General features: G+C 61.8%; 56 protein-coding genes (2 of these 56 cut by a window edge). 34 read left to right on the plus strand and 22 right to left on the minus strand.

All coding sequences use genetic code 11. The features are described from left to right. Window positions 1-208, minus strand: partial view of a polyprenyl synthetase family protein gene (locus AC1DZ5_RS13470; protein WP_477889973.1) — the 5' portion only. Its footprint begins 722 nt before the window's first position; 208 of the gene's 930 nt are visible here — the first part of the coding sequence; its start codon is at window positions 206-208; its stop codon lies beyond the left edge, outside the window. Between the two features lie 205 nt (window positions 209-413). On the opposite strand from AC1DZ5_RS13470, the gene rplU reads away from it, so the two are divergent. The 4 genes from rplU (at window position 414) to proB (ending at window position 3,351) form a co-directional block, all read left to right on the plus strand. Then, window positions 414-725 (plus strand): 50S ribosomal protein L21, encoded by a 312-nt coding sequence (gene rplU, locus AC1DZ5_RS13475; RefSeq protein ID WP_310339810.1) that lies wholly within the window; start codon window positions 414-416, stop codon window positions 723-725. A 12-nt stretch (window positions 726-737) separates the two neighbouring features. Further along, entirely contained in the window at window positions 738-995 is a 258-nt protein-coding gene (gene rpmA, locus AC1DZ5_RS13480; protein ID WP_310339809.1) for a 50S ribosomal protein L27, read from the plus strand. Between the two features lie 72 nt (window positions 996-1,067). After that, complete coding sequence (cgtA, locus tag AC1DZ5_RS13485) at window positions 1,068-2,159, plus strand: Obg family GTPase CgtA (RefSeq protein ID WP_477889828.1); 1,092 nt, start codon at window positions 1,068-1,070, stop codon at window positions 2,157-2,159. A gap of 55 nt (window positions 2,160-2,214) precedes the next feature. Next, window positions 2,215-3,351: a glutamate 5-kinase gene (gene proB, locus AC1DZ5_RS13490; RefSeq protein ID WP_477889830.1), complete on the plus strand. Its 1,137-nt coding sequence runs from the start codon at window positions 2,215-2,217 to the stop codon at window positions 3,349-3,351. 7 nt (window positions 3,352-3,358) lie between these two features. On the opposite strand, the gene AC1DZ5_RS13495 is transcribed toward proB, so the two are convergent. Together AC1DZ5_RS13495 and AC1DZ5_RS13500 are read right to left on the minus strand one after the other, a co-directional pair. After that, window positions 3,359-3,886 carry a CNP1-like family protein gene (locus tag AC1DZ5_RS13495; RefSeq protein WP_477889832.1) on the minus strand — a complete coding sequence of 176 codons (528 nt, stop codon included), beginning with the start codon at window positions 3,884-3,886 and terminating at the stop codon, window positions 3,359-3,361. Next, window positions 3,879-4,505, minus strand: a complete 627-nt coding sequence (locus AC1DZ5_RS13500; protein WP_477889834.1) for an RNA pyrophosphohydrolase — start codon at window positions 4,503-4,505, stop codon at window positions 3,879-3,881. Before AC1DZ5_RS13500 ends, AC1DZ5_RS13495 begins: the two co-directional genes overlap by 8 nt. Window positions 4,506-4,596: 91 nt before the next feature. Here AC1DZ5_RS13500 and AC1DZ5_RS13505 point away from each other — a divergent pair, with 91 nt between their 5' ends. Both AC1DZ5_RS13505 and AC1DZ5_RS13510 read left to right on the plus strand, forming a co-directional pair. Continuing rightward, entirely contained in the window at window positions 4,597-6,339 is a 1,743-nt protein-coding gene (locus AC1DZ5_RS13505; protein WP_477889836.1) for a proline--tRNA ligase, read from the plus strand. Further along, entirely contained in the window at window positions 6,336-6,977 is a 642-nt protein-coding gene (locus tag AC1DZ5_RS13510; RefSeq protein ID WP_477889838.1) for a lytic transglycosylase domain-containing protein, read from the plus strand. The genes AC1DZ5_RS13505 and AC1DZ5_RS13510 overlap by 4 nt, the downstream gene beginning before the upstream one ends. Before the next feature lie 14 nt (window positions 6,978-6,991). Here the strand turns inward: AC1DZ5_RS13510 and AC1DZ5_RS13515 are convergent, their stop codons facing one another. Both AC1DZ5_RS13515 and grxD read right to left on the minus strand, forming a co-directional pair. Further along, window positions 6,992-7,987, minus strand: coding sequence for an AAA family ATPase (locus AC1DZ5_RS13515; protein WP_477889840.1), 996 nt, complete (start codon window positions 7,985-7,987; stop codon window positions 6,992-6,994). A gap of 391 nt (window positions 7,988-8,378) precedes the next feature. Further along, window positions 8,379-8,705, minus strand: a complete 327-nt coding sequence (gene grxD, locus AC1DZ5_RS13520; RefSeq protein WP_310339798.1) for a Grx4 family monothiol glutaredoxin — start codon at window positions 8,703-8,705, stop codon at window positions 8,379-8,381. A gap of 113 nt (window positions 8,706-8,818) precedes the next feature. Between grxD and AC1DZ5_RS13525 the strand changes: the two genes are divergently transcribed. After that, window positions 8,819-9,295 carry an FKBP-type peptidyl-prolyl cis-trans isomerase gene (locus AC1DZ5_RS13525; RefSeq protein ID WP_477889842.1) on the plus strand — a complete coding sequence of 159 codons (477 nt, stop codon included), beginning with the start codon at window positions 8,819-8,821 and terminating at the stop codon, window positions 9,293-9,295. Window positions 9,296-9,464: 169 nt separating this feature from the next. Next, window positions 9,465-11,192: a 2-isopropylmalate synthase gene (gene leuA / locus AC1DZ5_RS13530; RefSeq protein ID WP_477889844.1), complete on the plus strand. Its 1,728-nt coding sequence runs from the start codon at window positions 9,465-9,467 to the stop codon at window positions 11,190-11,192. On the opposite strand, the gene AC1DZ5_RS13535 is transcribed toward leuA, so the two are convergent. The 5 genes from AC1DZ5_RS13535 to prmC form a co-directional block, all read right to left on the minus strand. Further along, a complete protein-coding gene (locus AC1DZ5_RS13535) occupies window positions 11,189-12,307 on the minus strand; it encodes a DUF4268 domain-containing protein (RefSeq protein ID WP_477889846.1) in 1,119 nt (372 codons plus the stop codon). The genes leuA and AC1DZ5_RS13535 overlap by 4 nt on opposite strands. 42 nt (window positions 12,308-12,349) lie before the next feature. Continuing rightward, the gene (gene vapC, locus AC1DZ5_RS13540) at window positions 12,350-12,751 is read right to left on the minus strand and encodes a type II toxin-antitoxin system tRNA(fMet)-specific endonuclease VapC (RefSeq protein ID WP_477889848.1); all 402 of its coding nucleotides are present in this window, start codon (window positions 12,749-12,751) and stop codon (window positions 12,350-12,352) included. After that, window positions 12,751-12,984, minus strand: coding sequence for a type II toxin-antitoxin system VapB family antitoxin (gene vapB / locus AC1DZ5_RS13545; protein ID WP_477889850.1), 234 nt, complete (start codon window positions 12,982-12,984; stop codon window positions 12,751-12,753). Before vapB ends, vapC begins: the two co-directional genes overlap by 1 nt. An 84-nt stretch (window positions 12,985-13,068) precedes the next feature. Then, complete coding sequence (locus tag AC1DZ5_RS13550) at window positions 13,069-13,410, minus strand: zinc ribbon domain-containing protein YjdM (protein WP_477889852.1); 342 nt, start codon at window positions 13,408-13,410, stop codon at window positions 13,069-13,071. A gap of 59 nt (window positions 13,411-13,469) precedes the next feature. After that, a complete protein-coding gene (gene prmC, locus AC1DZ5_RS13555; RefSeq protein WP_477889854.1) occupies window positions 13,470-14,291 on the minus strand; it encodes a peptide chain release factor N(5)-glutamine methyltransferase in 822 nt (273 codons plus the stop codon). 194 nt (window positions 14,292-14,485) lie between these two features. Here prmC and AC1DZ5_RS13560 point away from each other — a divergent pair, with 194 nt between their 5' ends. Continuing rightward, window positions 14,486-16,453: a methyl-accepting chemotaxis protein gene (locus AC1DZ5_RS13560; RefSeq protein WP_477889856.1), complete on the plus strand. Its 1,968-nt coding sequence runs from the start codon at window positions 14,486-14,488 to the stop codon at window positions 16,451-16,453. Between the two features lie 30 nt (window positions 16,454-16,483). Here the strand turns inward: AC1DZ5_RS13560 and prfA are convergent, their stop codons facing one another. Together prfA and hemA are read right to left on the minus strand one after the other, a co-directional pair. Continuing rightward, entirely contained in the window at window positions 16,484-17,581 is a 1,098-nt protein-coding gene (gene prfA, locus AC1DZ5_RS13565; protein ID WP_477889858.1) for a peptide chain release factor 1, read from the minus strand. A gap of 74 nt (window positions 17,582-17,655) precedes the next feature. Then, a complete protein-coding gene (gene hemA / locus AC1DZ5_RS13570; RefSeq protein WP_477889860.1) occupies window positions 17,656-18,915 on the minus strand; it encodes a glutamyl-tRNA reductase in 1,260 nt (419 codons plus the stop codon). A 77-nt stretch (window positions 18,916-18,992) separates the two neighbouring features. On the opposite strand from hemA, the gene AC1DZ5_RS13575 reads away from it, so the two are divergent. From AC1DZ5_RS13575 to AC1DZ5_RS13585, 3 genes are read left to right on the plus strand one after another with little or no spacing between them, the layout of a single operon-like run. After that, complete coding sequence (locus AC1DZ5_RS13575; protein WP_477889862.1) at window positions 18,993-19,262, plus strand: hypothetical protein; 270 nt, start codon at window positions 18,993-18,995, stop codon at window positions 19,260-19,262. Window positions 19,263-19,283: 21 nt separating this feature from the next. Continuing rightward, entirely contained in the window at window positions 19,284-19,940 is a 657-nt protein-coding gene (locus tag AC1DZ5_RS13580) for an HAD family hydrolase (protein ID WP_477889864.1), read from the plus strand. 12 nt (window positions 19,941-19,952) lie between these two features. Continuing rightward, window positions 19,953-20,423 carry a GNAT family N-acetyltransferase gene (locus AC1DZ5_RS13585; RefSeq protein WP_477889866.1) on the plus strand — a complete coding sequence of 157 codons (471 nt, stop codon included), beginning with the start codon at window positions 19,953-19,955 and terminating at the stop codon, window positions 20,421-20,423. A 58-nt stretch (window positions 20,424-20,481) separates the two neighbouring features. Here AC1DZ5_RS13585 and ugpQ read toward each other — a convergent pair whose 3' ends face one another. From ugpQ to ugpB, 5 genes are read right to left on the minus strand one after another with little or no spacing between them, the layout of a single operon-like run. Beyond that, a complete protein-coding gene (gene ugpQ / locus AC1DZ5_RS13590; protein WP_477889868.1) occupies window positions 20,482-21,264 on the minus strand; it encodes a glycerophosphodiester phosphodiesterase in 783 nt (260 codons plus the stop codon). Then, window positions 21,261-22,298, minus strand: a complete 1,038-nt coding sequence (gene ugpC / locus AC1DZ5_RS13595) for a sn-glycerol-3-phosphate ABC transporter ATP-binding protein UgpC (RefSeq protein ID WP_477889870.1) — start codon at window positions 22,296-22,298, stop codon at window positions 21,261-21,263. The genes ugpQ and ugpC overlap by 4 nt, the downstream gene beginning before the upstream one ends. A gap of 9 nt (window positions 22,299-22,307) precedes the next feature. Next, a complete protein-coding gene (ugpE, locus tag AC1DZ5_RS13600; RefSeq protein ID WP_477889872.1) occupies window positions 22,308-23,159 on the minus strand; it encodes a sn-glycerol-3-phosphate ABC transporter permease UgpE in 852 nt (283 codons plus the stop codon). Between the two features lies 1 nt (window position 23,160). After that, window positions 23,161-24,042 (minus strand): sn-glycerol-3-phosphate ABC transporter permease UgpA, encoded by an 882-nt coding sequence (ugpA, locus tag AC1DZ5_RS13605; RefSeq protein WP_477889874.1) that lies wholly within the window; start codon window positions 24,040-24,042, stop codon window positions 23,161-23,163. 13 nt (window positions 24,043-24,055) lie between these two features. Continuing rightward, complete coding sequence (ugpB, locus tag AC1DZ5_RS13610; RefSeq protein WP_477889876.1) at window positions 24,056-25,375, minus strand: sn-glycerol-3-phosphate ABC transporter substrate-binding protein UgpB; 1,320 nt, start codon at window positions 25,373-25,375, stop codon at window positions 24,056-24,058. A 201-nt stretch (window positions 25,376-25,576) separates the two neighbouring features. Between ugpB and AC1DZ5_RS13615 the strand changes: the two genes are divergently transcribed. From AC1DZ5_RS13615 to AC1DZ5_RS13705, 19 genes are all read left to right on the plus strand, one after another. Further along, window positions 25,577-29,503, plus strand: a complete 3,927-nt coding sequence (locus AC1DZ5_RS13615) for a DUF3683 domain-containing protein (RefSeq protein WP_477889878.1) — start codon at window positions 25,577-25,579, stop codon at window positions 29,501-29,503. A gap of 131 nt (window positions 29,504-29,634) precedes the next feature. Continuing rightward, a complete protein-coding gene (locus AC1DZ5_RS13620) occupies window positions 29,635-33,552 on the plus strand; it encodes a two-partner secretion domain-containing protein (protein WP_477889880.1) in 3,918 nt (1,305 codons plus the stop codon). Then, the gene (locus AC1DZ5_RS13625; protein ID WP_477889882.1) at window positions 33,540-34,877 is read left to right on the plus strand and encodes a FecR family protein; all 1,338 of its coding nucleotides are present in this window, start codon (window positions 33,540-33,542) and stop codon (window positions 34,875-34,877) included. Before AC1DZ5_RS13620 ends, AC1DZ5_RS13625 begins: the two co-directional genes overlap by 13 nt. A 5-nt stretch (window positions 34,878-34,882) precedes the next feature. Then, window positions 34,883-36,496 carry a ShlB/FhaC/HecB family hemolysin secretion/activation protein gene (locus AC1DZ5_RS13630; RefSeq protein WP_477889884.1) on the plus strand — a complete coding sequence of 538 codons (1,614 nt, stop codon included), beginning with the start codon at window positions 34,883-34,885 and terminating at the stop codon, window positions 36,494-36,496. A 4-nt stretch (window positions 36,497-36,500) separates the two neighbouring features. Continuing rightward, window positions 36,501-36,914: a gamma-butyrobetaine hydroxylase family protein gene (locus tag AC1DZ5_RS13635; protein WP_477889886.1), complete on the plus strand. Its 414-nt coding sequence runs from the start codon at window positions 36,501-36,503 to the stop codon at window positions 36,912-36,914. 70 nt (window positions 36,915-36,984) lie between these two features. Then, window positions 36,985-37,716: a bifunctional demethylmenaquinone methyltransferase/2-methoxy-6-polyprenyl-1,4-benzoquinol methylase UbiE gene (ubiE, locus tag AC1DZ5_RS13640; RefSeq protein ID WP_477889888.1), complete on the plus strand. Its 732-nt coding sequence runs from the start codon at window positions 36,985-36,987 to the stop codon at window positions 37,714-37,716. A 22-nt stretch (window positions 37,717-37,738) separates the two neighbouring features. Further along, window positions 37,739-38,719: a Tim44 domain-containing protein gene (locus AC1DZ5_RS13645; protein WP_477889890.1), complete on the plus strand. Its 981-nt coding sequence runs from the start codon at window positions 37,739-37,741 to the stop codon at window positions 38,717-38,719. 154 nt (window positions 38,720-38,873) lie between these two features. Then, window positions 38,874-39,326, plus strand: coding sequence for an SCP2 sterol-binding domain-containing protein (locus AC1DZ5_RS13650; protein WP_477889892.1), 453 nt, complete (start codon window positions 38,874-38,876; stop codon window positions 39,324-39,326). Next, complete coding sequence (ubiB, locus tag AC1DZ5_RS13655; RefSeq protein WP_477889894.1) at window positions 39,323-40,888, plus strand: ubiquinone biosynthesis regulatory protein kinase UbiB; 1,566 nt, start codon at window positions 39,323-39,325, stop codon at window positions 40,886-40,888. Before AC1DZ5_RS13650 ends, ubiB begins: the two co-directional genes overlap by 4 nt. 51 nt (window positions 40,889-40,939) lie before the next feature. Next, on the plus strand, window positions 40,940-41,272 hold the full coding sequence (locus tag AC1DZ5_RS13660) for an FmdB family zinc ribbon protein (RefSeq protein ID WP_477889896.1): 333 nt from the start codon (window positions 40,940-40,942) through the stop codon (window positions 41,270-41,272). Window positions 41,273-41,302: 30 nt separating this feature from the next. Beyond that, window positions 41,303-41,923, plus strand: coding sequence for a DUF502 domain-containing protein (locus AC1DZ5_RS13665; RefSeq protein ID WP_477889975.1), 621 nt, complete (start codon window positions 41,303-41,305; stop codon window positions 41,921-41,923). A 39-nt stretch (window positions 41,924-41,962) separates the two neighbouring features. Further along, window positions 41,963-43,777 (plus strand): aspartate--tRNA ligase, encoded by a 1,815-nt coding sequence (aspS, locus tag AC1DZ5_RS13670; protein WP_477889898.1) that lies wholly within the window; start codon window positions 41,963-41,965, stop codon window positions 43,775-43,777. Window positions 43,778-43,849: 72 nt separating this feature from the next. Then, complete coding sequence (gene nudB / locus AC1DZ5_RS13675; RefSeq protein WP_477889900.1) at window positions 43,850-44,356, plus strand: dihydroneopterin triphosphate diphosphatase; 507 nt, start codon at window positions 43,850-43,852, stop codon at window positions 44,354-44,356. Then, window positions 44,353-45,093 (plus strand): endonuclease/exonuclease/phosphatase family protein, encoded by a 741-nt coding sequence (locus AC1DZ5_RS13680; protein WP_477889902.1) that lies wholly within the window; start codon window positions 44,353-44,355, stop codon window positions 45,091-45,093. Before nudB ends, AC1DZ5_RS13680 begins: the two co-directional genes overlap by 4 nt. A gap of 5 nt (window positions 45,094-45,098) precedes the next feature. Continuing rightward, window positions 45,099-46,295 carry a cardiolipin synthase ClsB gene (clsB, locus tag AC1DZ5_RS13685; RefSeq protein WP_477889977.1) on the plus strand — a complete coding sequence of 399 codons (1,197 nt, stop codon included), beginning with the start codon at window positions 45,099-45,101 and terminating at the stop codon, window positions 46,293-46,295. 93 nt (window positions 46,296-46,388) lie between these two features. Next, window positions 46,389-47,108, plus strand: coding sequence for a GTP cyclohydrolase I (folE, locus tag AC1DZ5_RS13690; protein ID WP_477889904.1), 720 nt, complete (start codon window positions 46,389-46,391; stop codon window positions 47,106-47,108). A 4-nt stretch (window positions 47,109-47,112) separates the two neighbouring features. Continuing rightward, complete coding sequence (locus AC1DZ5_RS13695; RefSeq protein ID WP_477889906.1) at window positions 47,113-47,535, plus strand: BLUF domain-containing protein; 423 nt, start codon at window positions 47,113-47,115, stop codon at window positions 47,533-47,535. A 9-nt stretch (window positions 47,536-47,544) separates the two neighbouring features. Beyond that, complete coding sequence (locus AC1DZ5_RS13700; protein WP_477889908.1) at window positions 47,545-48,426, plus strand: EamA family transporter; 882 nt, start codon at window positions 47,545-47,547, stop codon at window positions 48,424-48,426. A 5-nt stretch (window positions 48,427-48,431) separates the two neighbouring features. Next, window positions 48,432-49,265, plus strand: coding sequence for a DUF429 domain-containing protein (locus AC1DZ5_RS13705; protein ID WP_477889910.1), 834 nt, complete (start codon window positions 48,432-48,434; stop codon window positions 49,263-49,265). A 24-nt stretch (window positions 49,266-49,289) separates the two neighbouring features. Here AC1DZ5_RS13705 and AC1DZ5_RS13710 read toward each other — a convergent pair whose 3' ends face one another. From AC1DZ5_RS13710 to gpmA, 5 genes are all read right to left on the minus strand, one after another. Continuing rightward, window positions 49,290-50,126: a MinD/ParA family protein gene (locus tag AC1DZ5_RS13710; RefSeq protein ID WP_310339753.1), complete on the minus strand. Its 837-nt coding sequence runs from the start codon at window positions 50,124-50,126 to the stop codon at window positions 49,290-49,292. Next, window positions 50,126-50,920, minus strand: coding sequence for a GGDEF domain-containing protein (locus AC1DZ5_RS13715; RefSeq protein ID WP_477889913.1), 795 nt, complete (start codon window positions 50,918-50,920; stop codon window positions 50,126-50,128). The genes AC1DZ5_RS13710 and AC1DZ5_RS13715 overlap by 1 nt, the downstream gene beginning before the upstream one ends. Before the next feature lie 113 nt (window positions 50,921-51,033). After that, on the minus strand, window positions 51,034-51,780 hold the full coding sequence (locus AC1DZ5_RS13720; protein WP_477889915.1) for a HesA/MoeB/ThiF family protein: 747 nt from the start codon (window positions 51,778-51,780) through the stop codon (window positions 51,034-51,036). Window positions 51,781-51,787: 7 nt separating this feature from the next. Further along, window positions 51,788-53,224, minus strand: coding sequence for a S41 family peptidase (locus AC1DZ5_RS13725; RefSeq protein WP_477889917.1), 1,437 nt, complete (start codon window positions 53,222-53,224; stop codon window positions 51,788-51,790). Window positions 53,225-53,322: 98 nt separating this feature from the next. Beyond that, the gene (gpmA, locus tag AC1DZ5_RS13730; RefSeq protein ID WP_477889919.1) at window positions 53,323-54,066 is read right to left on the minus strand and encodes a 2,3-diphosphoglycerate-dependent phosphoglycerate mutase; all 744 of its coding nucleotides are present in this window, start codon (window positions 54,064-54,066) and stop codon (window positions 53,323-53,325) included. A 105-nt stretch (window positions 54,067-54,171) separates the two neighbouring features. Here gpmA and AC1DZ5_RS13735 point away from each other — a divergent pair, with 105 nt between their 5' ends. The 3 genes from AC1DZ5_RS13735 to secB all read left to right on the plus strand — a co-directional run. Beyond that, a complete protein-coding gene (locus tag AC1DZ5_RS13735; RefSeq protein WP_310339744.1) occupies window positions 54,172-54,579 on the plus strand; it encodes a rhodanese-like domain-containing protein in 408 nt (135 codons plus the stop codon). Between the two features lie 28 nt (window positions 54,580-54,607). Next, complete coding sequence (gene grxC / locus AC1DZ5_RS13740; protein WP_477889922.1) at window positions 54,608-54,871, plus strand: glutaredoxin 3; 264 nt, start codon at window positions 54,608-54,610, stop codon at window positions 54,869-54,871. A gap of 87 nt (window positions 54,872-54,958) precedes the next feature. Then, window positions 54,959-55,366, plus strand: the 5' portion of a protein-coding gene (secB, locus tag AC1DZ5_RS13745) for a protein-export chaperone SecB (protein ID WP_310339742.1). The gene runs 48 nt beyond the window's last position; the window shows 408 of its 456 coding nt (coding positions 1-408); it begins with the start codon at window positions 54,959-54,961; its stop codon lies off the right edge, out of view.

Below are 55,366 nucleotides of genomic sequence, written 5' to 3' on the forward strand. Positions count from 1 at the left end.
GCAAAAGGGTGGCGGTGTGAATGAATTCCACCACTGCGGCCAGGTTGTAACGCTGCTCACCCTGGTAGCCCAAGGCGCCGCAGCAGAGCAGCAGCAGAGCAGGGCGCAGGCGCTTGCCACCGGCAGAAATGATGTACTGAGAAACGCTGCCGACAAGAGGCACACCAGAGTCCAACCTCTGGGCAATGACCCTGTCCACATGACGCATGTCCTGTTCGACGATGGAGAGCCCCGTCGATGAGCCGGGAGTTGTGACTTGCAAGGCAATGACCGGTTTGTTATCCCGTCATTATAGGAAGGCCACCACCGTGGTTTGGGCCGCCCAAGCACGGGGTTGGACAAATTTGCCAAAATGGTATACTCCAAGGCTCTGTAAAAATTCTTTTGCAGAATTCCTAGTCGAAGAGGTCAACATGTACGCGGTCATAAAAACCGGCGGTAAGCAATATCGAGTTGCTGCCGGCGAAAAAATTAAAGTAGAACAGATTGCTGCGGACGTAGGCCAAGAGATTGTGTTTGATCAGGTTCTGGCGGTCGGAAACGGCGCTGAATTGAAGGTTGGCACACCCTTGGTGTCCGGTGCGACCGTTACGGTCACAGTAATTTCTCATGGCAAGCACGACAAAGTGCGCATTTTCAAAATGCGTCGTCGTAAGCACTACCAGAAACGTCAAGGGCATCGCCAGCAGTTCACCGAACTGCAAATCGGCGCGATTTCCGCATAAGGGGCACAGGTCATGGCACAGAAAAAAGGCGGCGGCTCTACGCGAAACGGGCGCGATTCCAAGCCCAAGATGCTCGGTGTGAAGGCCTTCGGCGGTGAGTTGATCAGCGCTGGTTCCATCATCGTGCGCCAACGTGGAACCAAGTTCCACCCCGGCAACAACGTCGGTATCGGCGTGGATCACACCCTGTTTGCACTGGTAGACGGCCACGTGTCGTTCGCCGTCAAGGGCGCGCTGAACAAGCACACAGTGAGCGTGACTGCAGCGTAATCTGCCCATGCTCCCCCGAGAAACCCTGCGCCCTTTGCGCGGGGTTTTTCATTTCTAACCTCGGTACATGCCATGAAGTTTGTTGACGAAGCCTACATTGATATCTCCGCGGGAGATGGTGGCGCTGGCTGCGTCTCTTTCCGTCATGAGAAGTACAAGGAATTCGGTGGCCCCAATGGCGGGGACGGTGGCCGCGGTGGCCACGTCTACGCAGTGGCGGACATCAACCTCAACACCTTAGTGGACTACCGCTTTGCGCGCCGCTACGACGCCAAGCGTGGCGAGCACGGCATGGGCTCAGACATGTTTGGGGCTGCGGGTGACGACATCACGCTCAAGATGCCCGTTGGCACCATCATTACGGATGCCGAAACCGGCGAAGTGCTGTTTGAACTGCTGACCCCGGGCGAAGTAATCACCATCGCCAAGGGCGGTGACGGTGGTTTTGGCAATATGCGGTTCAAGAGTGCGATCAACCGGGCGCCACGTCAGAAAACCCCGGGTTGGCCCGGCGAAAAACGCAATCTCAAGCTTGAACTCAAAGTTTTGGCGGATGTGGGCCTGTTGGGCATGCCCAATGCGGGCAAGTCCACCTTTATTTCTGCCGTCTCCAACGCGCGCCCCCGCATTGCCGACTATCCGTTTACCACCTTGCATCCCAACCTGGGTGTGGTGCGCGTGGGGCCGGAACAGAGCTTTGTGGTCGCCGACTTGCCCGGTCTGATTGAAGGCGCCGCCGAAGGGGCGGGTCTGGGCCACCAGTTTTTACGCCATTTGCAGCGCACCCGTTTGCTGTTGCACGTGGTGGACATGGCTCCGTTTGACGAAGGCGTGGATACGGTGGCGCAGGCTAAGGCCATCGTCAACGAACTCAAGAAGTACGACGAAAACCTGTACAAAAAGCCGCGTTGGCTGGTGTTGAACAAGCTCGACATGGTGCCCGGCGACGAACGGCCAGCGTTGATCAAGGACTTTGTCAAACGCTATAAGTTCAAGGGCCCTGTGTTTGAAATCTCTGCTTTGACGCGCGAGGGCTGCGAGCCGCTGATCAAAGAAATCTACAAGCACGTCAAAGCCCAGCAATTGGCCGAACAACCGCATGTAGAAGTGGATCCCCGGTTCACCGCGGGCTCGGTAGATTCGTCCGACGCACCTGCTTCTTAAAATACTATCAATTTTGTAGCTGCTCGCGCAGTGAATTCAAGGGCTGCAGGCCAAAATGATCCAAAAGTTCAGTTCTCCTGTGCTGCGTGATGCGCGGCGTGTGGTGGTCAAGGTGGGCTCCAGCTTGGTGACCAACGAAGGCCGTGGGCTGGATGAGCAGGCGATTGGAGAGTGGTGCCGGCAACTGGCGTACTTGATCCGCGATGGGCGTGAAGTCATCATGGTGTCCAGTGGCGCGATTGCCGAAGGTATGAAGCGCCTAGGCTGGGCGAATCGCCCCAAAGCCATCCATGAGCTGCAAGCGGCCGCTGCGGTCGGCCAAATGGGCCTGGCCCAGATGTACGAGACCAAGTTGCGCGCCAATGGGCTGGGCAGCGCCCAGGTGCTGCTGACCCATGCCGACCTGGCGGATCGTGAGCGTTACCTCAATGCCCGCTCCACCCTGCTGACCTTGTTGAAGCTGGGCGTGGTGCCGGTGATCAACGAAAACGACACGGTGGTCAATGACGAAATCAAATTTGGCGACAACGACACCTTGGGCGCCTTGGTGGCCAACCTGGTGGAAGCTGATGCGCTGGTGATTCTGACGGACCAGAAAGGTTTGTACACTGCCGATCCGCGCAAAGACCCTGCGGCCGAATTTGTGCATGAGGCCAAAGCTGGAGATGCCACACTGGAGATGATGGCTGGTGGTGCAGGCTCGAGCATTGGCCGGGGCGGCATGTTGACCAAAATCTTGGCCGCCAAGCGGGCTGCGGGCTCGGGCGCGTCTACCGTGATTGCTTGGGGCCGCGAGACCGATGCGTTGATTCGCCTGACGCAGGGTGATGCCATTGGCACCTTGCTGATTGCCCAAACCAAAAAAAGCCAGGCTCGCAAACAGTGGATGGCGGACCATTTGCAGCTGCGCGGCGCGGTGGTGGTGGACGCGGGGGCGGCCATCAAAGTGCGCGATGAGGGCAAGAGCCTGCTGCCGATTGGCATGCTCCAAGTCGACGGTGATTTCTCGCGCGGTGACGTGATAGCGGTGCGCGACGATGCCGGACAGGAGATCGCGCGTGGCTTGGCCAACTATTCCAGTTCAGAGGCCCGGTTGCTTTGCCGCAAGGCTTCTTCAGAGTTTGAGCGTCTGCTTGGCTATGCGGCAGAGCCGGAAATGCTGCACCGGGACAACCTAGTGCTGACGCGCTGAGGCTTGCTCAGTTGTAAAAGACTTGGTTGCTCTGACCTGGTTTTATGCCGGTTTGCAGTGCTTTGATGATTTCTGATTTGCTGTTGGCCACTCTGGCCTGGCATGCTGCTTGCCGGGCGAACGCGTAGGCATGTTTGGACGGAAGGTTGTCATTGACCGGCTTCCATACGGGCTCAGATACCAGAGACCATTCCCCGCTAGATCCTGCGCGGGCGTAAGTTTTCACTTCGTCGCTCACACAACGAATGCCTTCGTATAGGGCATTCGTTGTTCCTGTGCGATTGGTCATGACGGCTACATAACGCACGATGCCATCGTTGCCAACCAAAATGGTGGAAGGATCTATGGACACCTTTACGGAAACGTAGTGAGGCATTTCCAATGCCAGTACTTTGGTGGTGGAATACGCAGGTGGTGGAGGCTCTTTCTCCTCTACCCAGTCCGGGTTGTCCAGCGTATTTTGTGCACTGGCGACGCCAGCGAGCCAGTACAGCGCTAGTGCAAGGCCTTTTTTGGTGATGAAGCCCTTAGTCATGGTGCGTTGGCAGGTTGGTGCCAGGGTCAGGTTCAAAGGATGCGCCAGGGGGTAATTCCATGGTTGGTGGTGCCTGGTGTTCGGGGGCGGATTCATCCATCTCCCGCGACCGGTGGCCGTGGCGTAAAAAGCGGTTGCGCGGTTCGTGGCGCGGCAGGTAGCGCGCCAATTCGGTCAGCGCCATTTCATAGACGCCGCGTTTGAATTCAACGACTGCATCCAACGGCACCCAGTAGTCGTTCCAGCGCCAAGCGTCGAACTCTGGATGGTCGGTGGCGCGCAGGTTCAAATCCCAGTCGTGCCCCACCAGTTGGAGCAAAAACCAGATCTGTTTTTGGCCTTTGTAGTGACCACGTGCGTCACGTCGGATGTACCGGTCTGGCACCTCGTAGCGCAACCAGTCTCGGGTACGGGCAACGATGCTCACGTGCTCCGGCTGGAGCCCCACTTCCTCGTGCAATTCGCGGAACATGGCCTGCTCGGGAGTTTCGCCCCGGTCAATGCCGCCCTGCGGAAACTGCCACGAATGGGTACGTATGCGCTTGCCCCAAAATACCTGATTTTTCTGGTTGAGCAGGACGATGCCGACATTGGGCCGAAATCCGTCCCGGTCAAGCATAATCAAACCCCAATTTTTAAACTTCGTTCATTATGCACAGCGAATGCAGTGCATCAAGCGCAGAACGCCTCCGTCGTCAGCGAGTTCCCCCATGAAAGCCTCCCAATTCCTTATCTCCACCCTCAAAGACGCGCCTGCGGACGCCGAGGTGGTCAGCCACAAACTCATGATGCGCGCGGGCATGATCAAGAAGCTGGGCGCTGGCATCTATAACTACATGCCCATGGGCCTGCGCGTCATTCGCAAGGTAGAAGCCATCGTGCGGGAAGAGATGAACCGTGCCGGTGCCGTGGAGCTGACTATGCCCGTGGTGCAACCGGCCGAGCTGTGGCAGGAGACCGGCCGCTTTGACAAGATGGGCCCCGAGCTGCTGCGCATCAAAGACCGCCACGACCGCGACTTTGTCATCCAGCCCACCAGCGAAGAGGTGGTGACCGACATTGCGCGCCAGGAAATCAAGAGCTACAAGCAGTTGCCCAAGAACCTGTACCAGATCCAGACCAAGTTCCGCGACGAGCGCCGTCCCCGCTTCGGCCTGATGCGTGGCCGCGAGTTCATCATGAAAGACGCTTACAGCTTTGACCGCGACCAGGACGCGGCCAAGGCCAGCTACCAGGTGATGGCTGCTGCCTACCGCAAGATCTTTGACCGCTTTGGCCTGCGCTACCGCGCGGTGGCGGCGGACAGTGGCGCCATTGGGGGCGATCTCTCCGAAGAGTTCCAGGTGATTGCTGCCACCGGCGAAGACGCCATCGTCTACTGCCCCAACAGTGAATATGCGGCCAATATGGAGAAGGCGGAGGCTTTAGCGCCTACAGCCCCCAGAGCTGCTGCGCAAGCTGCTATGAAAAAAGTAGCAACGCCGGGCAAAAGTACCTGCGAAGACGTGGCCGTGTATCTGAACTTACCGTTGGCGCAGTCGCTCAAGTCCCTGGTGGTGGCGACGGATGTGCATGACGACAAGGGGGCGGTGGTGACGTCCCAAGTCTGGCTGCTGCTGATTCGTGGAGACCGTAGCATGAACGAGGTCAAGGTTGGCAAGCTCCCGGGCTTGGCAGACTTCCGCTTTGCCACACTCGCTGAAATTGACGAGCACTTTGGTTGCGAGCCAGGCTATCTCGGCCCCGTCGGTTTGAAGAAGCCGCTCAAAGTGATCGCAGACCGCGAAGTGGCGCTGATGGCGGACATGGTGTGTGGCGCCAATGAGGTGGACTACCACTTGAGCTGCGTCAACTGGGGCCGTGATCTGCCCGAGCCCGATCTAGTGGCCGACCTGCGTAATGTGGTGACGGGCGATGCCTCGCCTGACGGCAAGGGCGTGCTGGCGATTGAGCGCGGCATTGAGGTGGGTCACGTGTTCTACCTGGGTACCAAGTACAGCAAGGCCATGAACGCCACGTTCCTCGGTGAAAACGGCAAGCCCCAGTTCATGGAGATGGGGTGCTACGGCATCGGCATCACGCGCTTGCCCGCTGCCGCCATCGAGCAGAACCATGACGAGAAGGGCATCATCTGGCCTGACGCGCTGGCACCCTTCACCGTGGTGTTGTGCCCCATCAGCCCCGACCGCTTTGCCGACGTGAAGGCCGCGGCCGACACGCTGTACGCCGAGCTGCTGGCGGCCGGTGTTGATGTGATTTTGGACGATCGCAACGAGCGCCCTGGTGCCATGTTTGCCGACTGGGAACTGATTGGCGTGCCGCACCGGGTGACGATTGGTGACCGTGCGCTCAAAGAAGGCGTGGTGGAGTACCAGCACCGCCGTGATGACGAGGCGACCAAGGTGCCCGTGGGCGAGATTGCTGCCTTGCTGCTGTCACGCCTGAAGGCATGACGCCAGACCAGGTCGAACCACTGGTTTCAAGGCGAATTGGCCTGCAGCGCCTTCTGGCGCTGTGCGGAGTGCTCTCATTTGCAGAGCAAGCGCAAGCCGGTGCGCAGGTGGAAGAGCCCTTGGCTGATGCCGTGCGAACGGCGCTGAGTGCAGCCATTGCCAACACCGCGCCGCCTGAGCCCGTGTTTGCCGACACCGAGTCGCGCCTCAAGTACCTGCGCTGGTTGGGTGCCATGAGCGAGCGGCTCAAGAAGAAAAAGCCCGACTGGCAAACCCGCAAAGACTTTCTGCAAACCGTCTGGTACGAGAGCAAGCGTGCGGGGCTAGACGTGTCCCTGGTGCTGGGCCTGATCCAGGTGGAAAGCAACTTTCGCAAATTCGCGGTCAGCAGCGTGGGTGCGCGTGGCTATATGCAGGTCATGCCGTTCTGGACGCGCGTGATCGGCGATGGGGACGCTGGCAAGCTGTTCCACATGGGCACCAACCTGCGCTTTGGCTGTGTGATCCTGCGCCACTACCTGGACCGCGAGCGCGGTGACGTGTTCATGGCGCTGGGCCGCTACAACGGCTCACGCGGCAAGGCCCCGTACCCCAGCGCTGTGCTGGGCGCCAAGCGGCTGTGGGACTTTGCCGGCTAAGCGCCGCGCGGCACCTACTGCAAAAATCCAATCTTGCTTTTGCCCGTGCTGGCCTTGGGCAGATCGTCGCTGCGAATTTCTTCGCGGCCCGCCAGGCGCGCGTTGCCAAACCCGGTCATCAGCGCACGGCGCATTTCCCGGGGGGCCAACTCGGCCAGTTGGTCCAGCACATCGCTGTGCGGCTCGGCACCAAAGTGGCGGCCCCAGTCGTGTTCACCGCGAATGCTTTGGTACAGGTTGCGCGCAATCGCACGGGCTTGCTCGGGCGTTGGCGGGTCAATCTCAAACACATTCATGCGGTTCAGGATCGGGTCTGGAATCGCGCCTGCGTCGTTGGCCGTGGTGATCCAGATCACTTGGCTGGCGTCGATGGCAACCTCGGCAAACTCGTCGGTGAAGCTGCCCGCCGTGTCGTGCTCCAGCAGGCTGTAGAGCGCACCCAGCGGGTCGTACTGCGCATCGCAGGCCGCCTTGTCGATCTCGTCCACCACGATCACAGGGTTGGCGTACTGGCCGTCCACCAGCGTCTCGAACACCTTGCCGGGTTTGGCGCCTTTCCATTGGGATGAAGAGCCCGACAGCAGCCAGCCCGCAGTCATCGAGCTCATGGGCACCAGGTTCATGCCGGTGCCCAACAACTGGGCCAGTTTCTTGGCAAAGTGGGTTTTGCCAATGCCAGGGTTGCCCAGCAGCAGGATGGGGGTGACTTCCAGCCCATCGCGGCAGTCGTGGCTCAGGGCCACGTGGCGTTTGACGTCGTCGAGCACGTCGGTGAAGTTAGGCAACTGGGCGTAGAGCTCGCCCATGTCGGGGATGCCGGAAGGCTTGACCTGGAAGCGTTCGGGGCCACGCTCCAGCATGCGCTGATAGGTGCTGCGCAGGTTTTCGCAATCGCGGTCGGGGAGCTTGGCTAGCTTGCGCTCTACGTCGTCGGGCGCGAAGACGTTGCGCATATGGGCGATCGGCAAGCGAAAGCCAGGGGCATGGGGAACGAGACTGCGGGAATCCATAAAGTACTCCTTGTCAACAAACCACGCGTTCATTAAAGCATGGGGTGTGCCAACCCAAAGCCTTCGAACAGCCTTGTTAGGTACTGTTTTTTCGGGTTCAGGCGGGTGGGGTGCTCTGCTCCGTTCGTGTCCCCCGGCCCGTGAGGGGCCTCCTCCTTGACCTCACTGTGCAGAACACCCCACCCACCCGAACCGCCGCGACTTTGCTCGCTGACGTCCAGCTACCAAGCTGCAGGCTCGCGGTGAGTGCCAAAGCGAAGTCAAGGAGGAGGCCGAAGGCCGGGGGACATGAGCGGCGGCACTCACCGCGGGCCTGTGGCGGGCGCCAACAAAAGAACAGCGCAAGAAAAAGCCACCCGGAGGTGGCTAGTTCGCATAGCGCTGAGAGAGATCAGGCAGCAGGCGTACCAATGACCTGTTGCAGCTCACCGTTCTCATACATCTCCATCATGATGTCCGAGCCACCGATGAACTCGCCCTTGATGTAGAGCTGGGGAATGGTGGGCCAGCTGCTGTATTCCTTGATGCCCTGGCGGATGCCGTCGTCTTCCAGCACGTTGACGGTCTTCACCGTCTTGGTGTCCACACCGCAGGCCTTCAGGATCTGGATGGCGCGGCCGGAGAAACCGCACTGGGGAAAACTGGCCGTGCCCTTCATGAAGAGCAGGATGTCGTTGGATTTGACGAGGTCGTCAATGCGTTGCTGTGCGTCGCTCATGGTGCAGTTTCCTGAGAATAGATACCCCCGATTATTTCACCTTCACCGGCCCCGGTGCGTGGGGCGGCGCACAAGGCGCGCGTTGGGCAGGGCTTTTTCGGATAATACGGGCCATGAACATCACCAAAAACACCGCAGTCACACTGCAATTCAAAGTCTCCGACACCACCGGCAAACTGCTGGACCAAAGCCAGGAGCCCATTTCTTACCTGCATGGCGGCTACGGCAACACCTTCCCCAAGATCGAGGAAGCGCTGGAAGGCCAGGGCGTGGGCTTTGCCGCCACCATTGAACTGCAGCCCGCTGACGCCTTTGGTGACTACAACGAAGCCCTGCTGCAAACCATCCCCAAAACCCAGTTTCCCCCCGGTGTGAAGGTGGGCGGCCAGCTCGAAGGCCGTGCCGAAGACGGCAACACCATCGTTTTCACCGTAACCAAGATCAAGGGCCCCGTGGTGCACCTGGACGGCAACCACCCCCACGCCGGCAAGACCCTGCGTTTTGCCGTCAAGGTGCTGGAAGTGCGTGCGGCCAGCGAAGAAGAGATCGCCCACGGCCACGTACACGGTGCCCATGGCCACCACCATTGATTGCCTGATCTACTCTTTAGTAGGTTGAATATTGCTGATATTAAAATAAATTTGGCATATTCTTCTTCATTGAAGCGATAAAATCGCGTAATCGCAATCGGCTGCTCCCTCTGCGGGCCTACGATACAAGGAACCTAAACCTGTATCGGCCCCAGAGGAGACGTAAGCCATGTTGACCAACCCCGCCACCAAGTACCGCGCCTTCCCCCCCGTCAACCTGCCAGACCGGCAGTGGCCCAGCCGCACCATCACCGCGGCACCGATCTGGATGAGCACCGACCTGCGGGACGGCAACCAGTCGCTGTTCGAGCCCATGAACGCCGAGCGCAAGATGCGCATGTTCCGCACCCTGTGCCAGGTGGGGTTCAAGGAGATTGAGGTTGCGTTCCCCAGCGCCTCGCAAACCGACTTTGACTTTGTGCGCACCCTGATCACCGACGGGCACATCCCCGACGACGTGACCATTGAGGTACTGACCCAGTCCCGCGAACACCTGATCCGCCGGACCATGGAGTCGCTCAAGGGCGCGCGCCGCGCCATCGTGCACGTGTACAACGCCACGGCCCCCGTGTTCCGCGACGTGGTGTTCGGCATGAGCCGCGACGAGGTGAAAGAGCTGGCGGTGTCGTCCGTGCGGCTCATCAAGGAGCTGTGCGCCCAGGCGCCCGAGACCGAATGGGTGCTGGAGTACAGCCCCGAGGTGTTTACCAGTACCGAGCTGGACTTTGCGCTGGAGGTCTGCAATGCCGTGACGGCGGAATGGGGCGCCACGCCCACCAACAAGGTCATCCTCAACCTGCCTGCCACGGTGGAAGTGGCTAGCCCCAATGTGTATGCCGACCAGATCGAATGGATGCACCGCAACCTGGCGCGCCGGGACAGCGTGATCTTGAGCCTGCACCCGCACAACGACCGCGGCTCCGGTGTGGCCGCTGCCGAGCTGGGGCTGATGGCTGGTGCGGACCGTGTGGAAGGCTGCCTGTTTGGCAATGGCGAGCGCACCGGCAATGTGGATGTGGTGACGCTGGCGTTGAACATGTACACCCAAGGCATCGCGCCGGGGCTGGATTTTTCGGATATCAACGCCGTGGCCCGCACGGTGGAGCATTGCAACCAGCTGCCCATCCACCCGCGCCACCCTTATGTGGGCGATTTGGTGTTCACCGCGTTCAGCGGCTCGCACCAGGATGCGATCAAAAAAGGCTTTGCCGCGCAAAAGCCGGACGGCTTGTGGAACGTGCCCTACATGCCCATTGACCCGGCCGATCTGGGCCGCAGCTACGACTCGGTCATCCGCGTCAACAGCCAGAGCGGCAAGGGCGGTGTGGCGTATTTGATGGAGGCCGAGTTTGGCGTGGTGATGCCGCGCCGGCTGCAGGTGGAGTTCTCCGCAGAGGTGCAGGCCCACACCGATGCCCATGGCGGCGAGATGACGGCCCAAAACATCTGGGACCTGTTCGATGCCACCTACCTGAACAGCCCCACGGCGGCGGTGCGTTACGTGGAACACCACCTGTTTGACCACCCCGGCCAAACCGGCAAGCATGTGCAGGGCATCCGCATCGGCGTGGAAGTGAATGGCCAGCCCATGCTGCTCAGTGGCGAAGGCAATGGCCCCATCGACGCAGCCGTGCATGCGCTGCAAGGCATGGGGGTGAAGGTGCAGGTGCGCAGCTATGAAGAGCGATCCACCAAAGCCAGCACCGACGGCGGCGACGCCCAGGCCTGCGCCTTCCTGGAACTGGTGTCCGCCAGCGGCGATACCGGCAAGGGCGGGGAACGCTTTGGCGTGGGCATGGACACCAATATCGTCACCGCCTCCATCCAGGCGCTGATCAGCGGTGTGAACCGCCTGGGGCTGGTGCAGGCCGGTGCATTGGAGACCGAAGCCGCCTAACGCAAAGCAGCGCGCAGATGGGGAATCTGCGCGTCGAAAGCGGCTTCCAGTCGTTGAATGTGTTGGACCAGCCAGTCGATCATGGTCGGCCAACTCTCGCGGTTGTGGCCGTCAAAGCTTTGGGTGTATTCGATGATGGACACTTTGTTGTCATCCATCCGTCTCCATGACAATGGTGCGCCAAATGCTTGGTCAAGCTCCTTTGCCTGTGCGTGCAATACGTCGAAAAGGACTTTGTTCTGCTCTTTGGAGGTACGTCCCAACACGAAGTTGACGCGAACCTCATCGCGGTTGAAGATCATTGCGTAGTGCACGCCACCGAGTCCCGCGCCCGCATTGAGCCAGTGATCTTTGGACGGCCCAACATTGCTGTACAAAGCCACTTTGGCTTGCTCAAGTGCTTCCAATGTTTGATGCCAAAAATCGGTACGAAGCTTGTGTCGATTGGCTTGTCCACGTTCCAGTGACTGCTCCTCCACCTCTTTTTCCGAAATTCCAATCATCAGCTCCTCGGCTTCTGGGAGTGGTATGAGTTGTTCTACTGTCAGGAATAGGTCGTTGCCGTCTTGAAACGGAGTGGCCTTGAAGCATTTCAGCAGCACGCGGTGTTTGAGTAGCCAAAGCACAGTCGATGTGACCTCTTTGCGAAATTCTGCCGCCACCATGATGATGCGCTGATCCATGCCCGGGTTCAGCACCACATCTTCAAAGTCTTCTTTGCCCAAGAACTCGCAAATCATGGTTTTCGCATCTTGTCCGGGTTGGTGCTTGTCCAGATAGCGCTGAAAAATCTCGGCAATCTTTTGCTGAGAAAGAGTGGAGCAATAAGACGCATATTTGAGTGACTGCCACACTACGTTGCGCCCCGAGTCATCCAGTTTGTTTTCGATAATGACCAGCCCGCCAGACTTGTCGATAGCCAACAAATCCAAACGCTCTTTGGTGTCATCGAAGCCGTCAAATTCCTTTTGAATGATGAGCAGGTCTTCACCCAAAGCGTCAGGTTGATTCGCCAGCCATTCTTGAAGGTTGTTGCGCTCTGAAAAGCCCAGTTCCGAAAAACGAACCTGCCTGAGTTTGTTGATGCGGTTGGTGCTGTGATTGATTTTGTACATCTTGTTGTTCTCCCTTTTCGGGGCGCAATTTTCCGGCAGCGTTCAAGCCACCCAGTTCTCCAACTGCAACGCCGGCACGCGCTCGAATTCGCGAAGGTTGTTCGTCACCAGCGTCAATCCTTCGCTGCGTGCGTGGGCCGCGATGTGAATGTCGTTGACTCCGATGGGCTGGCCGATTTTCTCCAGGCTGGCCCGGATGCTGCCGTAATGTTGTGCGGCTTTAGGGCCGTAGGTCAGCACTTCCAGTCGGCTGCAGAAATCCTCCACCACCGATAGGGTTTGTGCCGAGGCGTTGCTCTTTTCGGCTCCGTGCAGCAGTTCGGCGAGCGTGATGGACGAGATCGCCATGTGCCCGGCATGCGTGTTGAAGAGGGCGAGTGCCGACATCGGCTTGCGCTTGATGACGTAAATCACGATGTTGGTATCCAGCAGGAATTTCAACATCACAGGCTTTCGCGTTCGGCTTGCTCCTGGCTTGCGCGTTCTGGCAAAAAGTCATCCGGTACAGCGGGGGCATCGAGAAAAAAGCTGTCCCAGGTATTTTCCACGGGCGTGATGATGCGTTCCATGCCACGTGCCCGCACGTTGACGCGTTTCACAAAAGCGGGCAAGCGCATGTCTGCAGGCAAGCGAATGGCCTGGCTGCGGTTATTGGTGAAAACGGTGCTGGTGGACATGGCACGCCTCCTTAGGTGGGATATGGCGTATTGTATATGGCGGCCCACAGTGGCCCACTGGCCAGTAAAAGGTAGCCTTGTGGCTCAAGCCTTCTTCAAAAAGCAGGCTTTCAGCATGAAGCTACCACCGTCCATCTTGCAGTCCACCTCGTGGTCGCCGCCTACCAGTCGGATGCTTTTGACCTTGGTGCCCATTTTCAACACGGTAGAGCTGCCTTTGACTTTGAGGTCTTTGATCAGCACCACCGCGTCACCGTCCTGCAGGACCTGTCCATTGGAGTCCTTCACCACTGCATCCGCTTCTTCGTCAGCACTGGATGCCTCGGTTTGGGGCCATTCAAACCCGCAGTTGGCGCAGACGAAGTTGCTGCTATCGGGATAGGTGTTTTCCAAAGTGCATTGGGGGCAGGCGGGGCTGGTGGACATTGGGGTGAATCCTATATTTGCTATTAAAAAGAGAGCTGCTGGCGCAATCAATACGGGGGCTAGACCCAGTTTCCACCACTACAGCGCTCAATCCCCGCCAAGTCCTGGCGGCTCTGCACTTCGGTGAAACCGGCCGCCATGAGCAGTGCGCGCACGGCGGGTGCCTGGTCGTAGCCATGCTCCAGCAGCAGCCAGCCGCCAGGCAGCAGGCGGCTGCGGGCCTGGTCGATGATGGTGCGGATGTCATCCAAGCCGTCGGCGCCCGAGGTCAGGGCCTGGCGTGGTTCGTGGCGCAGCGCGGGCATGTGTTCGTCGTCTTCGCGGATGTAGGGCGGGTTGGAGACGATGGCGTGGAGCGCGCCGGTAACGCCCTCTAGCCATGAACCCTGGGCAAATGCGACCTCCAGGCCCAGGCGCTGCGCATTGGCTTGCGCCACGGCCAGCGCATCGGCGCTGTAGTCCACCGCTTGCACCCGCAGCGCGGGCCGCGTGTGTTTCAGTGCCAATGCAATCGCACCACTGCCCGTGCCCAGGTCCACCACCGTGGCGTTGGGTGTGGGGGCCAGCACTTCCAGCGCCCAGTCCACCAGCGTTTCCGTATCCGGCCGGGGCACCAGCACGCGCGCGTCCACCTGCAGGTCCATCCCATAAAACGCCTTGTGGCCCGTAAGGTAGGCAATGGGTTCGCCCTGCAGGCGGCGCAGTGTCAGCGTCTGCAGGTTGGCCAGCGCGGGGGCAGGCAGGGTGTCGGTGTCGTGGGTCAGCAGCCAGGCGCGGTCATGCGCTGGGCGGCCCGCCACGTGGAGTACCAGTAACTGGGCATCCAGCCGGTCCAGCCCTTGCGACAAAAGCGTATCAATGCTGTGGGCGATGGAAGTCACAGTGTGCTATAAAAAAAGGAGCTGCTGGTGCAGCATGTGCGTGCGGTAGGCAAAGGAATGGGGAAGGCATGGCATTTCTTCATCGACAGCAAATGAATAGTTGGAGTAGCATGCAAATTACAAATAAGTACAGAGGAACAACACCCTGTCTGGCGTTGGTGGGGCGCCCTTTTTTGCACCAAAGGAAAACCGAAATGGCCGCCACATTGTCCACTGCCTCCAGTCTGGTGCCCCGCGCCCGCCGAAGCCTGTCCTTGAATGCAAAAATCTGCCTGGCCGCTACGGCGCTGGTGGTGCTCAGTTTGGGTATCACTGCCTCGGTCATCGGCATCAAAAGCAGTGGTGCGGCCGAAGAGGCCACCATGAATCTGGCGCGCACCTCGGCCCGCGAGGCGGCTGGGGCTCTGCAGACCCGCATCCGCTCCAACCTTTCTAACGTCACTGCGTTGGCAGGTGCCATGGTGTCTACCAAGACCGCCAACATGCCGCCCACGCGTGAGCAGATCAGCGAACTCACCAAGGCCACGCTGTCCAGCTCAGAGGACTTCATCGGCTCCGCGGTGACCTGGGAGCCCAACGCGCTGGACGGCAAAGACGCCGAGTACGCGGGCAAGAAGCCCGAGTACGACGACACCGGCCGCTACATGCCCTACTGGACGCGCTCGGCCGGCAACACCTTCCACGTGGACCCCATCGTGTTCGACCCCAAGACGGCGGGCGCGGACGATTGGTACGACGTCCCCAAAAAGAGCGGCAAGATCTACTTCACCGAGCCCTATATCTACCCCATCGAGGGCAAGGACGTGCTCATGGCCTCGCTGGTGGCGCCGCTCATGGTGGGTGGCAAATTTCAGGGGGTTGCCAGCGCTGATTTCTCGCTAACGCAGCTGCGCAAGATCCTGGCGGACACCAAGGTGATGGACGGGGGCGAGCTGGCGCTGATTTCCAACGGCGGCCTGTACGCCAGCCACACTAATGCCGAGCGCATCAACAAAAAGGCCGAAGACATTCCTGCCGACGGGCTGGAGGCGGTGCGCAAGGGCCAGCCGTACGAGTACCGCGACGCACAGAACGTGGTGCACCTGCTGCAGCCGGTGGTGATCCACACCGACACGGCGCCCTGGAGCGTGCGGATGAGCTTTCCGCACAGCGTGGCCACCGCATCGTCGCGCCAGCTCACGCTCTACACCCTGGTGGTGTCCGTGGTGTGCGCGCTGGCCACGGCGCTGATTTTGGTGACTGTGGTGTCGCGGCTGATGCGCCCGCTGCGCGCGCTGAGCCAGGCCATGGTGAACCTTTCCAGCGGCGAGGCCGACCTGCGCACCAAGCTGGAGGTGCAGGGCAATGACGAGCTCGCTGCCATCGGCTCGGGCTTCAACCAGTTTGTGGGCAAGATCCATGGCGTGCTGGCGCAGGTGCGTGGCAGCGCCGACAGCGTGGCCAATGCGAGTTCCGAAATCGCCCAGGGCAATAACGACCTGAGCACACGCACCGAACACCAGGCCAGCGCGCTGGAAGAAACTGCCGCCAGCATGGAAGAACTGAACTCCACCGTGCAGCAAAACGCCGAGAACGCGCGCCAGGCCAACCAGCTTGCCATGCGCGCTTCCACCGTGGCCGTGCAGGGCGGCGAAGTGGTGGGCCAGGTGGTCGAAACTATGAAGGGCATCAACGACGCGTCTCGCAAGATCAGCGACATCATCAGCGTGATTGACGGCATCGCGTTCCAGACCAACATCCTGGCGCTGAACGCTGCAGTGGAAGCCGCCCGCGCGGGCGAACAAGGCCGCGGCTTTGCGGTGGTAGCGTCTGAAGTGCGCAGCCTAGCCGGCCGAAGCGCCGAGGCGGCCAAGGAAATCAAGACCCTGATCAACGCCAGCGTAGAGCGCGTGGAGCAGGGCACCACGCTGGTCGACAAGGCTGGCGAGACGATGACCGAGGTGGTCACCAGCATCCGCCGCGTGACCGACATCATGGGTGAGATCAGCGCCGCTAGCAATGAACAAAGCGCCGGTGTGGCCCAGGTGGGCGAGGCCATCACCCAGATGGACCAGGCCACACAGCAGAACGCTGCACTGGTGGAAGAAATGGCCGCCGCGGCCAGCAGCCTCAAGAGCCAGGCCAACGAACTGGTGCAGGTGGTCGGCGTTTTCAAACTCTGAGGGGTTGCAACCCCGCCGCAGCGCCGGGGCTTAGTTCAGCCCCTTCTCCAGCGCTGCCAGTTGCTCCGCGGCCTCGTAGGCCTGCAGGGGTTCCACCACGTCGTCCAGGTCGCCTTCCATGATGGTCAGCAGCTTGTACAGCGTCAGGTTGATGCGGTGGTCGGTCAGGCGCCCTTGTGGGAAGTTATAGGTGCGGATGCGGTCGCTGCGGTCCCCACTGCCCACCAAACTCTTACGCTCGGCGGCATCCTTCGCGGCGCGCTCCGAGCGGTCTTTTTCGTGGATACGGGCGGTCAGCACTTTTAGCGCTTGGGCCTTGTTGCTGTGCTGGCTGCGTCCGTCCTGGCATTCGGCCACGATGCCGGTGGGGATGTGCGTGATGCGTACGGCCGAGTCGGTTTTGTTGATGTGCTGGCCACCGGCGCCGCTGGCGCGGTAGGTGTCGATGCGCAGGTCCGACGGGTTGATTTTGATGGCCTCCGCCTCGTCCTGCTCGGCCAGCACGGCGATGGTGCAGGCGCTGGTGTGGATACGGCCTTGGGTCTCGGTGGCGGGCACGCGCTGCACGCGGTGGCCGCCGGATTCGAACTTCAGCGCGCCGTAGGCGCCCGTGCCGTTGTGGTGGCCTTCCATGCGCACCACCACTTCCTTGTAGCCGCCCAGTTCGCTCTGCGACTCGCTGACGATCTCGGTCTTCCAGCCGCAACGGTCGGCGTAGCGCATGTACATGCGCAGCAGGTCGCCCGCAAACAGGGCCGATTCGTCGCCCCCCGTGCCAGCGCGAATTTCCACAAACGCGGGTCGTGCATCGTCCGGGTCTTTGGGCAGCAGCATGCGCTGCAGCTCGGTCTCCAGCTGGGTCAGTTCGGCCGTGGCACTGGTGATTTCTTCCTCGGCCATTTCTGCCATGTCGGGGTCCGATTTCATGTCCTGCGCGCTGGCCAGGTCGGCCTCGCGCTGCTGGTAGCGGGCCCAGCGCGTAGCCACCGCGGCCACGTCGGTGTGCTCGCGCGAGAGCTTGAGGAACTGCTCCATGTCTTTCATGATGTCCTCGCGGGACAGTAGAAATTCCAGCTCTCCCAGGCGGTCGGCATAGCGGGCAAGTTGTTGGCGCAAAAACGGTTTCATGGCACTACTCAGACGGAAAATTGGGGAAGGCCCCCAGCGCGTGCCAAGGGCAGGGCTGCGGTGGGGCAGCGTCGCTAACGGCTGTTGCGCAGGAAGAAGTGCTGGATGGCATTGCTGGCGCGTTCGCGCGCAGTCGCGTCACCGGCATGCAGCTCGGCCATGGCACCGTGCAGCATCTTTTGCGTCAGGCCTTTGGAGAGGGCTTCTAGCACTGCGTCCACGTCCTCGCCCTTGGCCAGCAGTTTGCGGGCGCGGGCCAGCTCCAGGGCGCGCCATTCGTCGGCCTGGGCATTGAGCTGCTGAATCAGGGGCACAGCGCGGCGCTGGTCTACCCAGTGCATGAAGCTCTGCACGCCGGCGTCCACAATCGCTTCGGCCTGGGCTACGGCCGCCTGGCGGCTGGCCTGGGCGGTTTGCACTACGCTGGCCAGGTCGTCCACGGTGTAGAGGTACACATCGCCCAAGGCCTTCACCTCGGGTTCGATGTCGCGGGGCACGGCCAGGTCCACCATAAACATGGGGCGGTGCTTGCGCTTCTTGATGGCGCGCTCCACTGCACCCAGGCCAATGATGGGCAAGGTACTGGCGGTGCAGCTGATGACGGCGTCAAACTCGTGCAGGCGCTCGGGCAGGTCGGCCAGGCGCATAACCTCGCCGCCAAAGCGGCTGGCCAGCTTCTCGCCACGCTCCAGCGTGCGGTTGGCAATGGCGATGGCCTTGGGGTTCTTGGCGGCAAAGTGCGTGGCGCACAGCTCGATCATTTCGCCCGCACCCACAAACAGCACCTTCACCTGGGCCAGGTCTTCAAACAGGTTGCCCGCCAAACGTACCGCAGCGGCGGCCATGCTGATGCTGTGCGCCCCAATCTCGGTGGAGGTGCGCACTTCCTTGGCCACGGCAAACGAGCGCTGGAACATTTGCGAGAGCGTGGTGCCGAGTGCCCCAGCTTCGTCGGCAGCGCGCACCGCATCTTTCAGCTGGCCCAGGATCTGCGGCTCACCCAACACCATACTGTCCAGCCCGCTGGCCACACGGAAGGCGTGGCGCGCGGCCTGGCCGTCTTCCAGACGGTAGGTGTGTGCGCGCAGCTCGTTGGCGGTCAGGCCGCCCGATTCGGCCAGCCAGGCCAGCGTGTGGTCCAGCGCGGCTTCGTCGCCGGCGCAGTAGATTTCGGTGCGGTTGCAGGTGGAGACAATGGCCGCTTCGGGCGGGCGTGCCATGCTCTGGCGCAGGCCGTGGAGCTGCGGCGCAATCTGGTCGCTGGCGAACGCAAACCGGCCCCGCATATCCAGCGGTGCGGTGGTGTGGTTGATGCCTAATGCCCAGACTGCCATATGTTTAGACCCCGATTATAAAATCGAGCCCTTCTTCCCCACCACCGAGGCCCCAATTGGCCTTTGCGCCAACCACCATGGGCCTCTTTGACCTGCTCAATCACCTGCTGAATTTTGTGGCACCAGCCCTGGCCTTGGGTTGCCTGCTGGCCTTTGTGGCGCCAGTTTTTTATCGAAAGCAGGCGCTAGCCCGCGGATGTATTGCGCAGGCAGCTATTAATTCTGTAGCGGGTGCCGTGGCGCTGGGGCTGGCCCTGTGGCTGCTGGGGCGCGACGGCAAGATGGCCGGCTACGCCGCCTTGGTGGTGGCCACCGCTACCAGCCAGTGGTGGGCGCTGCGCCGTTGATCACATTTGCATCGGAGTCTCATGCGTTTTAAGGCGGTTTTGTTTGACCACGACGGTACCTTGGTGGAATCCGAGGGCCAACACTTTGCCCTGTGGAACCAGGTGCTGGCGCCCTACGGCTTTGCGCTGACGCTGGCGCAGTACAAGGATTTGTATGCCGGTGTGCCCACCGACGCCAATGCGGCTGACCTGGTGGAGCGCTTCGGCGTGCAGGAGTCTCCCGAGGTGCTGGCCCGTCTGAAAAACGAAAGCGCCCAAGCCTATTTGCAGGCCAACGCTTTTCCGCTGATGCCCGGCGTGCGCGAATCCATCGCTCAACTGCAGGCCGCCAAACTGCGCCTGGGCGTGGTCACCGGTGCGCGTGGGTACGCCATCAACGCCACGTTGCGCTCACATGACCTGGCCCCTGCGTTTGAAACCGTGGTCTCGGCCGACGATGTGGTGCACAGCAAGCCCGCGCCCGATTGCTACCTGCTGGCCCTGCAGCGCATGGGCCTGGCCGCGCAGGATGTGGTCGCATTTGAAGACACCGAGCATGGCGTAGCCGCCGCAGTCGCCGCAGGCCTGGCCTGTGTGGCCATCCCCACCGAGATGTCGGCCAGCCACGACTTCAGTGCCGCCACAGTGACCCTGCCCAGCATGCGGGACGCGGTGTGCTGGGCGCTGGCTCAGTCCTGAGCCACGTAGGTCATGGACCTGCAGATTCGCCAGGCGCAAGCCGACGATGCCCACGCCATCAGCCGCTTGGTGCAGGGGCTGGCCCACCATTTTTTGCTAGACCCTACGCAGGCCGCCACGGCGCCGTTTCTGCAAACTGTGTCGTCTGCGGCTATTGCGGGCTATATCGCGTCCGATGCGTTCGATTACAGCGTGGGGGAATGCGAGGGGCAACTGGCCGGCGTGGTGGCCGTGCGTGATGGCCAGCACCTGTTCCATCTGTTTGTAGACACCGCGTTCCAGCGCCAGGGCTTTGCCGCGCGCCTGTGGGCCTATGCGCAGCAGCGTGCGCTGGCGCGTGGCAATACTCAAGGCTTTACGGTGAACTCCACACCCTATGCATTGCCGGTGTACCAGCGTCTGGGTTTTGTGGCTACAGGACCTGAGGTGCAGACGCGCGGCATCGCCTATGTGCCGATGCGGCTGCCAGCGCAGGTTTTATAGGAAAAATGGTCCCTAGCCCCCGCAGAATATGTGCGAGTAGCTATGGTTTGTATAGCAATCAGGCGGGGCTGAACAGGTCTACGCGGTCGGTGATGATGGCGTCAGTGCCCAGGTCCATCAGGCGCTGGGCGGCCCAGTCGTCGTTCACCGTGTAGCTCAAAGTGCGGAAGCCCGCGCTCTTGGCTTGGGTCACCGTGCTGGTGTCCCACAGCGCGTGGTTGCACACAATCGCCTGGCAGCCGAGGCTCAGCGCGGTTTCCAGCCAGCCTTTCCACAGCGTGTCCAGCAGTAGGCCGCGTGGCAGGTGGGGTGCGGTGGCCTGTGCGCCTTCCAGCGCCTCGGGGTCAAAGGAGGTGAGCAGGGGCGGCACGGCCTGGCCAGCCCAAAGGCGGGCGGCATGCTGCGCCACCACCTCGCCCGTGTGGCGTTCGGTGCCCGGTGTGGGCTTGATTTCGATGTTCAGAAAGTAGCCGTTGCGAATGCAATACGCGGCAATGGCATCCAGCGTGGGCAGCGGCTCGCCCGCGTAGGCGCGGCTGTGCCAGCTGCCAGCGTCCAGTTGCGACAGGGCGCCCCACACGTGGTCGCCACCCACGGCGCTTTGGCCTTGGCCGAGCTTGGCGCGCGCATTGGTGGTGCGCTGCAGGGTGGCGTCGTGCATCAAAAACGGCACGCCATCACTGCTCAGCTTCACATCGCATTCGAACATGCGGTAGCCGTGGCCGGCCCCCAGACGGAAAGCGGCCAGCGTGTTCTCGGGTGCCAACTTGCCCGCGCCGCGGTGCGCCACCCAGCGCGGGTAGGGCCAGATGGGCAGGTCGGGGGTAGTGGGGTCGCTCATACAGTGTCTAGGCGTTTTCCAGTGGCAGCGTCAAAGTGGTGGATGCGGTCCGGGCGGGGTGTCACATGCAGCGTAGTGCCCAGCGCGGGCACGGCGGCGGACTCTTCGGTGCGGATGATCAGCAACTCGTCGGCGTCTGCCGCATGCAATTTGTGGGCCCATTTGCCGTAGATCAGGCGCTCGGCACCCAGCATTTCCACGGCCTCCACCTGCAGCGCCCAGCCGGTGGGCGTGATGTCCAGGTGCTCGGGCCGCACGCCGGTGATGAGGCCAGGTTGGGCATCGGGTGCATTCTTCAGCAAGTTCATGGGCGGGGAGCCAATGAAGCTGGCCACAAACGTGGTGGCGGGGCGGGTATAGACCTCTTCGGGTGTGCCGAACTGCTCCATCACGCCACCGTTCATGACGATCATGCGCTGGGCCAGGGTCATGGCCTCGACCTGGTCGTGGGTCACAAACAGGCTGGTGATGCCGAGCTCGCGGTGCAGCTTCTGGATCTCCAGCCGGGTCTGGGCGCGCAGCTTGGCGTCCAGGTTGGACAGCGGCTCGTCAAACAGAAACACCTGGGGCTGGCGCACGATGGCGCGGCCCATGGCCACACGCTGGCGCTGGCCGCCCGACAGGGCCTTGGGTTTGCGCTCCAAAAACGGTGCCAGTTCCAGAATCTTGGCCGCCTTGTCCACACGGCGCTTGATTTCGTCCATGGGCACGTTGGCAATCTTCAGGCCGTAGGCCATATTCTCGAACACGCTCATGTGCGGGTAGAGCGCGTAGTTCTGGAACACCATGGCGATGTCGCGGTCCGACGGTTCCAGGTCGTTCACCACGCGGCCGCCAATCGAAATCTGGCCGTCGCTGATTTCCTCCAGCCCTGCCACCATGCGCAAGAGTGTGGATTTGCCGCAGCCGCTGGGGCCGACGATGACGATGAATTCGCCATCGGCAATCTGCGCGTTCACGCCATGGATGACCTGGTTGGCCGACTTGCCGCTGCCGTAGCGTTTGATGACGTTCTTGAGTTCGATGGATGCCATATTTCTCTATTACTTTTCCGTATCGACCAAACCTTTGACAAACCACTTCTGCATCAGCATGACCACCAGCGCCGGCGGCAGCATGGCCAGCATGGCGGTGGCCATCACGATGTTCCATTCGGTTTGCGCGTCGCCCCCAGAGATCATCTGCTTGATGCCGATGACCACGGGGTACATGTTTTCTTCGGTGGTGACCAAGAGCGGCCACAGGTACTGGTTCCAGCCGTAGATGAACTGGATGACAAACAGCGCGGCCATGCTGGTGGCAGACAGCGGAACCAGGATATCCTTGAAGAATCGCATGGGCCCGGCACCGTCCACCCGCGCCGCTTCGGCCAGCTCATCGGGCACGGTCAGGAAGAACTGGCGGAACAAAAACGTGGCGGTAGCCGATGCGATAAGTGGCACCGTGAGGCCCGCATAGCTGTTGAGCATGCCCAGGTCCGCCACCACTTGGTAGGTGGGGCCAATGCGCACCTCCACCGGCAGCATCAGCGTGACAAAGATGGCCCAGAAAAATGCCATGCGAAACGGAAACCGGAAGTACACGATGGCGAAGGCCGAGAGCAGAGAGATGGCGATCTTGCCCAGCGCAATCACCATGGCGGTGACAAAGCTCACCACCATCATGCGCCCCACCGAGGCGTGCGAGCCGGTACCCGTGCGCTCGCCCGACAGGGCGGTGGCATAGTTGTCCAGCAAATGCGTGCCCGGCAACAGGGGCATGGGGACTTGCACCACGGCTTCGGTGGTGTGGGTGGAGGCCACAAAGGTGATGTAGATCGGGAACGCAATGACCAGCACCCCCAGCAGCAAAATCACGTGCGCCAGAATGCCCAGCGTGAGCCGTCGTTCAACCATGTCAGTAGCTCACTTTCTTCTCGACGAAGCGGAACTGGACGACCGTCAATGCGACGACGATCACCATCAGCACCACGCTTTGGGCCGCGGAGCCGCCCAGGTCCATGGCCTTGAAGCCGTCAAAGTAGACCTTGTAGACCAGGATGGCCGTGTCTTTGCCAGGGCCGCCTTTGGTGGCCGCATCCACGATGGCGAAAGTGTCAAAGAAGGCGTAGACGATGTTGATGACCAGCAGGAAGAAGGTGGTGGGCGAGAGCAGTGGAAACTGGATGGTCCAGAACCGCCGCCAGGGCCGTGCACCGTCCATGGCGGCGGCTTCGATCAGCGACTTGGGGATGGACTGCAACCCGGCCAGAAAGAACAGGAAGTTGTAGGAGATCTGCTTCCACACTGCAGCCATGACGATCAGCGCCATGGCGTGGGTGCTGTTGAGCAGCGGGTCCCAGCCCACGCCCCATTGGCGCAGCCAGTACGACAAGATGCCGATGCTGGGCGAGAACATGAACAGCCACAGCACCCCCGCTACGGCGGGCGCCACGGCATAAGGCCAGATCAGCAGCGTGCGGTAGATGCCCGAGCCGCGCACCACCCGGTCCGCAAAAATGGCCAGCGTGAGCGAGAGCACCAGCCCAAGCACCGCCACCAGCGCGGAGAACACGGTGGTGGTTTTGAAGGACTCGAGGTAGGACGCGTCATTCCACAGGTTGCGGAAGTTCTCGAGTCCGACAAATTCCACCGAAGTGCCAAAGGCATCGCTTTGCTGCACCGACTGCAGCAGGGCTTGGCCGGCGGGCCAAAAGAAGAAGACCGCGATGACCAGCACCTGAGGTGCAATCAGCACCCAGGGCAGCCAGGCGGACTTGAAGAAGACGCGTTTTTCCACTCGCAGCAGCTACCTATTTGTTGGCTTTTTCAAAGCGGGCCAGTTGCTCGTCGCCACGGGTGACGATGGCTTCCAGCGCTTCCTTGGCGGTCTTTTTACCTGCCCACACTTGTTCGAGTTCTTCGTCCTCAATGGCACGGATCTGCACATAGTTGCCCAGGCGGATGCCGCGGGACTTGTCGGTCACTTTGCGGATCATTTGGGTCACGGCCACATCGGTGCCGGGGTTTTCCTTGTAGAAGCCGGACTTCTCGGTCAGCTGGTACGCGGCGGTGGTCACAGGCAGGTAGCCGGTGCGCTTGTGGCTGGCGGATTGCACTTCGGGCTGGGAGATGAAGTCGAAGAACTTGGCGATACCTTTGTATTCGTCAGGCTTCTTGCCGGCCATGACCCAGAGGCTGGCGCCACCGATCACGGTGTTTTGTGGCGCACCGGGCACGTCCTGGTAATAGGGCAGGGGGGCCAGACCGTAGGCGAACTTGGCGTTCTTTTTCACGTTGCCGTAGAAGCCGCTGGACGTGGTCATCATGGCGCATTCGCCAGACACAAAGCTGGCCTCGGGCACGTTGCCGCGGCCCTTGTAGACGAACAGGCCCTGCTTGGCCATATTGGCCAGGTTTTCAATGTGGCGCTGGTGCAGTGGAGTGTTCACTTTGAGGCGTGTGTCCATGCCGCCCAGGCCATTCTGCTTGCTGGCGAATTCCACGTTGTGCCAGGCGGAGAAGCTCTCTAGCTGGGTCCAGTTCTGCCAGGAAATGGACAGCGGGCACTTGTGGCCGCTGGCCTTGAGCTTGGCTGCGGCCAAAGCTACTTCGCCCCAGGTGGCCGGTGCTTTTTCAGGGTCCAGGCCGGCAGCCTTGAACGCGTCCTTGTTGTAATAGAACACGGTGGTGGAGCTGTTGAACGGGAAGCTCAGCATCTGGCCATTGGGCGCGGTGTAGTAGCCGGCCACGGCGGGGATGTAGACCTTGGGGTCGAACTTGTAGCCCGCATCGGTCATCACCTTGCCCACAGGCACGATGGCGCCCTTGCTGGCCATCATGGTGGCGGTGCCCACTTCAAACACCTGCAGGATGTGGGGTGCATTGCCCGCGCGGAAGGCGGCCACGGCGGCTGTCATGGATTCGTCATACGTGCCCTTGAAGGTCGGCAGGATGCGGTATTCCTTCTGGCTGGCGTTGAATTCCTTGGCCAGGTCGTTGACCCATTCGCCGTTCACGGCGGTCATGGAATGCCACCATTGGATATCCACCTGGGCTTGGGCCAGGGTGGGGACGGAGAACGCGGCTGCGGACACAGCGGCGATGGCAAGGGCTCTGCGGGTGATCGACATGGGGGGGCTCCTGAATGAAGAATGGCGCGATGCTAGGTGCGGGTCGTGTCAAATTCGTGTCAATTTGATTAAACACGAGAGACCTTGACCATTTGGTCAGGGGTTTCCACTAGAAAAGCCCGTGAATAGAGGGTGCGTTACCATCTAAGGCCTACCAAAAAACGCCTGTTTTGGGGCCCTTGGCAGCAACTACCCACCCTGATGAACGCACCCACCTCGCTCAATCACCTCCTCAGCGCCGCCAACCCTGGTGCGCATGTGCAAGAACGCATTCGCGAAATTCCTTACAACTACACGTCCTTCTCCGACCGTGAGATCGTGATTCGCCTCCTGGGGTCTCAGAGCTGGGACTTGCTCAACCACTTGCGCGGTGAGCGCCAGACTGGCCGTTCTGCCCGCATGCTGTATGAGGTGCTGGGTGATGTCTGGGTGGTGCAGCGCAACCCCTATTTGCAGGACGACCTGCTGGACAACCCCAAGCGCCGCGGCCAATTGGTGGACGCGCTGAACCACCGCCTGGGTGAGGTGGAAAAACGCCGCACCCCGCAGGCCGACCCCGAGCGCGACGCCATGGTGGGCCAACTGCTGGTGGCCGCCCGTGCGGCGGTGAAGGCCTTTGATGCTGCTTTTGTGGAAGTGGCGGCCCTGCGCAAGAAGACCCAAAAGCTGCTCTACAAGCTCACCGCCAAAGACAACGTCAAGTTTGACGGCCTGAGCCGCGTGAGCCATGTGACCGATGCGACCGATTGGCGCGTGGAATACCCTTTTGTGGTGCTGTGCCCCGATTCGGAAGAGGAAATGGCTCGCTTGGTAAAGGGCTGTATCGACCTCGGGCTGACCATCATCCCGCGTGGGGGCGGTACCGGCTACACGGGCGGTGCCATCCCGCTGACCTGGAAGAGCGCGGTCATCAACACCGAAAAGCTTGAAGCCATGACCGAGGTGGAGATGAAAGTCCTGCCCGGCCTGGACCGCGAAGTGGGCACCGTCTGGAGTGAAGCCGGTGTGGTGACCCAGCGCGTGGCCGATGCGGCCGAGCGTGCGGGCTTTGTGTTTGCCGTTGATCCGACTTCGGCCGAAGCCAGTTGCATTGGCGGCAACATTGCCATGAACGCGGGTGGCAAAAAGGCTGTGCTTTGGGGCACGGCGCTGGACAACCTGGCCAGCTGGCGCATGGTGACGCCGCAGGCCGAGTGGCTGGAAGTGACACGCGTGAACCACAACATGGGCAAGATCCATGACGTGGAGGTGGCCAGCTTCGAGCTGCAGTACTACAAGGCCGATGGCAAGACGCCGATCCGCAAGGAGCGCCTGGACGTCCCCGGCGCCACTTTCCGCAAGGAAGGCCTGGGCAAGGACGTGACGGACAAGTTCCTCAGCGGCCTGCCCGGTATCCAGAAAGAGGGCACCGACGGCCTCATCACCAGCGCGCGCTGGGTGGTGCACAAGATGCCGGCCCACACACGCACCGTGTGCCTGGAGTTCTTTGGCAATGCGCGTGACGCAGTGCCCAGCATCGTGGATATCAAGGACTTCATGTTCGCCGAGCAAAAGCGCAGCGGTGTGCTGCTGGCGGGCCTGGAGCATCTGGACGACCGCTACCTGAAGGCCGTGGGCTACGCCACCAAGAGCAAACGTGGCGGCTTTCCCAAGATGGTGTTGGTGGGTGACATTGCTGGTGACGATGCCGACGATGTGGCCCGTGTGACCAGCGAAGTGGTGCGCCTGGCCAACAGCCGCAGTGGCGAAGGCTTCGTGGCCGTGAGCGCCGAGGCGCGCAAGAAATTCTGGCTGGACCGCAAGCGCACGGCCGCCATCAGCAAGCACACCAACGCCTTCAAGATCAACGAAGACGTGGTGATTCCGCTGCCGCGCATGGCCGAGTACACCGACGGCATCGAGCGCATCAACATCGAGTTGAGTCTGCAGAACAAGCTGGCGCTGTGCGATGCGCTGACCGAGTTCTTTGAGCGCAGCGATTTGCCCCTGGGCAAGACCGACGATGCCAATGACATCCCGTCGGCTGAGCTGCTGGAAGACCGCGTGGCGCAGGCGCTGGAGCTGGTGGCGCAGGTGCGCGGCCAGTGGCAGGGGTGGTTGAACGACGTGGAGCCGCTGTTTTCGCAGCTGCAAGATCACACGCTGCGCGCCAGCTGGAAGACCCAGCTGCGTGCGCCGCTGCAAGACATCTTCACCGGCGCGGCGTTTGAGGCCATCCTGCTGGAGTGCACCGCCATCCACAAGCGCGTGCTCAAGGGCCGCGTCTGGGTGGCGCTGCACATGCACGCGGGCGACGGCAATGTGCACACCAACATCCCCGTCAACAGCGATGACTACGACATGCTGCAGGCCGCCCATGGCGCGGTCAAACGCATCATGGCGCTGGCGCGCAGCCTGGACGGCGTGATCTCGGGCGAGCACGGCATTGGTATCACCAAGCTGGAGTTTTTGAGCGAAGCCGAGCTGGCACCCTTCATTGCCTACAAGGCCAAGGTGGACCCCGAGGGACGCTTCAACAAAGGCAAGTTGCTACGAAATCAGGAGCTGCCTGCGCAGCCTGGTAGTGGGTTTGCACCGCATTTGACTGAAGATGGTTCGACCATCTATGCTGATCTGACGAACGCCTATACGCCGTCGTTCGGCCTCATGGGGCATGAGTCCATCATCATGCAGCAGAGCGATATTGGCGCGATTGCTGATTCGGTGAAGGACTGCCTGCGCTGCGGCAAGTGCAAGCCCGTGTGCGCTACCCACGTGCCGCGCGCCAACCTGCTGTACAGCCCGCGCAACAAGATTCTGGCCACGTCTCTGCTGGTGGAGGCCTTCCTCTACGAAGAGCAGACGCGCCGCGGCATCAGCGTCAAGCACTGGGAAGAGTTTGAAGATGTGGCCGACCACTGCACGGTGTGCCACAAGTGCGAGTCGCCCTGTCCGGTGAAGATTGACTTTGGCGATGTGACCATGAACATGCGCAACCTGCTGCGCAAAATGGACAAGCAGAGCTTCCGCCCGGCGGCAGCCTTCCAGTCCTGGTTCATCGGCACCACCAGCCCCAGCGCCATTGCCGTGGCGCGCACCGCTACCGACCTGAGCTTCAAGGCCCAACGCCTGGGCAACCGGGTGCTCAACGTGCTGGCCCGCAAGCAGACGCAGGCGCCGCCCGCCACGGTGGGGCCGGCCTCGCCCAAAGAGCAGGTGATCCACTTCATCAACAAGAAGATGCCGGGTGGCCTGCCCAAGCGGTCGGCTCGCGCCTTGTTGGACATTGAAGACAAGGACTACGTGCCCATCATCCGCAACCCGCAGACCACGACGGCGGAGACCGAGGCAGTGTTCTACTTCCCCGGCTGTGGTTCGGAGCGCCTGTTCAGCCAGGTGGGCCTGGCCACACAGGCCATGCTGTGGCATGCCGGTGTGCAAACCGTGCTGCCCCCGGGCTACCTGTGCTGCGGCTACCCCCAAAAGGGTTCGGGTCAGTTCGACAAGGCCGAGAAGATCATCACCGACAACCGTGTGTTGTTCCACCGCGTGGCCAACACGCTGAACTACCTGGACATCAAGACCGTGGTGGTGAGCTGCGGCACCTGCTACGACCAGTTGCAAGGCTACGAGTTTGAGAAGATCTTCCCTGGCTGCCGCATCATGGATATCCATGAGTACCTGCTGGAGAAGAACATCACCTTGGGCGCGGCCGCCGGTGGTGGCTATCTGTACCACGACCCCTGCCACACCCCCATGAAGATGCAGGAGCCCATGAAAACCGTGAAGGCGCTGGTGGGCGATGGTGTGGTGGAGAGCAAGCGCTGCTGCGGCGAAAGCGGGGGGCTGGCCTCGTCGCGCCCAGATGTGTCCACGCAGATCCGCTTCCGCAAGGAAGAAGAGATTCGCAAGGGCGAAGCCACGCTGCGGGCAACCGGCAGCGTGCAGCCTGAGCAGAACGTGAAGATTCTGACCTCGTGCCCCAGCTGCCTGATGGGCCTGAACCGCTACCAGGACGACCTCAAGTCGGGCCTGCTGGAGGCCGATTACATCGTGGTAGAGATGGCCAACCAGATTCTGGGCAAAGACTGGATGCCCGAGTACGTGCAAACGGCCAATGCCGGGGGCATTGAACGGGTTCTCGTGTAATCCTCTTGGCGCAGGCTTGAGAATTTGTAAGGGACGCGGCGGCATTTCGACGGATACTCGCCACAGGCCGTGGGTGTGGCGTTGCACACACGGAGCGCAGGTCCAGGGTTGTGTTGTCGGGGGGCTCCCATATGTCGAATCGTGCATCGCTGAACCATGTTTACCGCACTGTCTGGAACAGTGCGCTGGGCGCCATGGTGGCCGTGGCTGAAATTGCCAGCAGCGGTGGGCGTGCGGCAGCCGGCGTAAGGGGAGGAAGGGCATTGGCCTGGCCTGTGGCGTCTCCGCCATTGCGACTGGGGGCGCTTTCGCTAGCCATTGCGGTGGGTTGGATGGGGACCACATCTGTGGCCTTCGCCAACCCAGAAGGCGGTGTGGCCATCGTGGGTACGGCCAATATGGCCACGACGGGCAACCGCTTGGTGGTGACCACGCAGAACGGTGCAGGCACCAACTACTCGGCCATCAACTGGCAAAGTTTCTCCATTCCGGCGGGCAGCGCCACCCATTTTCAGCAGCCCAGCGCGGCCAGCACTTCCATCAACCGGGTGGTGACCAATACCCCGTCTCTGTTGTTTGGTACCTTGTCGAGCAACGGCAGCCTGGTGCTGGTCAACCAGGCCGGCATTGCCGTGGGTACCGGAGCCGTGGTAGATACGGCTGGCTTTACTGCGTCGGCCTTGCGCATGTCAGATGCCGATGCCCTGGCAGGGCGCCTGCGCTTTGGTGACGACAGCACAGCGACTTCGGGCGTGTCGGTTCAGGGCCGCATTCTGGCGCGTAGCGGCGACGTGGTTCTGATTGGCTCCAGCGTGGACACGGGCAAAGACGCGCTCATCGAGGCACCCAATGGCAGCACGATTCTGGCGGCTGGGCAAAAGGTGGAGCTCACAGGTCGCGGCCTGGAGGGCATTTACCTGCAAGTGCAGGCGCCCACGGACTCTGCAGTGAATCTGGGAACGCTGAAAGCCGGTGCCGTGGGCATGTTCGCGGGGACGCTTCGGCACAGCGGTGCCATCCAAGCAACCATGGCCACAATGGAAGGCGGCAAGGTGGTGTTGAAAGCTAGCGGCGACACCTATGTCAGCGGAGACGCCCGTGTCGATGTCAGCAGCGCTGCAGGCAAGGGCGGCAGCGTGGCCATTCTGGGCAACCGCGTGGCGGTTACCGATAACGCTGTCGTAGACGCATCCGGAGCTACCGGTGGTGGCGAGATTCTGGTGGGTGGCGATTACCAGGGCAAGAATCCGCTGGTGCAAAACGCCAAGGCCGCCTATGTGGGAGCGAATACACAGTTGCTGGCGAATGCCCGAACCAACGGCAACGGCGGCAAGGTCATCGTGTGGTCTGACGACGCCACACGGTATTTCGGCACCATCAACGCCAATGGCGGTTCCCTGGGCGGAAATGGTGGGATGGTTGAGGTGTCCGGCAAAAACTTTTTGTCGTTCAACGGCAAGGTGACAACCAGCGCCGCCAATGGCAAGAAAGGCACTTTGCTGTTGGACCCCACCAATATTTACATCGCGGTGGACCAGGCGACGGCCACTGCGTTGGGCATGGCGGGAACCGATAACTCCGTGGACCTTGCGGGCCCCACGCTGTTTTCAACGGCGGGCACCCCAACGGACTCCCTGTTGACAACTGCGACGCTGGACGCCGCGTTGGTGTCAAACAATGTGACGGTCAGCACCTCCAGCAGCGGTGGTGGCGCGGGCAACATCGTGGTGGGGTCCAACGTGACCAAGAGTGCCGGCGCCGGCACTTCGCTGACGCTTCAGGCGGACAACGATATCGTTGTGAACGGCGGCATCAGTATCAGCTCGACATCAACGGCCCATCCGCTGGACGTGGTTTTGACCGCCAGTGGCGCGATTGTGATGAACACCGGTTCTGCCATTACCAGCAAGGGCGGCAGTATCACGCTGAGCGGCGTTGGCAACGCCACCAATACCACCGGGGTCAAGCTGACCGGCGCTACCTTGAGCGCGGAGACGGGCAATATCAGCATCACGGGCGCTGGCGTTGCAGGCATTCCCAGCATCAACAGTGGCATTGAAGTGGGTACGGGCAGTTCCCTGATAACCACCAGCGGCAACATTACCCTCAACGGCACTGGAGGCGCCAGCGGCGGGGTGTACAACAACAAGTACGGCATTTTGTTGCAAGGTGGAACCATCCAGACGGCCAGCGGTGCCATTGCGCTCACGGGTACGGGCGGCAGCAACGGCACAGGCTCCAACATGGGGGTTTATCTGAATGGGGGTACGGTGAGCGCGACTTCCAGCGGAAACGTGTCCATCACCGGCAATGGCGGAGCTGGCAGCACGGGTGGCTTGAACTACGGTGTCTTGCTTGCGGGTGGTACTTCAGGGCTTTCTGTGTCCTCCACCAACGGCTCGGTCACCATTGATGGCACCGCGACAGGAAATTCCGAAGGGGTGCGTGCGTATGGTTTTGGGCAGGCGGTGAGTGTGACGTCCTCGGGCTCTGCTTCCATCAGCTTCACCGGTGCGGGCTCAGGCGTGGCCTCGCAGCACAGTTTTCAACTGGACGGCAGCAACGGTGCCGTCACCATTGGGGGCGCGTCCGCTTCGGGCGCCATCAGCTTTGTGGCTGGCGGGGTGCTGGAAGACATCGCCATCGGGTCCGGCGTCTCGATCAAGAGTACGGGTACCCTGTCGCTCAAGCCTTTGACCGGCAGCACCAGCATCGGAGTGGGCAACGGCGCGGGGACCTTTACGCTGGATGCGACGGAGCTTGGGGCTCTAAGCAACGGGTTTTCAGGCATCACCATCGGCAGTGCTACGCACACGGGTTTGATCTCAGCCGGTACAGCTACATTCAATGACAACCTCACTCTGGAGAGTGGTGGTGGCGTCAGCATCACGGGTGCGTTGGCGTCTGCAGGCAACACCATCACGCTGAAATTTGGCACGGGTGGTGTATCCACGATAGGGGCGGGGGCTGGCATCACCGCCTCCACGCTGAACCTGCTAGGCGACAGTTATGCCACCCTGGATGGCTCCAACACGGTCAGCACCTTCAGTGCAGTCAAGACCGGTGGCAATACAAACCAGTTCCTCTACTGGAACACCGGTGCTCTGAGTCTGGGGGCCATCACTACCACGGGGGATCTGGAAATTCGCACTGCGGGCGGTGCGTTGACCCAGGCGACGGCCTTGTCGGTGTCCGGACTCACGACGTTGAACACTGGCAGTGGCAGCGTGACGCTGACCAATAGCAGCAACAATTTTGGCTCTGTCGCCATTTCCGGTGCCGGCGCGGTCAGTCTCCAGGATGCGAATGCCCTGTCGTTGACCAACTTATCGGTGGGGTCGCTCAATGCCTATGCCGTGGGCAACCTCACGTTGGCAGGCTCCATCAATGCCAGCGCGGCGGGTGACGCCGTGGTGCTGCGCACCGATGGCACCATGGGCAACGCCACGGCTTCCATCACCACACCTGCTGGGCGCTGGCTGGCCTATGTCAAGAGCCTGGCTGGACACAGCTTTGTTTCCACTCCTGCTTTCAAGCAGTTCAATGCAGCCTATGGCGCGACGGTGCTGGGCACCGGCAACGGCGTGCTCTACGACCCCGCAGTGGGGGCGGTACTCACCGGCAGCTTGGGTGGATCCATCACCAAAACCTATGACGGCACCACGTCGATCAGCCTAGCCGGTGCCACGCTGACGGGGCCAACCGGCTTGCTTGGGGGTTTTACGCCTGTGGGCGCGATCACGCTGTCCGGCACCGGCACACTGAGCAGTCCTGATATTGGCACCGGCATCAACACCACGGTGAGTAACGCCACGGTGGATGCCATGGTAGATGCGGGTGGGCTCAAGGTGTATGGCTACAAGGCCAATACCAGCGGCGCCATTGGCAATGTGACGAAGGCAGTGACCACCCTGCAGCCGTTTGCGGGTAGCACCACCGCCGATTTCGCCGACAAGTTCGAAACCCTACTGATCCGGCAGGACACCAAGGACGAGAAGGGCAAGGGGACCGACGGGCTGGTGGTGGAGGGCGAAATATGCCGAGTCTGAAGACACTGGTTGCCGTGTTGGCGCTGGCCATGGCTTGCGTCTCTGCTGCGCTGGCGCAGCCCGCAGGTCAGGTGGAGTTTGCGCGCGGCGTAGGGTTTGCCCAATCAGCCGGACAGACGCCGCGCACGCTGGGGCAAGGCCTGGCCTTGCAGGCGGGCGACCGCCTCACCACGGCCGATGGCGCCTACGCCATCGTCAAGCTGCAGGACGGCACGCAGATGACGGTGCGCCCCAACTCTGACATCCTGATCCAGCAATACGAGTACAAGCAAAACGCGGAGAACAACAGCCTGGTGCTGCAGTTGCTGCGCGGCGGGTTTCGCGCCATCACGGGGCTGATCAACAAAAGCACGCCGGGCGCGGCGCGTGTGGTCACGGCCACGGCCACCATTGGTATCCGCGGCACGGACTTTGATGCGCGCATTTGCACCGCCGATTGCAAGGCCGAGTCGGCCAAGGTGCCCGACCCGGCCCGCAGCAACATGGTGTTGGCCAGTGCCAAGCTGGTCACCCTGTTGGGTGATGCCAGCGTGCTGGATGCCACAGGCACCCGGCGCCGTGTGGTGCCCGGCGGCAGTGTGTACCCTGGCGATGTGGTGGAAACCGGCGTGGGTGCTACGGCCGTTTTCGCGTTTCGCGACGAGAGCCGCGTGACCATAGGCGCCAACACCCGTTTCAAGGTCGACAGCTTTGTGTTTGACCAAGCTAGCCCGCGTGAGGGGCGCTTCCTGGTCTCGTTGTTGCAGGGCTCCATGCGGGCGCTGACCGGACTTATCGGTAAGGCCAACCAGCGCAATGTGGGTTTCACCACGGCCACGTCCACCATTGGTATTCGCGGCACAGGGCTGGACATGGACTGCTCCAGCGAAGGCAGTTGCAGCTTCTTCACCTGGCTGGGCTCTATTGAAGTCACGCCCAATGGACAAACCGGTTTGCAGGTACTGGAGGCCGGACAGGGCCTGTTTGTGAGCCGCGATGAAGTGCGGGTGTTGACCGAGCCCACGCTGGGCGATTTGCCGCGTCCTGACGAGGTCAAAGTGGATATGCAGCAGCTTTTCTCTGGTACTGCCTTGCCTGAAGGCACAGAGGGCTTGTACGTGTTTGTGCGCGATGGCCATATCGAGATCACCACCGCTTCTGAGGTTCTGCAGCTAGGTCGGGGCGAGGCCGGCTTTGCCGGCGCCAATGGCGACGCAGTGCGCCCCCTGCGTATTCCTCTGTTCCTGGACTTTGACATCATCCCGCGCCCCGATAGCAAGAACCAGCAGCTGCGCGGCGTGCTCAACGACGCCGGTGTGCGTTCCGTTAACCAGTGCCGCGGATGATGCCCATGCCCCAGCTCTCCAAATTTCCGTCGCACGCCCTGTCCCTGTCCCTGGCCTGTGCCGTCCTATGGCTCGGGCCCGCCGCCAATGCCCAGCAGGCGCCGGCCCCCGCGTCTCCTGTGATCAGCAACCCCAGTTTTGTGATCCGTGGCTTTGACATCGTAGGGGACAACCCGCTGTCGTCCTCGGATGTGTCGCGCATCCTGGCGCCTTACCTGCGCAACGACGCCACCATCGAGACGCTGCAAAAAACCACCCAGGCGCTGGAGGCCGCGCTGAAAGAGCGTGGCTACCTGCTGCACCGCGTGGCACTGCCACCCCAAGAGGTGGGCAACACCGTCACGCTCAACATTGTGAAGTTCGTGATTGGCAAGGTGACCATCGAAGGGCGCGAGCGCTACAGCGAGGCCAACCTGCGCGCCAGCGTGCCCGAGCTGGCCGAGGGCACGGCGCCCAATTTCCAGACGCTAGCGGTGCAAACGGCCATTGCCAACGAGAGCCCAGGCAAGCAGGTGCAGGTGTCGCTCAAGGAGTCGGAGCAACCCGACAAGATCGACGCGCGCATTCTGGTCAAGGAAGACAAGCCCTGGTACGTGTCGGCGAACGCCGCCAACACGGGCTCCAAGGCCACCGGCAATGACCGCGTGACGCTGGCTGCTGGCCACGCCAACATTGCGGACCTGGACCATTCGCTGACACTGGCCTTCACCACCTCCATGGAGCGGCCTGACGATGTACGCCAGTACGGGCTGAACTACCGCATCCCCATGTACCGCTGGGGCGGTGTGTTGGGAGCCAACTTCACCCAGTCCGACGTGCTGGGGGACTTTGGTTCCTTCAAGAGCACGGGCGCGGGCCAGACAGCTGGCATCAGTTACAACCACTATCTGGCACCGCAGGGCGGTTTTCGCAGCTACCTGTTGCTGGGCGTGGATGACAAGCAATTCAACGTGACCAAGATCAACGGCGTGCCCCTGGCCGGCCAGGCCGCGCGCCGCAGCTTGCCGCTGACGCTGGGCTACAACGCGCGGCTGGAGTCGGACCTGGCCACCTGGGGCTACAACGCCGATGTGGCCATCAACCTGCCGGGCGGCGATGGCAATGACGTAGCGGCTTACCGCACCGAAGACACCCGCATCAGCACGGCCAGCTGGACTGCCGTGCATGGCGGGGCCAATTACCTGGCGGGGCTGGGTGGTGGCTGGCTGTGGGGCGTACGCGGGCAGTTTCAGTACAGCCCGGATGCGCTGATAGCGGGCGAGCAGTTCGGCATTGGAGGCGCTACTTCCGTGCGCGGCACGGGCGAGCGGCCCATCTCGGCAGACAGCGGGTTGTCGATTTCGGGCGAAATCACCACACCCGAGTTGGCGCCTGGATGGCGCGCGCTGGGCTTTGTCGACGCGGGTTGGCTGAGCAACAACAGTCCCAACGCCAACAAGCTAGCATCGGACAATATCGCCAGTGTGGGCTTGGGGCTGCGCTACGTGCGCTCCGGACTCTCGCTGTCGGCTGACTACGGTCGCGTCATCACCGGCAGCGCCTTGCCCGCCGCCAGTGGCACGACCTACCCCCGCGAAGGGGATGACAAATTGCATATCAACCTCACCGCACGTTTCTAAGACCATGGCCGGACTCACTCCCAACTCTCCCACCCCGCAGGCGCTGACTGTGCATGGCCAGTCCCGGGTACTGGAGGTCAGTTTTTCGGACGGCGCGCACTTCCGCATTCCGTTTGAGCTGATGCGCATCTACTCGCCCTCGGCCGAGGTGCAGGGCCATGGCCCGGGCCAGGAAACGCTGCAGACCGGCAAGCGCAATGTGGAACTGGAGGCGCTGGACCCGGTGGGCAACTACGCGGTGCAGCCACGCTTTTCCGACGGCCACGACACCGGCATCTACACCTGGGACTACCTGTACTTTCTGGGCTCGCAGGCGGACCGGCTTTGGCAGGAATACGCGGACAAACTCAAGGCCGCCCACACCGAACGCGATGCGCCCATGGCGGCCAAGGGCGGACACAGCTGCGCCAGCCATTAAAATTGCTATTGTTTCAGGAGCTGCTTGCGCATATTCTGCGGGGGCTAGAGCCACTTTTTATCTGTAACCCATGACAAACACCCATTTCGGCTTCAAGACCGTTGATGAATCGGAGAAGGCCAGCCACGTGCGTGGCGTGTTCGATTCGGTCGCGCCCAAGTACGACCTGATGAACGACCTGATGTCGGCCGGCCTGCACCGCGGCTGGAAGGCCTACACCGTGCTGGTGGCCAACCTGAAGGAAGGCGACAAGGCGCTGGACATCGCCGGCGGCACCGGCGACCTGGCCCTGGCCTTCTCCAAAAAGGTGGGCAAGAGCGGGCAGGTGGTGCACACCGACATCAACGAAGCCATGCTCTCCACTGGCCGCAACCGCCTGCTGGATGCTGGCGTGGTGCTGCCCACGCTGGTCTGCGATGCCGAGAAGTTGCCTTTTCCCGACAACCACTTCAACGTGGTGAGCGTGGCTTTTGGCCTGCGCAACATGACCCACAAGGACCAGGCGCTGGCCGAGATGAACCGGGTGCTGAAACCCGGTGGCAAGCTGCTGGTGCTGGAGTTCTCCAAAGTGGCGCCACCACTGGAGAAAGTCTACGATTGGTACTCTTTCAAGATCCTGCCGCGCCTGGGCAAACTGATCGCTGGGGATGACGCCAGCTACCGCTATCTGGCGGAGTCCATCCGCATGCATCCGGGCCAACAAGAGCTAAAGACCATGATGCACAAAGTGGGCTTCGGACATGTGGACTATCACAACTTGACTGGCGGCATTGCCGCATTGCATGTTGGAATCAAGTGTTGAGAACAATCATTTTGGAGAAATCATGAAATTGTGGGCTTTGGGTTTGGCGCTGGTGTTGTCCTTGTCGGGCATCAATGCAGAGGCCGCCAAACGCTTGGGCGGCGGCACGTCGTTCGGCAAGCAGTCCAGCAATGTGACACAACGGCAAGCCGCGCCTGCGGCTCCAGCCGCCCCCGCGCAGGGCGTGAACAATGCAGCGGCCAAGCCGGCTCCCGCCGCCCCTGCGCCAGCGGCCGCCCCCAAACGCCCCTGGGGCGCCATGCTGGGTGGCCTGGCCGCCGGCCTGGGGCTGGCATGGCTGGCTAACTCGTTGGGCATGGGCGGCGCGTTTGGCAACATTCTGATGTTTGGCCTGCTGGCCTTGGGTGTGATGATGCTGGTGGGCTGGTTCATGCGCAGCCGCAAGCCTGCAGAACCCCAGGCGTCACCCTTTGCCTTCCAGGGCGCAGGCGCTTCGCCCGCACCGCTGGCCAAGCCCTACCGCGCCGAGAACGTGGGCAACGACGCATCGGCTCGCCCCTGGGAGCGCAATAGCATGGCGTTTGAAGCGCCGCAGCAACCACCCCAAGGCGGCTCCATGATCGGCTCGGCCTTGCTGGGTTCGCAAACCTGGGGTGTGCCCGCAGGCTTTGACAGCGAAGGTTTCCTGAAGTCTGCCAAGTCCAACTTTGTGACGCTGCAGGCCGCCTGGGACCGCTCGGACATTCCCGCCCTGCGCGCCATGATGACGGACGACATGCTGAAGGAAATCCAAGCCCAGCTGTCCGAACGCGAGACCCACACCGGTGCCGGCGCCAACCTGACCGAAGTGGTGATGATCGAAGCCCACCTGTTGGGCATCGAAGAACTGCCCGATGAGTACATGGCCAGCGTTGAGTTCTCCGGCATGATCCGCGAGGAGCCTTCCGCCGGCCCCAGCCCATTCCGCGAAGTCTGGAACATGACCAAATCCAAGTCAGGCGGCAGCGGCTGGCTGGTGGCGGGCGTGCAAGCCCTGCAGTAAACGACGTCTCCGGCGTGCGCGCCGACACGGGGGTGAGCAATAATCGGGGACTATGGCAACACAGTCCCCCTTTTCTATGCTGGAAGGCTTTTTGAAAGCGCTTCCGACCCCTCCCGCTCCGCCCGCGTGGGCCGTTGAAGAAAGCCACCGCCGCGTGGTGCTTCTGCTCAACCATGTGTTGCAGCAGGAGCCCCAGGCCATGGAGCGGCTGGCGCGCCAAAAGGGGCGAGTGGTGCTGAGCCAATGGCGCGATTTCACTTTCAAGGTACAGGCCACTCCTGCCGGTCTGCTGGACCTGGCACCGGCCGATGCTACCGCCGACCTGACGCTGGTGATCACCGACGAATCCCCCTTTGCGATTGCCCAGGCCCTGATGCAAGGCGACAAACCCAAGGTGCGCATTGAGGGTGATGTGCAGTTGGCCGCCGAAATCAATTGGTTGGCTGACCATGTGCGCTGGGACGTGGAGGAAGACCTCTCCCGCGTCCTGGGCGACGCCCCGGCCCATCTGTTCATGCAAACCGGGCGCACCTTCGCCCAGGCCCTGCAGCAGTTTGTGGGCAAGCGCGCCGCGCCGCCTGCCGACACCACCGGCCCCGCCGCATGACGCGTCTGGCCCGTGGCGTCTACATCGTCTGGGTGGTGCTGCGCTATGGGCTGGACGAGCTGGTGCTCACCAGCTTCCAGAAGCCCTGGCTGCACCTGCTGGCGCGCATTGTCTCGGTAGGCCGCAAGCTGGACGCGCCGCGCGGCCAGCGCCTGCGTGAGGCGCTGGAGCGCCTGGGGCCCATCTTTGTGAAGTTCGGCCAGGTGCTGTCTACCCGGCGCGACTTGCTACCGCTGGACATTGCCAATGAGCTGGCCAAGCTGCAAGACCGCGTGCCTCCGTTCCCTTCTGACTTGGCCGTGGCCATGGTGGAGCGGGCCTTGGGCAAGCGGGTGGACGAGCTGTTCGTGTCGTTTGACCGCACGCCCGTGGCCAGCGCGTCCATTGCGCAAGTGCACTTCGCCGTGCTGCGCGACCGCCAGGGCCGTGAGCGCGAGGTAGCCGTCAAGGTGCTGCGTCCCGACATGCTCAAGGTTATCGACAAAGACCTGAGCCTGATGCGGATGATGGCGGGTTGGGTGGAGGGCCTGTCGGCCGACGGCAAACGCCTGAAGCCGCGCGAGGTGGTGGCTGAGTTCGACAAGTACCTGCACGACGAGCTGGACCTGGTGCGCGAAGCCTCCAGCGCCGCCCAACTGCGCCGCAACATGGAAGGCCTGCAGCTGGTGCTGATTCCCGAGATGCTGTGGGACTACTGCACCACCGACGTGCTGGTGATGGAGCGCATGGTGGGTGTGCCCATCAGCCAGATGGACCGGCTGCGTGCGGCGGGGGTGGATATCCCCAAGCTGGCGCGCGATGGGGTCACCATCTTCTTCACCCAGGTGTTTCGCGATGGGTTTTTCCATGCTGACATGCACCCGGGCAACATCCAGGTCAGTCTGGACCCGGCCACCTTCGGTCGCTACATCTCGCTGGACTTTGGCATCGTGGGCACGCTCACCGAAGTCGACAAGGAATACCTGGCGCAAAACTTTGTGGCTTTCTTCCGGCGCGACTACAAGCGCGTGGCCGAGCTGCACATCGAATCCGGTTGGGTGCCGCCCAGCACGCGGGTGGACGAGCTAGAGGCCGCCGTGCGCGCGGTCTGTGAGCCGTATTTCGACCGGCCGCTGAAGGAGATTTCTCTCGGCATGGTGCTGATGCGCCTGTTCCAGACCTCGCGCCGCTTCCATGTGGAAATCCAGCCGCAGTTGGTCCTGCTGCAAAAGACCCTGCTCAACATTGAGGGCCTGGGCCGCGAGCTGGACCCCGAGTTGGACCTGTGGGCTACTGCCAAACCTTTTCTGGAGCAATGGATGCTGGAGCAGGTCGGGCCGCAAAAACTGATCAAGGAGCTCAAGGCCCAGGCCCCGCGCTACGCCAAGCTGATCCCCGAGTTGCCGGCGCTCTTGCACCAGTTTTTGCAGCAGCGTGGCACGGACAACAGCCAGCTGGTGCAAGAGCTGCTGGTGGAGCAAAAGCGGACGAACCGCCTGCTGCAGACCCTGGTGGCCGCGGTGATCGGGTTCGCGCTAGGCATGGTGGTGATGCAGATTGTGGTGCGCGTTGGGGTTTTCTAAGCGCCACTTATAATTGAAGGCTTTGCAACTTGATGTCAGAGCCATACTTCCATGCCCATATACGCCTATAAATGCGAGTCCTGCGGGTTTGCCAAGGACGTATTGCAAAAAATCTCCGACGCGCCGCTGCAAGACTGCCCCACCTGCGGGCAATCCACCTTCAAAAAGCAGCTGACCGCTGCTGGCTTCCAGCTCAAGGGTTCCGGCTGGTACGTGACCGATTTCAAGGGCGGCAGTGCGCCTGCGACCAGCGTGGCGCCAGTCACTGGCGATAGCGCTGCGGCCCCTGCTGCCAAGACCGATGCCACGCCCGCCGCAGCCCCGGCAGCAGCCAGCCCTAGCAGCCCCACGCCTGCAGCCACCCCGCCCAAATCGACCTCCTGACCCGTCTGCAGAACTGGAAATACCGTGCCCATCAAAAAATACCTGATCACCGGCCTGCTGGTCTGGCTGCCACTGGCCATCACCGTCTGGGTGATTCTGTGGATGGTCGGCATTCTGGACGGCATCTTTGGTGGGGTCCTGTCTGGCTTCGAGGCGCTGCTGCCGGTGGCGGCCTTGCCGATGATCGACAAGCTGCGGGCCATCCATGGCCTGGGCGTGATTTTGGTTGTGCTGGCGCTGCTGCTCACCGGCGCTCTGGTGTCCAACGTGGCTGGCCGTTGGCTGGTGCGCCAATGGGACCGCCTGTTCACCAACATCCCCATCGTCAAGTCCATCTACAACAGCGTCAAGAAGGTGTCGGACACGTTGTTCTCCAGCAATGGCAATGCGTTTCGCACTGCCTTGCTGATCCAGTACCCGCGTGCGGGCAGCTGGACCATTGCGTTCCAGACCGGAACGCCCAGTGGCGAAGTGCAAAAACACCTGAACGGCGAGTTCGTCAGTGTGTATGTACCCACCACCCCCAACCCCACCAGCGGGTTCTTTCTGATGCTGCCCAAGGCCGATGTGATCGAACTGGACATGAGCGTGGACGAAGCCCTGACCTATGTGATCTCCATGGGTTCCGTGGCGCCCCAACCAACCCATTAACAACCCGCCGCCTTTGGGGCGGCGAACTGAAAGCAAGCTATGGCCATGCGCTCCCACTATTGCGGTCTTGTGACCGAAGCCCTGTTGGGCGAAACCGTAACCCTGTGTGGTTGGGTAAACCGTCGCCGTGACCACGGTGGTGTGATTTTTGTCGACGTGCGCGATCGCGAAGGCTATGTGCAGGTGGTCTGCGACCCCGACCGTGCTGACATGTTCAAGGTGGCCGAAGACATCCGCAACGAATACTGCGTGCAGATCAAAGGCCTGGTGCGTGCGCGCCCTGCCGGCACGACCAACGACAACCTGAAGAGCGGCAAGATTGAAGTGCTGTGCCATGAGCTGACCGTGCTCAACGCCTCTGTGACGCCTCCGTTCCAGATCGACGACGAAAACCTGTCGGAGACGACGCGCCTGACACACCGCGTGCTGGACCTGCGCCGCCCGTACATGCAAAACAACCTGATGCTGCGCTACCGCGTGTCCATGGAAGTGCGCAAGTTCCTCGATGCCAATGGTTTTGTGGACATCGAAACCCCGATGCTGACCAAGAGCACGCCCGAAGGCGCGCGTGACTACCTGGTGCCCAGCCGCGTGCACGACGGTCATTTCTTCGCGCTGCCGCAATCGCCCCAACTGTTCAAACAGTTGTTGATGGTGGCCGGGTTCGATCGTTACTACCAGATCACCAAGTGCTTCCGCGACGAAGATTTGCGTGCCGATCGCCAGCCCGAATTCACCCAGATCGATATTGAGACTTCGTTCCTGACCGAAGAAGACATCCGTGACATGTTCCAGGGCATGATCACCACGGTGTTCAAGAACACCATCGGTGTGGACCTGGGCGAGTTCCCGGTCATGACCTACCAGGACGCTGCGCGCCTATATGGCTCCGACAAGCCGGACCTGCGTGTGAACCTGCAGTTTGCAGAGTTGACCGATGTGATGAAGGACGTGGACTTCAAGGTCTTCTCCGGCGCTGCCACCATGAAGGGCGGCCGCGTGGTGGCCCTGCGTGTGCCCGGCGGCTCAAAAGAAGTCGGCGGTATCAGCCGCGGTGAGATCGATGCCTATACCGAGTTCGTCAAGATCTACGGCGCCAAGGGCCTGGCCTACATCCGCGTCAACGAGCTGGCCAAGGGCCGCGATGGCCTGCAAAGCCCCATTGTCAAGAACATCCACGACGCGGCCCTGGCTGCGGTGCTGGAGCGCACCGGCGCGCAAGACGGCGACCTGATTTTCTTTGGTGCCGATAAGGAAAAAATCGTCAACGACGCCATTGGCGCGCTGCGTATCAAGATCGGCCACAGCGAGTTTGGCAAGAAGAACGGCCTGTTCACCGCCGGTTGGAAGCCGATGTGGGTGGTGGATTTCCCGATGTTCGAATTCGACGAGGAAAACCAGCGCTACACCGCCGTGCACCACCCCTTCACCGCGCCCAAGGCCGGTCACGAAGACTGGATGGTCACCGCGCCCGAGAAATGCATCTCGCAGGGCTATGACATGGTGTTGAACGGCTGGGAAATGGGCGGCGGTTCCGTCCGTATCCACCGTGCTGATGTGCAGCAAAAGGTGTTCGACGCACTGAAGATCACGCCCGAAGAAGCACAAGCAAAGTTCGGCTTCCTGCTGGACGCGCTGCAGTACGGCGCACCCCCGCATGGCGGTCTGGCCTTCGGTCTGGACCGCATCGTCACACTGATGACCGGTGCCGAGTCCATCCGCGACGTGATTGCCTTCCCCAAGACCCAACGCGCCCAGTGTTTGCTGACGCAAGCGCCGAGCCCGGTGGACGAAAAACAGCTGCGCGAATTGCACATCCGTCTGCGCAACCTGGACGCTGTGAAAGCGGCCTAATCCTACAAGCGCGGCCGCAGGGCTGGTGCACAATGAAAGGGCGCTCTGTGAGCGCCCTTTTTGTTTGCCTCCATGCCCAAGCCCAAGTCTTTCAAAATCCCGCAGTCTGTGCTGGTAGTGATCTACACCCCGGCTTGGGACGTGCTGCTGATTCGCCGCACCGAGGCGGACCCGGACGCGCCAGCCTTCTGGCAGTCCGTCACCGGCAGCAAGGATGCGCTGGACGAGCCCTGGGCCGACACTGCTGCCCGCGAGGTGCTGGAAGAAACCGGCCTGGACTGCACGCCGGGTAGTGCGCTGGCGCCCCATCTGCAAGACTGGGGGCTGGAAAACGTCTACAGCATCTACCCGCGCTGGCGCCACCGCTATGCACGGGGAGTGACGCACAACCTGGAACGCGTGTTTGGCGTGCAGGTGCCGGACGGTTCGGTGGTGACCTTGAACCCGCGCGAACACACGGACTACCAGTGGCTGCCCTATGACGCGGCGGCAGATGCGTGTTTTTCCCCGTCCAACGCGGAGGCAATTTTGCAACTGCCCCGATACGCCGCCAAGCAACGCCTGGGCACCACGGCATGACCCGGCTGCGCATCGCCACCTACAACATCCACAAAGGCGTGCAGGGCCTCGGCCCGGTGCGCCGGCTGGAGATCCACAACCTGGGCCACGGCGTGGAGCAGCTCGATGCCGATGTGGTCTGCCTGCAAGAGGTGCGCAAGGTGCATCACCGCGAGGCTGCGCACTTTGCCCACTGGCCCGAGTTGCCCCAGGCCGATTTTTTGGCACCGGAGGGCTACGAGGCCGTGTACCGCACCAATGCCGTAACCCGCCATGGCGAGCATGGCAACGCGCTGCTTTCACGCTGGCCCGTGGTGGCCCACCAGCACGAGGACATGTCAGACCACCGCTTTGAGCAACGCGGCCTGTTGCATGTAGAGCTGTTGATTGAAGGGTGTGCAGTGCATGTGCTGGTGGTGCACCTGGGGCTGATCCGCGGCAGCCGGGTGCGCCAGCTGGGCCAGCTGGTGGATTTCGTTGCGCGCGAGATTCCGCACGATGCGCCGTTGGTGGTGGCGGGTGATTTCAACGATGGCCCTGCGGTGGTGTCGCGCCTGCTTGCGCCTGCGGGCCTGCGGGCCTACACGGTGGGTCGCTATCCCACGTTTCCATCTCGCCTGCCGCTGGTACAGCTGGACCACGTGCTGGCACGTGGCATGGAGCCCGTAGGTATTACTGTGCCGCATGGCCGCAATTGGTGGCGTATGTCGGACCACCTGCCGCTGATTGCCGAATTTGAGTGGGCGGATGCGCAGTGACCGATGTGCCCTACACACCCGGCCACCACCTGGCGCTGCTGCAGGGCGGTGCCGAGTACTTCCCGGCACTGATTGCTGCCATCGATGCCAGCATGCAAGAGGTGCGGCTGGAGACCTATATCTTCAGCTTCGACCCGCAGGGCGAGGGCGTGGCTGCCGCCTTGGAGCGGGCCGCCCAGCGCGGGGTGCAGGTGATGGTGGTGTTGGACGGTGTGGGTACGCCCGAAGTGCCGTCAGCCTGGCAGCAACGCTGGAACAGCGCGAGTGTGCAGTGGCACCGGTTTGCGCCTTTGGGGCGTTTGGGCCTGTTGATTCCCGGGCGCTGGCGTCGCCTGCACCGCAAGCTTGCGGTGGTGGATGGGCGCATTGCATTTTGCGGTGGCATCAATGTGCTGGACGATTTCTACGACCCGAACCATGGCCAGCTGACCTCGCCGCGGTTTGACTTTGCGGTGCAGGTGCAGGGCCCGTTGGTGGCTGACGTGCACCGCACCATGCGGCAGTTCTGGGGCCGGCTGAAGGCCACCCAGCAGCTGGAGCGGCTGGAGTGGTCGCAGGCTAAGGCCTCGCTGGTCAGTGCCACCCGGGCTGCCCAGGCGGCGCCCGCGGGAGTGGGCGATGCCACGGGCGCTCCCGCCGCATTGGTGCTGCGCGACAACGTGCGCCACCGCGCCCGCATTGAGCGGGCCTACCGCAAGGCGCTGGGCGCTGCGCAGCACGAGGTGATCATTGCCAACGCCTACTTTCTGCCCGGTGGCAAGCTGCGTCGGGCGCTGATGCATGCGGCGCGGCGCGGTGTGCGCGTGTGCCTGTTGCTCAATGGCGAATACGAGTACTTTATGCAGTACCACGGGGCACGCCCGGTGTACGGCGCGCTGCTCGACGCCGGCGTGGAGATCCATGAGTACGCGACCGGCTTCCTGCATGCCAAGGTGGCGGTGGTGGACGGGCAGTGGGCCACCGTGGGCTCCTCCAACCTGGACCCACTAAGCCTGCTGCTGGCGCGCGAGGCCAATGTGGTGGTGCAGGACCCAGCGTTTGCCGTCCAGTTGCGCCAAGCCCTGCTGCAAGCCATTGCCGAACATGGCCGCCGCCTGGACGGTGTCGCCCATGCGCGGCGGCCTCTGGGCCAGCGTGCGCTGGACTGGCTGGCCTATGGGCTGATGCGCCTGACCCTGGTACTGACCGGGCGTCGCTATTAAATTGATAGCTGCTAGCGCAATGAATACGGGGGCTAGAGGCCAAAAACCTTATAAATACAGAGCGGCCAAAGACTGGTAACATCGTTCCCGACTATGACATCTCAGAGCACCATGAACCCCACCGACACCGACGAAGGAACCCCGGTTTCCGTCAAGATCCGCGAGCGCATCCAGGCGTCGCGCAAGCGCTTCCACGCCAACGACAACATTGCGCAATTCATCGAACCCGGTGAGCTGGCCCTGCTGCTGGACGAGGTGGAAGACAAGATGAAGGGCGTGCTCAACAGCCTGGTGATCGACATCGAGCATGACCACAACACCGACAACACCGCACGCCGTGTGGCCAAGATGTATGTCAACGAGGTGTTCCGCGGCCGCTATGTGGAAGCGCCCACCATCACCGAGTTTCCCAATGTGGGCCACCTCAATGAGCTGATGATCGTGGGCCCCATCATCGTGCGCAGTGCCTGCAGCCACCACTTCTGCCCGGTCATCGGCAAGATCTGGATCGGCGTCATGCCCAACGAGCATACCAATGTGATTGGCCTGTCCAAGTACGCACGCCTGGCCGAATGGATCATGGGCCGCCCGCAAATCCAGGAAGAGGCCGTGGTGCAGTTGGCTGACCTGATCCAGGAGAAAACCCAACCCGATGGCCTGGCCATTGTGATGGAGGCCAGCCATTACTGCATGGCGTGGCGCGGCGTGAAGGACATGGACAGCAAGATGATCAACTCGGTCATGCGCGGCGTGTTCCTCAAAGATCCCACCTTGCGCCGTGAGTTCTTGTCCCTCATCCCCCGGAAAGGCTAAAACCATGTTGGTCCGTTTGCTTTATGCGAGCCGTGCGATTGATGCGCGTCCCGAGGCCATCGAGGCCATCCTGACCCAGTCGCGCCACTACAACCCCACCTGCGGCATCACCGGTATTCTTTGCTACGGTGGCGGCATCTTCCTTCAGGCCATTGAGGGCGGGCGCATGGCGGTGAGCGAGCTGTATGGCCATATCCAGAAGGACATCCGCCACAAGGATGTGGTGCTGCTGCACTACGAAGAGATCACCGAGCGCCGCTTTGGTGGCTGGACCATGGGCCAGGTGAACATGTCCAAGATTAACACCAACATCCTGCTCAAGTACGCTGAGAAGCCCGAGCTGGACCCGTACTCGGTGTCGGGCAAAGTCTCTTTAGCGCTGCTGGAAGAGCTGATGGCCACTGCGTCCATCATCGGTAGAGCGTAGCCCGCGCGGATGCCGGTTAGTGCTTTAGCCCTGGTCATTTTTGCTGGCCTGATTCACGCAAGCTGGAATATTGCCGCCAAGAAGGCGGGCGGCGACGCGCGCTTTGCCTGCTTTACCGCGCTGGTGTTGATGGTGTTCTGGGCTCCCGTGGGCCTGTGGCTGGGCTGGCAGCAGGTACCGGGCTGGGGCGTGACCGAATGGACCTTTGTCGCCATCAGCGGTGTGCTGCACGTGGTCTATTACGTGGTGCTGCTGCGCGGCTACCGCAAGGCTGACCTCACGGTGGTCTACCCGCTCGCCCGTGGCTCCGGGCCTTTGCTGTCGTCGCTGGTCGCCATCCTGTTTCTGGGTGAGCAGATCTCAGCTTTGGGGGGACTGGGCATTGTGGCCGTGGTGGGAGGGGTGTTTCTGGTGGCTGGTGGCCCAGGGCTGTTCCGCCAGGCGCATGACCCCCTCAAGCGCGTGCGCATCCGTAAGGGCATGGTCTATGGCCTGATGACCGGCGTGTTCATCGCCAGTTACACCGTGGTCGATGGCTATGCGGTCAAGGTGCTGCTGCTCTCGCCCATCCTGATCGACTACTTTGGCAACTTTGTGCGGCTGGCGTTTTTACTGCCGCCAGTCTTGCGCGACCGCCCGGCGGCGGCGGCCCTGTGGGCGCAGCAGTGGAAGTACGCGCTCATCGTGGGCATCATCAGCCCCATCTCCTATGTGCTGGTGCTCTACGCCATGCAGGTCGCGCCCATGAGCCATGTGGCGCCCGCGCGCGAAGTGTCCATGCTGTTCGCCGCCTTGCTGGGTGGGCATTTGCTGGGCGAGGGCGACCGGCTGGCCCGCGTGGCCGGGGCAGCCTGCATAGGCGTGGGCGTAATGGCCCTGGCCCTGGGATAGCGGCCATGGCGCTCCTGGTGGGGTGTGATTTCTCCAGCAGCCCCTCGCGGCGCAAACAGATCGTGCTGGCGCTGGGCGAACAAGACCGGGGCCGGGTGGTACTGCAATCGCTGGAGCGCCTGGATTCACTGGATGCCTTCTCGGCCTGGCTGGCCGTGCCACGCGGCTGGATTGGTGGTTTTGATCTGCCGTTCGGCTTGCCCCGTGAGTTGGTCAACACCTTAGGCTGGCCGCTGGAATGGGAGGCCTGCATTCGCCACTTTGCGTCCTTGCCGCGTGCCGATGTCCGTGGCACCTTCGCCGCCTTTTGCGCGGCCCGGCCTGTGGGGGGCAAGTTTGCCCACCGCGCCACGGATGGGCCCGCGGGCTCCAGCCCGTCCATGAAATGGGTCAATCCGCCCGTGGCCTACATGCTGCATGCGGGTGTACCGCGCTTGCTGGATGCTGGCGTGCATCTGCCGGGCCTGCAGCCCGCTGTGGCGCCCCATGCCGCACTGCGCGTGGCGCTGGAGACCTACCCCGGCTTGCTCGCACGCGAAGTGCTGGGTACGCGCAGCTACAAAAGCGACGAGGTGGCCAAACAAACCCCGGAACGCCTGATTGCGCGCAAAGACTTGGTGACGGCGCTGGAGATGGGCCACACGCGCTTACAGCTGCGCCTCAAGCTCAGCCATGCGCAGCACGATGCGCTGGTGGAAGATGCCTCGGGGGACGTGCTGGACGCCGTGCTGTGCCTGCTGCAAGCCGCCTGGGCGGAACGGCAATTGCAAGCTGGCCATCCCTGCTATGGCCTGCCAGCGGACCTGGACCCTTTGGAGGGCTGGATTTTGACCGCCTGAAGCGAGGCGATTGTTAATGCAACCTCAAGCTGCTTTGGGGGCGACGGTCTCTTCGATCTTGAGTGCGAGCTGGGAAATGGCCATGGCTGCGGGGCAGCCTGGCATGCTTTGCAAGAGCAACTGGCGGCGCATGATGGCCTGGCGCACAGAGTTGTCGGCTGGAATATCACCCATATGCACCAAGCGCAACTGCTTGCCGTCCTCTGACGTCACAAAGCGGTCCAGCACCTGCTGCAGTTGGGTGGTGATGGCACGGCCATCGCCCAGACGGGCCGTCTGGTTGATCACCATGCGAATGATTTTGCGTTTTTGCTGTCCGGCCAGTACCTTGATGGTGGCATAGGCGTCGGTCAGCGAGGTGGGTTCGGGCGTGGCCACCACCAGCACTTCTGACGCCAGAGACACAGCAAACAGCACCACGTCTGAAATACCCGCACCCGTGTCCAGCAGCACCACGTCGTAGTGCGGCACCAGGCCAGCCATGATGCGCAGGAAGTCGTCGCGTACTTCGGGTGTCAGGCGCGAATACTCGACCATGCCTGAACCGGCCAATAGCACCGAGAAACCGCCCGGCGCTCGGATGATGGCGTCTTCAAGCTTGGCCTTGCCGGTGAACACATCGTGCAAGGTGATCTTGGGGTAGAGGTTCAGGACCACGTCCAGATTGGCCAGCCCCAGGTCGGCATCGAGCACCAGCACGCGGTGCCCGCGTTTGGCCAGTGCCGCAGCCAGGTTGGCCGACACAAAGGTCTTGCCCACGCCGCCTTTGCCGCTGGTGACAGCCACGACCTTGCCCAAGGGCTTGAGCGGCACACTGGTGCTGCCTTCGGCGGACTCGGGGGGATTTAGCACGTCAGACATTAATAGACCCTCTGCATGGTGCCATTGGCGTTACCACCGGAAGCTTCGGTGGCCGCACTTTCGATCCAGGCGGGATCGCCCAGAGACAAATGACCAAAGAGAAGGTTCTTCTCTTCGGCGCTTACGTAAACTTCTTGTTGCTGGTCCAGAAGCACCCGGTTGCGTCCTTCTGATTTTGCGCGGTAGAGCTGTTGGTCGGCGCGCTCGGTCCACAAGGCCGCGGTGGATCGCACCCATTCGGGCGCGAAAGCGCCACCGATGCTGATGGTCACCTGGATGCTGACACCCGGTGCAATCGCAATCTGCATGGCTTCGATGTTGTGGCGGATGCGCTCCGCCACCACGCTGCCAAACGAGGTGTGGCAGCTGGGCAGCATGACGGAAAACTCTTCTCCACCCAGCCGGGCTACGGTGTCCATGGGGCGCACGCAACCCACCAGGCATTTGGCAATGGCTTGCAGCACCTGGTCACCGGCCTGGTGGCCATAGTTGTCATTGACACTCTTGAAATGGTCAATGTCCAGCATCAGCAGCAGGGCAGGTTCGCCGGAGCGGGCCACCACGTCAATGGCGCGGTCCACCACCGAGCGGAAATGTCGCCGGTTGGGCAAACCGGTCAGTGGGTCTTTGAGGGACAGCTCACACAAGCCATCAATGATGCCCTGCAGATAAGCCGTTGCCGAGGCCTCGGGTGCTGGCAGGGTGATGCTTTGGTCATGGTCCAGCAGGGCGCGTGCATCCTCCAACTGCAGTTCTTGCAATTCGATGGAGGAGCGCGATATTTTGGTGACCAAGGCGTTAGCAAATGTGTTGCGAAAGTCTAACAGGAACGGTAATGCCGATGGCAAGTTTTACCCGGCGCTGACGGTGGAGAAGGGCGGCTTTCCGCGGGCATTTTCGGGGCGATTCAATGGCCGCAGACGCTGCAATGGGGCTGGCGTGGCAGGCGCACCTCGGTCCACTCCATGGCCCGGCCGTTCAGCATGAGCAGGCGGCCGGCCAAACTGGGTCCCAGGCCCATCAAAAGCTTAAGTGCCTCTGCGGCTTGCACCGCACCGATGACCCCCACCAGCGGTGCGAATACTCCCATGGTGGAGCACTGGGTTTCCTCGGGGTGCTCGTCGGGTGGAAAGGCGCAGGCATAGCAGGGGCTGGCCGTGTCGCGCGGGTCGTACACGCTCACTTGCCCGTCAAAGCGGATGGCGGCACCCGACACCAGGGGTTTGCGCAGTTGCACACAGGCGGCATTGACGGCTTGGCGGGTACGGAAGTTGTCGCAGCAGTCCAGCACCACATCGGCCTGGGCCACCAGCGCCTGCAGCGACGCGGCGTCGGCCGATGCCTGCAGCGGTGTGATCCGGATTTCGGGGTTCAGTGCCCGCAGGGTCGCTGCGGCGGAGTCCACTTTGGGTTGGCCCACGCGCTCCGTGGTGTGGACAATCTGACGCTGGAGGTTGGTCAGATCGACGGTGTCGGGGTCAACCAGGGTGATGTGACCGACACCCGCGCAGGCCAAGTACATGGCCGCTGGAGAACCCAGGCCCCCGGCTCCAATGACCAGGGCGTGTGAGGCGTTGAGTTTCTCTTGCCCCTCGATGCCAATCTCATCGAGCAGGATGTGGCGCGAGTACCGCAGCAGTTCCTGGTCCTGCATGCTGGGTTCAGTTGTCCTTGGGCTCTTCCTTGCGTTCCACAAGGGTTTTGCTGACCATCACGGGCTTGCCCTTGAACTGGTTGATGGCTTGCATCAACTGGAAATCTTTGTCCGAACCAAATTCGGGCGGGCGGCGTTCAGCCACCGGCTTGCGGGACTCTTCTTCCAGCCGTTTGATGGCGTCCTCACGGGCCTTTTCGCGCGAGGGATCCTTCTTTTCCTCGCCCTGGCCGCTGGTTAGGTGCTTCTCCAGATCGGCTTCGCGCATGCGCAGGGCTGCGTAGGGGCTGCCTTCCTCGGTGTCGTCCAGCATCACATCGGGCACGATGCCCTTGGCCTGGATGGATCGACCGCTAGGGGTGTAGTAGCGCGAGGTGGTGATCTTCAGACCGGTGTCTGGCCCCAGGGGGCGGAAGGTCTGCACCGAGCCCTTGCCGAAGGTCTGGCTGCCCATGATGGTGGCGCGCTTATGGTCTTGCAAAGCACCAGCCACGATCTCGCTGGCCGAGGCCGAGCCTTCGTTTACTAGCACAATCAGCGGAACTTTCTTCAGGGCGGCGGGCAGGTTCTTTAGGGCGTCAGAGCCTGGCAGACCGCGGATGTCGCTGGCATTGGCGCGCAGGGTTTGCTTGCTGTCCGGCGTTTGGCCGTTGGTGGACACCACGGTCACGTTCTCGGGCAGGAACACGGCAGACAGTGCCACGGCAGACGAGAGCAGGCCACCGGGGTCATTGCGCAGGTCCAGTACCAGTCCTTTGATCTTGGGGTCCTGTTTATAAATTTCGTCCACTTTCTTGGCGAAATCTTCAAAGCTGCGTTCCTGGAACTGGCTCACGCGAATCCAGGCGTAGCCGGGCTCGATGACCTTGCCGCGCACCGACTGCTGTTTGATTTCTTCGCGCGTGATGGTCACCGGGAAGGTGCGGTTCTCATCCTTGCGGTAGATGGTCAGCAACACCTTGGTGTTGGGTTCACCGCGCATGCGCTTGACGGCATCGTTCAGCGACAGGCCCTTGACCACGGTGTCGTCGATTTTGGTGATCAGGTCGTTGGTCTTTAGTCCGGCGCGGAAGGCGGGCGAGCCTTCGATGGGCGAGACCACCTTGACCAAGCCGTCTTCCTGGGTGATTTCAATACCCACGCCAACGAACTTGCCGGACGTGCCTTCGCGGAATTCCTTGTAGGATTTTTTGTCGAAGTACTGGGAATGCGGGTCCAGGCTGGCGACCATGCCTGCGATGGCATCGGTGATGAGCTTCTTCTCATCCACGGGCTCGACATAGTCGCTCTTGACCATGCCGAAGACCGCGGCGAGTTGCTGCAGCTCTTCCAGCGGTAGCGGGGCCAATGTGTTGCGCGCAACGGTTTGCAGTGACACGGTGGTCAGTGCTCCGGCTAGTGCGCCCAAGGCAATCCAGCCCGTAATTTTCAGTTTGTGACCCATATGTATTCCTGTGCCGCACCAATATACACCTTGGAGGTCACTCTTTCGTTCCAGTTCCCCTGCAGCCCCACTATTTCAGTGGGGCTGGTGTGTCAGGCTCAGGCCTTGCCTTGGGAGGCTACCGCTGCCGCGGCCTTGGCGGCGGCTTCCGCATCACCCAGGTAGTAGTGGCGAATGGGTTTCAGGTCGGCGTCCAGCTCGTATACCAACGGGATGCCGTTGGGGATGTTCACGCCCACGATGTCATCGTCAGAAATGTTGTCTAGGTACTTGATCAGCGCGCGGATGGAGTTGCCGTGGGCCGCTACGACGATGCGTTTGCCGGCCTTGATGGCGGGCGCCATCGATTCGTTCCAGAACGGCAGCACGCGGGCCACGGTGTCTTTCAGGCACTCGGTCAGCGGCACCTGGTCGGGCTGCAGCTTGGCGTAGCGCAGGTCGCCGCGCTCGCTGCGTGGGTCGGTCGCTTCCAGCGCGGGGGGGGGCGTGTCGTAGCTACGGCGCCAGACCAGGACCTGGTCATCGCCGTATTGTTTGGCGGTTTCGCCCTTGTTCAGGCCTTGCAGGGCGCCGTAGTGGCGTTCGTTCAGGCGCCAGCTGTGCACCACGGGCAGCCAGGTGCGGTCCATCTCGTCCAGGGTGTGCCATAGGGTGCGCGTAGCGCGCTTGAGCACGCTGGTGTAGGCCACGTCGAACTCATAGCCATCGGCCTTGAGCAGCTTGCCAGCGGTTTTGGCCTGTTCCACACCCAGGGGGGTCAGGTCCACATCGGTCCAGCCGGTGAAGCGGTTTTCAAGGTTCCAGGTGGATTCGCCGTGGCGTACGAGAACAAGTTTGTACATGGTATGGGTCACAAATCAGTGGGGGGACCGGGCAGTGAGCCCGGCGGCGTACAGCTTGCCATTCTAAAATGGCGGGTTAGCGTGAAGTAACCAACAAGGAACAAAGTGAAATTTATTATCGACAACTGGATGCTGATTTCGATTGCTGTGGCCTCCGGTGCCCTGCTGCTGTGGCCCGTGTTGCAAGGCGCCACACTGGCGGGCATTGCCCCCACGGCCGCCATTCAGTTGATCAACCGCGAAAAAGCGGTGGTGGTGGATGTGTCTGAGGCGACAGAGTTCGCACAAGGCCACATCGTGGGCTCCAAGAACATTCCCCTGGGTGAGCTGGAAGCTAAGTTGGCCCAGGCGGTGAAGAACAAAACCTTGCCACTCGTGCTGGTGTGCCAGACCGGTGCGCGTTCAGGCCGTGCCGTGGCGATGGCCAAGAAACTGGGTTACGAGCAGGCTCAATCGCTGGCCGGTGGGCTGAAAGCCTGGAAAGCCGCTAATCTTCCGGTTGAAAAGGCCTAATCAGGCCCCTGCAACCAAGGTAAGAACCATGCAAGCCGTCAAGATGTACACCACCGCCGTCTGCCCCTACTGCGTGCAGGCCAAGCGCATTCTTAAATCCCGCGGGGTCGAGGCCATCGAAGAAATTCGGGTGGACGCGCATCCCGAGGAGCGCATGAAGATGATGGAAGTGACCGGGCGTCGCACTGTGCCCCAAATCTTCATTGGACAAACCCATGTGGGCGGCTGTGACGATCTGATGGCGCTGGACGGTCGCGGTGAGTTGCTGCCTTTGCTGGCCGCCGCAGCCTGACATAATTCTCCCCGTTGCGAATTTGCTTCGTAAGCCCGTTTGGCACTCTGCCAGCGGGCTTTGTGTTTATCTAGAGAGACTATTGCCATGGCAGACCAAGATCCCGTTTTCCAAATCCAGCGCGTGTACCTCAAAGAGGCTTCGCTGGAGCAACCCAATTCCCCCGCCATCCTGCTGCAGCAAGAGCAGCCTTCGGTGGACATCCAGCTTGGCGTGGAGGCTGCACCCGTGGCCGAAGGCGTGTACGAGGTCAGCGTGACCGCCACCGTGACCACCAAGATCCAGGACAAGACCGTGTTTTTGGTGGAAGCCAAGCAGGCCGGTATTTTCGAGATCCGCAACCTAGCACCTGAGCAGCTCAGCCAGATCATGGGCATTGCCTGCCCACAAATCGTCTACCCCTACCTGCGCGGTAACGTGGCCGACCTGATCCAGCGCGGTGGTTTCCCGCCCGTGCATCTGTCGGAAATCAACTTCCAGGCCATGTACGAGCAG

The sequence above is a fragment of the Rhodoferax sp. P1_F3 genome (assembly GCF_056405715.1).

Bases quoted from the DNA above. Each gene is read 5' to 3' on its own strand.
- rplU (WP_310339810.1), top strand. From the start codon at position 414: ATGTACGCGGTCATAAAAACCGGCGGTAAGCAATATCGAGTTGCTGCC.
- prfA (WP_477889858.1), bottom strand. From the start codon at position 17,581: ATGAAACCGTTTTTGCGCCAACAACTTGCCCGCTATGCCGACCGCCTG.
- AC1DZ5_RS13705 (WP_477889910.1), top strand. From the start codon at position 48,432: ATGGCGCTCCTGGTGGGGTGTGATTTCTCCAGCAGCCCCTCGCGGCGC.
- folE (WP_477889904.1), top strand. From the start codon at position 46,389: ATGACATCTCAGAGCACCATGAACCCCACCGACACCGACGAAGGAACC.
- ugpQ (WP_477889868.1), bottom strand. From the start codon at position 21,264: ATGAGCGACCCCACTACCCCCGACCTGCCCATCTGGCCCTACCCGCGC.
- ubiE (WP_477889888.1), top strand. From the start codon at position 36,985: ATGACAAACACCCATTTCGGCTTCAAGACCGTTGATGAATCGGAGAAG.
- AC1DZ5_RS13505 (WP_477889836.1), top strand. From the start codon at position 4,597: ATGAAAGCCTCCCAATTCCTTATCTCCACCCTCAAAGACGCGCCTGCG.
- AC1DZ5_RS13580 (WP_477889864.1), top strand. From the start codon at position 19,284: ATGCGTTTTAAGGCGGTTTTGTTTGACCACGACGGTACCTTGGTGGAA.
- ugpC (WP_477889870.1), bottom strand. From the start codon at position 22,298: ATGGCATCCATCGAACTCAAGAACGTCATCAAACGCTACGGCAGCGGC.
- AC1DZ5_RS13535 (WP_477889846.1), bottom strand. From the start codon at position 12,307: ATGTACAAAATCAATCACAGCACCAACCGCATCAACAAACTCAGGCAG.
- AC1DZ5_RS13635 (WP_477889886.1), top strand. From the start codon at position 36,501: ATGGCCGGACTCACTCCCAACTCTCCCACCCCGCAGGCGCTGACTGTG.
- ugpE (WP_477889872.1), bottom strand. From the start codon at position 23,159: ATGGTTGAACGACGGCTCACGCTGGGCATTCTGGCGCACGTGATTTTG.
- rpmA (WP_310339809.1), top strand. From the start codon at position 738: ATGGCACAGAAAAAAGGCGGCGGCTCTACGCGAAACGGGCGCGATTCC.
- AC1DZ5_RS13500 (WP_477889834.1), bottom strand. From the start codon at position 4,505: ATGCTTGACCGGGACGGATTTCGGCCCAATGTCGGCATCGTCCTGCTC.
- ubiB (WP_477889894.1), top strand. From the start codon at position 39,323: ATGACGCGTCTGGCCCGTGGCGTCTACATCGTCTGGGTGGTGCTGCGC.
- hemA (WP_477889860.1), bottom strand. From the start codon at position 18,915: ATGGCAGTCTGGGCATTAGGCATCAACCACACCACCGCACCGCTGGAT.
- AC1DZ5_RS13645 (WP_477889890.1), top strand. From the start codon at position 37,739: ATGAAATTGTGGGCTTTGGGTTTGGCGCTGGTGTTGTCCTTGTCGGGC.
- AC1DZ5_RS13550 (WP_477889852.1), bottom strand. From the start codon at position 13,410: ATGTCCACCAGCCCCGCCTGCCCCCAATGCACTTTGGAAAACACCTAT.
- AC1DZ5_RS13510 (WP_477889838.1), top strand. From the start codon at position 6,336: ATGACGCCAGACCAGGTCGAACCACTGGTTTCAAGGCGAATTGGCCTG.
- leuA (WP_477889844.1), top strand. From the start codon at position 9,465: ATGTTGACCAACCCCGCCACCAAGTACCGCGCCTTCCCCCCCGTCAAC.
- vapB (WP_477889850.1), bottom strand. From the start codon at position 12,984: ATGTCCACCAGCACCGTTTTCACCAATAACCGCAGCCAGGCCATTCGC.
- AC1DZ5_RS13620 (WP_477889880.1), top strand. From the start codon at position 29,635: ATGTCGAATCGTGCATCGCTGAACCATGTTTACCGCACTGTCTGGAAC.
- AC1DZ5_RS13515 (WP_477889840.1), bottom strand. From the start codon at position 7,987: ATGGATTCCCGCAGTCTCGTTCCCCATGCCCCTGGCTTTCGCTTGCCG.
- vapC (WP_477889848.1), bottom strand. From the start codon at position 12,751: ATGTTGAAATTCCTGCTGGATACCAACATCGTGATTTACGTCATCAAG.
- cgtA (WP_477889828.1), top strand. From the start codon at position 1,068: ATGAAGTTTGTTGACGAAGCCTACATTGATATCTCCGCGGGAGATGGT.
- AC1DZ5_RS13585 (WP_477889866.1), top strand. From the start codon at position 19,953: ATGGACCTGCAGATTCGCCAGGCGCAAGCCGACGATGCCCACGCCATC.
- aspS (WP_477889898.1), top strand. From the start codon at position 41,963: ATGGCCATGCGCTCCCACTATTGCGGTCTTGTGACCGAAGCCCTGTTG.
- nudB (WP_477889900.1), top strand. From the start codon at position 43,850: ATGCCCAAGCCCAAGTCTTTCAAAATCCCGCAGTCTGTGCTGGTAGTG.
- AC1DZ5_RS13725 (WP_477889917.1), bottom strand. From the start codon at position 53,224: ATGGGTCACAAACTGAAAATTACGGGCTGGATTGCCTTGGGCGCACTA.
- AC1DZ5_RS13495 (WP_477889832.1), bottom strand. From the start codon at position 3,886: ATGACTAAGGGCTTCATCACCAAAAAAGGCCTTGCACTAGCGCTGTAC.
- AC1DZ5_RS13625 (WP_477889882.1), top strand. From the start codon at position 33,540: ATGCCGAGTCTGAAGACACTGGTTGCCGTGTTGGCGCTGGCCATGGCT.
- grxC (WP_477889922.1), top strand. From the start codon at position 54,608: ATGCAAGCCGTCAAGATGTACACCACCGCCGTCTGCCCCTACTGCGTG.
- proB (WP_477889830.1), top strand. From the start codon at position 2,215: ATGATCCAAAAGTTCAGTTCTCCTGTGCTGCGTGATGCGCGGCGTGTG.
- AC1DZ5_RS13560 (WP_477889856.1), top strand. From the start codon at position 14,486: ATGGCCGCCACATTGTCCACTGCCTCCAGTCTGGTGCCCCGCGCCCGC.
- gpmA (WP_477889919.1), bottom strand. From the start codon at position 54,066: ATGTACAAACTTGTTCTCGTACGCCACGGCGAATCCACCTGGAACCTT.
- AC1DZ5_RS13575 (WP_477889862.1), top strand. From the start codon at position 18,993: ATGGGCCTCTTTGACCTGCTCAATCACCTGCTGAATTTTGTGGCACCA.
- AC1DZ5_RS13660 (WP_477889896.1), top strand. From the start codon at position 40,940: ATGCCCATATACGCCTATAAATGCGAGTCCTGCGGGTTTGCCAAGGAC.
- AC1DZ5_RS13680 (WP_477889902.1), top strand. From the start codon at position 44,353: ATGACCCGGCTGCGCATCGCCACCTACAACATCCACAAAGGCGTGCAG.
- AC1DZ5_RS13695 (WP_477889906.1), top strand. From the start codon at position 47,113: ATGTTGGTCCGTTTGCTTTATGCGAGCCGTGCGATTGATGCGCGTCCC.
- AC1DZ5_RS13630 (WP_477889884.1), top strand. From the start codon at position 34,883: ATGCCCCAGCTCTCCAAATTTCCGTCGCACGCCCTGTCCCTGTCCCTG.
- AC1DZ5_RS13720 (WP_477889915.1), bottom strand. From the start codon at position 51,780: ATGCAGGACCAGGAACTGCTGCGGTACTCGCGCCACATCCTGCTCGAT.
- AC1DZ5_RS13710 (WP_310339753.1), bottom strand. From the start codon at position 50,126: ATGTCTGACGTGCTAAATCCCCCCGAGTCCGCCGAAGGCAGCACCAGT.
- AC1DZ5_RS13615 (WP_477889878.1), top strand. From the start codon at position 25,577: ATGAACGCACCCACCTCGCTCAATCACCTCCTCAGCGCCGCCAACCCT.
- ugpB (WP_477889876.1), bottom strand. From the start codon at position 25,375: ATGTCGATCACCCGCAGAGCCCTTGCCATCGCCGCTGTGTCCGCAGCC.
- grxD (WP_310339798.1), bottom strand. From the start codon at position 8,705: ATGAGCGACGCACAGCAACGCATTGACGACCTCGTCAAATCCAACGAC.
- AC1DZ5_RS13700 (WP_477889908.1), top strand. From the start codon at position 47,545: ATGCCGGTTAGTGCTTTAGCCCTGGTCATTTTTGCTGGCCTGATTCAC.
- AC1DZ5_RS13525 (WP_477889842.1), top strand. From the start codon at position 8,819: ATGAACATCACCAAAAACACCGCAGTCACACTGCAATTCAAAGTCTCC.